At 63.0% G+C, this 41,360-nt stretch carries 26 protein-coding genes, 1 pseudogene and 1 riboswitch (1 of these 28 cut by a window edge); of the genes and pseudogenes, 8 read left to right on the forward strand and 19 right to left on the reverse strand.

Annotated features, from left to right (window positions below; translation table 11 throughout):
* Positions 1-39: the 3' portion of a hypothetical protein gene (locus SPHV1_RS24995; RefSeq protein WP_152567572.1), read on the forward strand. 405 nt of this gene lie to the left of the window's left edge; the window shows 39 of its 444 coding nt (coding positions 406-444); its start codon lies off the left edge, out of view; it ends in the stop codon at positions 37-39.
* The gene (locus tag SPHV1_RS12105) at positions 36-1,289 is read left to right on the forward strand and encodes a site-specific integrase (protein WP_037554234.1); all 1,254 of its coding nucleotides are present in this window, start codon (positions 36-38) and stop codon (positions 1,287-1,289) included. Before SPHV1_RS24995 ends, SPHV1_RS12105 begins: the two co-directional genes overlap by 4 nt.
* Here the strand turns inward: SPHV1_RS12105 and SPHV1_RS12110 are convergent.
* From SPHV1_RS12110 to SPHV1_RS12125, 4 genes are all read right to left on the reverse strand, one after another.
* The gene (locus SPHV1_RS12110) at positions 1,247-4,456 is read right to left on the reverse strand and encodes a strawberry notch-like NTP hydrolase domain-containing protein (protein ID WP_082430982.1); all 3,210 of its coding nucleotides are present in this window, start codon (positions 4,454-4,456) and stop codon (positions 1,247-1,249) included. The two genes, SPHV1_RS12105 and SPHV1_RS12110, sit on opposite strands and share 43 nt — an antisense overlap.
* Before the next feature lie 140 nt (positions 4,457-4,596).
* Positions 4,597-6,669, reverse strand: a complete 2,073-nt coding sequence (locus SPHV1_RS12115) for a ParB/RepB/Spo0J family partition protein (RefSeq protein ID WP_054946295.1) — start codon at positions 6,667-6,669, stop codon at positions 4,597-4,599.
* A 32-nt stretch (positions 6,670-6,701) separates the two neighbouring features.
* Entirely contained in the window at positions 6,702-7,628 is a 927-nt protein-coding gene (locus SPHV1_RS12120; protein WP_054946296.1) for a toprim domain-containing protein, read from the reverse strand.
* Between the two features lie 254 nt (positions 7,629-7,882).
* On the reverse strand, positions 7,883-8,998 hold the full coding sequence (locus SPHV1_RS12125; RefSeq protein WP_054946297.1) for a MucR family transcriptional regulator: 1,116 nt from the start codon (positions 8,996-8,998) through the stop codon (positions 7,883-7,885).
* 129 nt (positions 8,999-9,127) lie between these two features.
* Between SPHV1_RS12125 and SPHV1_RS25780 the strand changes: the two genes are divergently transcribed.
* The gene (locus tag SPHV1_RS25780) at positions 9,128-9,493 is read left to right on the forward strand and encodes an NAD(P)-binding domain-containing protein (protein ID WP_231634650.1); all 366 of its coding nucleotides are present in this window, start codon (positions 9,128-9,130) and stop codon (positions 9,491-9,493) included.
* Positions 9,494-9,578: 85 nt separating this feature from the next.
* A pseudogene (locus SPHV1_RS25785) lies at positions 9,579-10,420 on the forward strand (DUF2520 domain-containing protein).
* Between the two features lie 9 nt (positions 10,421-10,429).
* On the opposite strand, the gene SPHV1_RS12135 reads toward SPHV1_RS25785, so the two are convergent.
* The 7 genes from SPHV1_RS12135 to SPHV1_RS25460 form a co-directional block, all read right to left on the reverse strand.
* Positions 10,430-11,365 (reverse strand): phosphodiesterase, encoded by a 936-nt coding sequence (locus SPHV1_RS12135; protein ID WP_369817901.1) that lies wholly within the window; start codon positions 11,363-11,365, stop codon positions 10,430-10,432.
* 31 nt (positions 11,366-11,396) lie between these two features.
* A complete protein-coding gene (locus SPHV1_RS12140; RefSeq protein WP_054946300.1) occupies positions 11,397-12,146 on the reverse strand; it encodes a hypothetical protein in 750 nt (249 codons plus the stop codon).
* Positions 12,133-14,172 (reverse strand): adenylate/guanylate cyclase domain-containing protein, encoded by a 2,040-nt coding sequence (locus SPHV1_RS12145; protein WP_054946301.1) that lies wholly within the window; start codon positions 14,170-14,172, stop codon positions 12,133-12,135. Before SPHV1_RS12145 ends, SPHV1_RS12140 begins: the two co-directional genes overlap by 14 nt.
* A complete protein-coding gene (locus SPHV1_RS12150) occupies positions 14,169-17,267 on the reverse strand; it encodes a CHAT domain-containing tetratricopeptide repeat protein (protein ID WP_082430984.1) in 3,099 nt (1,032 codons plus the stop codon). The genes SPHV1_RS12145 and SPHV1_RS12150 overlap by 4 nt, the downstream gene beginning before the upstream one ends.
* On the reverse strand, positions 17,267-23,488 hold the full coding sequence (locus tag SPHV1_RS12155; protein ID WP_054946302.1) for an MBG domain-containing protein: 6,222 nt from the start codon (positions 23,486-23,488) through the stop codon (positions 17,267-17,269). Before SPHV1_RS12155 ends, SPHV1_RS12150 begins: the two co-directional genes overlap by 1 nt.
* On the reverse strand, positions 23,488-25,098 hold the full coding sequence (locus SPHV1_RS12160) for a ShlB/FhaC/HecB family hemolysin secretion/activation protein (protein ID WP_054946303.1): 1,611 nt from the start codon (positions 25,096-25,098) through the stop codon (positions 23,488-23,490). Before SPHV1_RS12160 ends, SPHV1_RS12155 begins: the two co-directional genes overlap by 1 nt.
* Before the next feature lie 276 nt (positions 25,099-25,374).
* Positions 25,375-25,542: a hypothetical protein gene (locus tag SPHV1_RS25460; protein ID WP_197277716.1), complete on the reverse strand. Its 168-nt coding sequence runs from the start codon at positions 25,540-25,542 to the stop codon at positions 25,375-25,377.
* Positions 25,543-25,769: 227 nt separating this feature from the next.
* Here SPHV1_RS25460 and SPHV1_RS12165 point away from each other — a divergent pair, with 227 nt between their 5' ends.
* On the forward strand, positions 25,770-26,789 hold the full coding sequence (locus SPHV1_RS12165; RefSeq protein WP_054946321.1) for an aromatic ring-hydroxylating dioxygenase subunit alpha: 1,020 nt from the start codon (positions 25,770-25,772) through the stop codon (positions 26,787-26,789).
* A gap of 65 nt (positions 26,790-26,854) precedes the next feature.
* Here the strand turns inward: SPHV1_RS12165 and tenA are convergent, their stop codons facing one another.
* On the reverse strand, positions 26,855-27,517 hold the full coding sequence (gene tenA, locus SPHV1_RS12170) for a thiaminase II (RefSeq protein ID WP_054946304.1): 663 nt from the start codon (positions 27,515-27,517) through the stop codon (positions 26,855-26,857).
* Between the two features lie 15 nt (positions 27,518-27,532).
* The gene (locus tag SPHV1_RS12175; RefSeq protein ID WP_054946305.1) at positions 27,533-29,707 is read right to left on the reverse strand and encodes a TonB-dependent receptor; all 2,175 of its coding nucleotides are present in this window, start codon (positions 29,705-29,707) and stop codon (positions 27,533-27,535) included.
* Positions 29,699-29,828, reverse strand: a riboswitch (TPP riboswitch). Its footprint overlaps the gene before it by 9 nt.
* A gap of 228 nt (positions 29,829-30,056) precedes the next feature.
* Between SPHV1_RS12175 and SPHV1_RS12180 the strand changes: the two genes are divergently transcribed.
* A complete protein-coding gene (locus SPHV1_RS12180; protein ID WP_054946306.1) occupies positions 30,057-31,691 on the forward strand; it encodes a family 43 glycosylhydrolase in 1,635 nt (544 codons plus the stop codon).
* A gap of 121 nt (positions 31,692-31,812) precedes the next feature.
* Positions 31,813-32,193 carry a ribonuclease HI gene (locus SPHV1_RS12185; protein ID WP_176168027.1) on the forward strand — a complete coding sequence of 127 codons (381 nt, stop codon included), beginning with the start codon at positions 31,813-31,815 and terminating at the stop codon, positions 32,191-32,193.
* 100 nt (positions 32,194-32,293) lie between these two features.
* On the opposite strand, the gene SPHV1_RS12190 is transcribed toward SPHV1_RS12185, so the two are convergent.
* The 6 genes from SPHV1_RS12190 to SPHV1_RS12215 all read right to left on the reverse strand — a co-directional run bounded on the left by SPHV1_RS12190 (position 32,294) and on the right by SPHV1_RS12215 (position 39,894).
* Positions 32,294-33,583, reverse strand: a complete 1,290-nt coding sequence (locus tag SPHV1_RS12190; protein ID WP_054946308.1) for an O-acetylhomoserine aminocarboxypropyltransferase — start codon at positions 33,581-33,583, stop codon at positions 32,294-32,296.
* A 337-nt stretch (positions 33,584-33,920) separates the two neighbouring features.
* The gene (locus SPHV1_RS12195; RefSeq protein WP_231634651.1) at positions 33,921-35,375 is read right to left on the reverse strand and encodes an MFS transporter; all 1,455 of its coding nucleotides are present in this window, start codon (positions 35,373-35,375) and stop codon (positions 33,921-33,923) included.
* Entirely contained in the window at positions 35,372-37,063 is a 1,692-nt protein-coding gene (locus SPHV1_RS12200) for a GMC oxidoreductase (RefSeq protein WP_054946309.1), read from the reverse strand. The genes SPHV1_RS12195 and SPHV1_RS12200 overlap by 4 nt, the downstream gene beginning before the upstream one ends.
* A gap of 5 nt (positions 37,064-37,068) precedes the next feature.
* Complete coding sequence (locus SPHV1_RS12205; RefSeq protein ID WP_054946310.1) at positions 37,069-37,701, reverse strand: gluconate 2-dehydrogenase subunit 3 family protein; 633 nt, start codon at positions 37,699-37,701, stop codon at positions 37,069-37,071.
* Positions 37,698-38,756 carry a sugar phosphate isomerase/epimerase gene (locus SPHV1_RS12210; protein WP_054946311.1) on the reverse strand — a complete coding sequence of 353 codons (1,059 nt, stop codon included), beginning with the start codon at positions 38,754-38,756 and terminating at the stop codon, positions 37,698-37,700. The genes SPHV1_RS12205 and SPHV1_RS12210 overlap by 4 nt, the downstream gene beginning before the upstream one ends.
* Before the next feature lie 22 nt (positions 38,757-38,778).
* A complete protein-coding gene (locus SPHV1_RS12215; RefSeq protein WP_054946312.1) occupies positions 38,779-39,894 on the reverse strand; it encodes a Gfo/Idh/MocA family protein in 1,116 nt (371 codons plus the stop codon).
* 180 nt (positions 39,895-40,074) lie between these two features.
* On the opposite strand from SPHV1_RS12215, the gene SPHV1_RS12220 reads away from it, so the two are divergent.
* Complete coding sequence (locus SPHV1_RS12220) at positions 40,075-41,301, forward strand: MFS transporter (RefSeq protein ID WP_369817903.1); 1,227 nt, start codon at positions 40,075-40,077, stop codon at positions 41,299-41,301.
* The last annotated feature ends 59 nt before the right edge of the window (positions 41,302-41,360 follow it).

Consider the following 41,360-nt stretch of genomic DNA (forward strand, 5'->3'; position numbering starts at 1 on the left):
GCGCGATCCGAGCTCGCCCGCATTGTGCCGATCCGATGAAGGCCAGCTTAGGCCGTACCAGGATCGTGCGGGCATCCGAAGACTTTGTGCTGCAAAAGCATCGTCTACCGCGATTCCCGCTCGTTCTCGATCCTGGCGGGGCGTTGGTCGAACCGATCTTCGACTATTTGCGCGCCCAGGCCGTTCAGCGCCATCTGGCGCCGGGAAGTATTGAAGATGAGGCTTATATTCTCTGCGCCTGGTGGGACTTCGTACTCGGGCAACCCGCGACGAGCAGCATAAGCCTCGACTCGATTGTCAGCTGGACAGGAACGGAACTCGAACGTCTGAGGCTCGGAAACCCGGGAGCCAGAACGCGTCGCCGCCTGTCGCGCTGCCTCGACGTAATCTCACGCTTCCATCGTTACCTGCTTCAGGAACACAGCTACTCGCAGGGCCATGAGGAATGGCGCGCGGCAAACTATGTTGCGCGTCTGGATGCCCGTTTATCTGACCCCAGCACAGGCAAGGTGACGTTCGGTTATAGCGCAAAAGCCAAAAACGGTGGCCGCCCGACGCCGTCGGATGATGCGGTCGAACAGGTGCTGGATGTGCTTTCCAGTCCGGATAATCCCTATCTCGCCGCGAGGAACTGGCTGATCGCACGCTGGATGCGAGACGTGGGCTTACGTCGTGCGGGCGTTGCCTCGTTGACGATCGAACGCTTGCGGGCGTCGCTGGTCGCCGAGGGCATTCTCGCGCCCAACGAACATTTTACGCGCGCAGGCACATCATCGAAATCTCGTACGGAGATGCGCGGCGCGGTGGAACGCTTCCGTCAGAGCGGCCGCACATTCGTCACCGCAGAGATCATAGAGAAGGGCGGAAAGACCCGCGAAATCAAGGTGCCGTTTCAACTACTCCACCAGACCCTCGACTTTATATGGTCGGAACGCGCCAAGGTGCAGTCTTCCGGGCCGGTGTTTCACGGATATTTGTGGCTGTCGCTGAAAACCAAAGATGGATTAACCGCCAAGGCAGTCGGAGATATCGTCAAGGATGCCTTCGTCGTGGCTGACGTTCGGGGTAGCGGCCATCGATTGCGTGCCTGCTTTGCGGAGGAAGTCGTCTTCCGGCTGTATGCATTGGCAAAGGGGAGTTCCGACATCCTGTTCGATGACCACCAGATCTTGATCGACGCCGCAGAAGAACTTGGGCATTCCGACTGGCGTAGCTTGCGATACTATCTCAACAGGGCGGCTCGAAACTATGCTGCTCTCAACCGCGCCGTCCGGCCCGCGACAAGTTGAGGATCTCCATAAGGCTCGCTCCCGCAACCCCCTGCACCCCAGAATTTGAAAGGCCATCGGCTGCTGCTGTGTTGGCTCCGGGCTACGCCCTCCGCCAACACAGCAGCAGCCGATCCCGGCCGTAAGTGTCGCGGCCAAGTCTCCCGTAACCGTCGACTCTGCGGCCGTACCGCGCTAAGGATATCCAACGAGGAATACGTCAAAAGCAGGAAGTGAATGCGGCGGCGCCCGGCACTGCCGCTCGCCCGCTCGGCATGATAGCTGCGCCCGGTTCCACCGGCATCGGAAAACACCAGTATGCGCTTGCGGCCGGCCTGGAAGTGGTCCGCATCCGTAATGCCGGCTCTCGCGGAACGCCGCTCGAGCTTCTGGCGTCCCGTACCGTCCACTACGATGCGGCGCGAGCGGCCGGTGACTTCGGCAACCATATCGGTCCCGAAATGAGCGATCAGTGCATCGAGTGCGGTTTGAACCGGCGGCATGGCGCACATCTGTTCGATGAGTTCTTCACGCGCGGCGATCGCTTCCTGACAATGGACGGGATTTCCCTCGTCATCGGCCATGGGTTCTGAACGCAGATCGCCATTGTCGGTTCGGAAGGTGCGCATCTGGCGCGTTGGAAAGCCATGGCGGATGTATTCGACGAGCGTGTCGAGCGGCGACAGGTTGAAATCCATGGCAGCGCGTTCGGCATCGGTGAGGCCCGCCAGGCGCCGCTCCAGAACGGCTTGCCCGGTTGTCACGAGTTGGACGACAGCGGCATGCCCGTTGCCGAGTTCGGCTTCGATGGCCTTGATGAGCGTCGGCATCTTGAGCGCAACAAGAAGCGAGGAATATAGCCTCTGCTTCGAGGCCTCGAAAGTACTGAGCGCCGAGCCGCGGGCCTGCGCATTAAGGATCGCACCGCTCATCCGGTCGACAACAGCGCAGGCCTTGAGGGCCTCCTGCAGATGGAGATGCACGACCTGGAAGGCATCGGCGAAGGTATCGTAGATGGCGATCTGGTCCGCTGTCAGCGGGTGTTCGAGCGCCTCGTATTCGACGCCGGCGAAGCTCAGTGCCCTCGCGGTATAGAGCCCCATCGCCTTCAAATCGCGCGCCACGATTTCGAGAGCGGCCATGCCGCCTTCTTCCATCCCCGTCATGAACGCATTGCGATCGGCAAAGGCGCTTCCAGGTCCCCACAGACCGAGCCGGGCAGCATAGCAAAGATTGGCAGGATCGGTGGCGCCTGTCGCCGAGAGATAGAGAATACGAGCGCGCGGCAGCGCGTTTTGCAGCCGCACACCGGCGAGGCCCTGCCCGGAGCCCTTGGCGCTCCCATACTGGCTATCCGTTCCGGCGGCATTGGCCAGGGCATGAGCTTCGTCGAGAACGATGATGCCGTCAAAGTCCTCTCCCAGCCAGTCCAGGATCTGCTGGAGACGCGAGGCGGCATCGTGGCGTTCGGACCGCAGAGTGGAATAGGTGGCAAAGAGGATCCCCGCCGGCAAGGTAATCGGCGAGCCCAGGGGAAAGACGGAGAGGTTCTGGACATCGGCAGGCAGGCCGCCAAGCGCGCTCCAGTCACGCCTGGCCTCCAGTTCGAGGGCCGAACTCTTGCTGAAGATGACCGCCTTGCGCCGCCCCCTGCACCATTGGTCCATGATGCACCCGGCGGCTTCACGGCCCTTGCCGACGCCGGTGCCATCTCCGATGAAGAAACCGCTGCGATAGACCGCGCCGCTTTCATCCTCGATCAACCGGTCGCCGGCATCATTCGTGACAAACCGGCCCGGCAAATTGCGTTCGAAGGCCTCTCCTGCCTGAATGACCGCTTCGAGTTGGGCATCGGAGAGCGCGGCGACGGCCCGCGCCTGCAGCATGGGATGGTAGCTGGGCACCGGCGGCAGGACCGAAGCCATGGCGATAGACTCCACGAGTTGATCAGGGTGCGCGGCAGCGCCGGGAATTTCGATGCGGGAAAGACGCCAGGGCACATAGATGCCGACGGGATCGCCCGCTGGCAGCGGCGTCTGGCGCACGGTGTATTCAAGCGGTTTCGCCGCATCATCGACGCGTGGGTCCCGTCTGGGTATGGTGCGGCACGGCGATGCGAGCCCCGAGAACAAGGGCGAGGCGGCAGGCCGCGCAGCGGCACGCACTGGCGGTTGCGGCAGTGCCGCCGCAGGTGGCGGTGTCGGCGAGGGATCAAGCCGGGGCGGCAGCGCCAGAATGATTGGCAAGGCCTCTTCCAGCGAATGGACGGTGTGGCGCTCCACCGGCCCCGCCCAGCCCTTGTCGTAGACCAGCAGGCGCACCGCGATGCTGGTGCCGTGTTTGGCGAAAGGGCTTCCCAGGATCGTTAGTTCCACGCGCGGCGGCGCGACCTCGGCCACTGCAGTGTAGCCCGTCGAAGCGCTGCCATCGCCGGCAAAACCGGGCGGCATGATCGCGACACAGCGCCCGCCATGGCAAAGCCGCAGCAAAGCCGAGCGCAGATGGCGCGCGCCGGCGTGACGATCGGCGCCGCGCCCCTCGCTGCGGCTGAAAGGCGGGTTGATCAGAACAACGTCGGGTGAAGCGCCAGCAGGCAGTTTGTCGTGGATGAACTCGGCATCATGCGTGGTGACCTCGCGGGCCATCGCCGATTGCAGCAATGCGGCGCGGCCGGGATCGCGTTCGTTGAGCAGCAGCCGCGCACCGGCCTGTGCCGCATGGACCGCGAGCATGCCTGTCCCCGCCGATGGTTCGAGCACGAGGTCCGACGGGACAATCCGCGCGGCTTGGGCGGCAAGCCAGGCCAGGGCTAGCGGTGTGCTGAACTGCTGCAGATCGACCTGTGTTTCGGACCGGTAGGTCTGTGTCGGCAGGCTCTTCTGCAACGCGAGAAGCGCGGCGAGCACGGCATGGGGATCGTCACCATGCAGCGGCTCCCAGTCGTTGCATTTCAGGAAAAGAACCTGCGCGGTCTCGAGTGTGTCATAGGCATCGCGCATCGACCAGGCGCCATCGGCGTCCGATGCGCCAAAGGTCTCGGCCATCAGCTGCACGAGGCCTCGGCGGGAGACGGGATGAGACCGTGTCAGCCTGTCGGCCAAGGCCCTGGCAACGCTGAGCAATTTTTCGGCTTTGGTGGTAGCGGTAGCGCCATTGGCCCCGGCAAGATTGAAAAGCGGCAGGTTCATCGAGGTGATCCTTGAATTAATCGGGCGGTACTCCGCCGCCTCGCCCATCCCCCCTGCCCCCTTGGGCCGTGTGGGCGGTGCGCAGGGAAACGGGGCCACGGCATGATTGCCGCAGCCCCGTGAGGAGGGTTCAGTAGAGCTCAGGCAGCCGCGGCGATCGGGTCGCCGTCATCCTCGTCTGCCGGGTTCGGTTCTGTTTCCATGTCGGGACCGGTTTCGATTTCCGGCTCGGTGCTCGTCACAACGGTGCCGTTGTCATCATATGCGAGTGCGGTGCCGTCCGCAGTGTCGAGCGGCGCGAACCGCATGACATCGGGCAGCCAGGCCAATGCCCGCTCCTTGATGTCGGACTCGACCAGAATGTCACCGGCAAACAGCTTCTCGGCCGACGCTGCAAGGTCGTGCTTCTTCGAGGCTCCGTAACGCTGGCGAAGGTCCACGCCGCCAACTTCGCCCAACAGATCGAGGATCGCTGGCTTGGTGATGCGATCGAAGTAGTTGCGCGCCGTGGGCCGCCACCAGGCCGCGACATCGATATCCAGCTTTGTGCCCAAGTGATCGATGAAGGCACTGCCCGTTGCGCCTGCCGGCACAGCGTCGATCGTGCGTGCTACCGCCCACCCCAGCCAGGCCGCGATGGCTTCCTCGGGAAGCGCGCAGAAGGCATCGTACCGCATCCGGACATCGTCGTGATCGCACCAGCTGCGATCGAGGGAACCCTCGATGCGTGCCCATTCCTCAGCCGCCTGCGTGCCGCTCTCGAAGTTGGAAACGCGAGGTGACGGCACCCGGGCGCGCAGGTCGCTGGCGAGTTCCATGCTGCCGTAGAGCCGGGTTGCCGCATCGGCCATGATGAAGGTGCCAAGATCGAGCGCGAAACGCGGATCGCTCGCGATATGAACCGCCAGCATTTCCGTCTTCATCATGGCCAGTTCGTCGATGAGACGCTGGCTGTGCGCGGGCCTGGATGCGGCTTCCGCCTGAGCGTCCTCACCATCCTCGTCATCGCCGCCATGGGCCTCGATGCCCTGGTCGTCGCCCGCCGGCTCTTCGACCGGCGCGACGTAGAGCTGCTCGTGAACCCTTGGCTGGCCATCGCGGCCGATCACCACGTAGGCGAGCGAAGACGCCTTCTGCTCATCGGTGAGGATGGGGACCCGATTCTGGATCGCTTCGTATTCCGCCTCGAGTGCCTGGACGCGGGCTTCATCGTCGGCGGTGTAACCCTCGCCGTCCTCGTCGGCGGCCGTCTCTTCGATTGCGGCAATCTCGGACTGGATCGCATCGCAACGCGCTTCCTGCTCCTCGGTAAGCGGCGGCAGTTCGCCATCGACATGGCGCAGGGCATAAGTCTCGGTGTAAGGTATGTGCGAAGCGGGAACGGCGCGGATCTGGGCGTAGCCTTCGCGTGTCCGGATGGCTTCAGCGGCGGCGGTAAGCTTTTCCTCGGCGAGGTGATCGAGGATATCGCCGTCGATCCACATCTCGCTTTCCTCGTCGGAAAAGAGATCGGAATCGATCCGGCCGCCCGAGGCAACGTAGGCTTCGCGGCCCACCAGCAGCGCCTTGGGGTCGCTGCCGCGATAGCCGCCCGAAGCGAGCTGGCGGCGGATTTCGCTGAGGTTGCTGCGGTAGTAGCCCTGCCCCAGTTGCTCGAATACCGAGGCCTGGCGCGCGGTATCCGACGTGCTGGCGTAGGCCATGGCAACATCGAGCATGATTTCGCCTTCGCGCAGGGCCTCGAAGACCGGTTCGGCGAGGTTCGCCAGCCGCAGGCGGCCAAGCACGAAGCGCTCGGTGAGCCCGAAGCGCTTGGCGATGTCGGCAGGCGTCTTCTTCTCGGTCTCGATGATATCCTGAAAGGCGCGGCAGGCATCGGCAGGCGACATCGTCAGCTTGAAGAAGTTCTCCGAAAGGCTGATCTCGATGGCGTCATTCGCTTTGGCCACCACCATGACCGGCAGTTCGGTATCGGCGGGAAGGTCGCCCTTCTCGATGGCCCGGTGGACGGCATCGAGGCGGCGGCCGCCGGCAGTGATCCGATAATGGCCTTTCTTGCGCGTGACCGGCAGGCCGATGAGGTTCTGGATTACGCCGCGCGCGACAATGCTGGCTTCGAGCTGGGCGTCGGCCTCGGGATCGCTCGTCTTGCGCACGTTGCTCGGCGACTTGGTCAGCTTGGCAGCCGGCACGAAGATGATGGGCTGGGACATGGATATTCTCCTGGCGGACGAGGCCCGAACATTCAGGCCACTTGCCGCGTCCCCCACCCCACCCCCTTTCTTCCTGCCCGAAGGACGTCATTCCAATCGTTGAAGAGCGCAGGCGGCCAGATCGTCTCAATGCTGCGGCCCGGCACGACATGGGCCTCGCTGGCCTTGGCGGCACCGATACGCCCTGCCCGGTCATTGTCAGGCAGCAGGATCAGACGGGTGACGGCTTCCGGCACAGCAACGTGAGGGAAGCGTTCACTGCCCAGCGTTGCCCAGACCGGGATACCCAGCAGGATCATGGCTGAAAGAGCGGATTCCACCCCTTCGGCAAGGCCCAGCACCTCAGTCGCCGGTACGAGCAAGACCGCGCCTCGGCCCGGTTGGGCAAGAGAGCGGCGCGGATGGGCAAGGTCACGGGCGCGGCGCGGTTCAGGGGCGTCGAGAAACGTCCGCTGGAGCGCGGCGAGGCGGTCATGTTCGTGGATTGCGGCGAGCATTGCGGGCCGAAACACAGCAAGCTTACCTCGCCCCAGCGGCGTGCGGGGGTGATATCGCAGGACGGACGGCGTCAGCGGGATCGCGCGGCGACGGAGGTAGGCCTGAGCCGGTGTTCCCGCGATCGGCAAGGCTTCATCCCACAAGTCCTGTGCGCGCCGTCGAAGCCAAACCGGGCTGAGGGGCGAGCTGTGTGATCCGGCGAGCCTCTCGCCACCGGCAGGGATGCTCATGTCGAGACGCCGGATTGCCCGCATGACGTCGATGGTCTCGCAGCCCGCGAAGCATTTGAACAACAGGGCTGTCCTGCCCACCCTCACCGACAGGCTGGGCGTACGATCGTTGTGCGCCGGGCACCGGCACATTCCGCCGCCCGGCGTCCAGATCCCGCCAAGCCGTTTGACGAGATCGGCCGCCTCGCTTTCCAGATCTCGATAGGGGTGAAAGAGGGACGATGTGGACATGGCTGCTCCCCGAACGGAACATGCCCTTCCCCCTCACCTCCTCCAGCGCTCAGCAGCCATGTTCGACTATCTATAAGTTCCGGCGGCAGGTTTCCGGGACTTGACAGTTGGCCGATCTCGCAACCACCACAACTCACATATTCAGCCAATTTGCCCCTCTAGAATACAAGCGCCCTGCAGGCCGATCGTGACCGACCTGCAGGGCTTCGGGGATTATTCGGACTTGCCGCGCCGATCTGTGGTTTGCCGGCAATTCAGCGATAGGCCGGTGTCAGCCTCGTTCGCTCCTTTCGGGCGGGCTTGGCCTTGGCACCGTCCTCGGACATCGCGGCGCCACCACTGGATTTGCTGGCTCTGCCCTTTGTCGGCTTGGTCGCAGCAGGTGCAGCGGCTGGACCGGCTTCGGTGGCCTCGGATGCTTCGACCGGAGCCGGTGTTGCTGTGGCATCGGCCAAAGTGGTCTCCGCCTCTGGTTGCCTTGCCATTCGCCGCTTGGGGGCCTGCTTTTTGGCCGCGGCCTTCATTGGCGTGTTTGCAGCTTTTGCCGGCTCCGGCTGAGGTATAGCCACGGACGCCGGTGCCCGGCTGTCGTTCGGGGTTTCCGGAGGTGCTGGGACGGCATCGGCGGCATTTCCCAGTGCGGCACTGGCCGCGGCGCCCTTGACGCGAGGTCGCCGGGCGGGCGCCTTCGGGGTAGCAGCGGTTTCAGCGCCGGCAGTTTTCTTAGGCGAGGCTGCCTCCTTCTTCGAGGCGCTCTTTTTGGAAGCAGCCTTCGATTTGACCGGCTTGGCAACTTCTTCCGTGACTGCAGGTGCCGGTGCTTCGGCGGGCTTGCTCCCTGCACCGGCATCCTTGGCACTGGCATGCATCTTGGTCGCCACTTCGCGACGAAGCTTGGCATAGGCCGGTGCGACCATCGGATAATCATCGGGTAGATTGAAGCGAACTCTGTACTCGGCCTCGGTCAGACCATGTTTGGTCAGGTGCCGCCTCAGCATCTTGAACTTCTCGCCCGTGATCAGTGAAACGATGACGTTGGGGTCGGCCAGTGATTCCTCAACGGACACCACGGGTGTATTGGCAGCTGAAGCCTTTGGCGCGGGCTTGAGCGCCGAGGCTTTCGCTTTTGTGGCCGTTGCCGGTGCTGCCACGGGCGGGGTCTCCGGTGCGGAAGTAGCCTCCGGTTCCGTTACCGCCTCGTTGCGCTTGCCTTCCGGCTCGGTGGTTTCCTTGGTCTGTATTTCAAACCCGGAAATCGCCTTGAATACATTGCCGAGCAACGTCGGCAGCTCGGCAGCGCTGAGCTTGTTGTTGTTCACAAAGGCCGTAACCAGATCAAGCGAAGCCCGGCGCGCGTCAAAGTCGTCCATAACTGTCCATCGGGAAAATTGGTGCAAGGAGCGGTGAACACGTGCTGCCCCGCGTCAGGTTGAATGTCAAATTGCGGCGTCCCTGGGCGCCATCAATGCCAGAATTCCGCGTTCGACAATGCGGTACCTATGGAACGGCGGAACGGAGCCCGGTACCAGAAAGCCGTGAACACACTACCTTTCAGTCAGATCGGGATCGTCGGAACCGGCAAGGTTGCGCGAGCATTTGCGCTCGGTCTGCAAAACCATTCATCGGCGCCTCTCATGGTATGGGGACGCACACCTGCGAAGTGCCGCGAGGCGGTTGGACATGTTGCCTACGCCCGGGCTGTCAGTTCACTCTCCGATATCGTAAATGCTTGCGACGTCGTTGCCATCGCGGTTGCCGATGATGTAATTCCGGAAATCGTTCGCGCGATCACCGAGGCCGGGGCGCTGAGCCAAGCCCCCGCTCGTCTTCCACGTCAGCGGCGGATGCGGGACAGCGGTGCTTGAAGCTCTGCGCCAAATGGGCGCTAAGACGGCGGCAATCCATCCTGCCATGACATTCACGGGCGAGCCGGAGTTGGCGTTGGAGCGCATGGCCGGCTCGCGCTTCGCTGTCACCGGATCAGACCCCGAAGACGCCAGCCTTGCGCAGTCCATCGTGGAAGCGCTGGGCGGAATTTCCGTCGAGATCCCGGAAGATTGCCGCGCTCTTTATCATGCCGCGCTGTGCCATGCCGCGAACCATCTCGTTACCTTGTTCGCCGATGCGTCCCATGCTCTGCGCGCCGCAGGTGTAGAAGATCCTGCAGATCTGATTGCGCCACTGCTCGCGCAGCCTTGGAAAACAGCATTGCCAACGGATTTGACGCGCTGTCAGGACCGGTACTGCAAGGAGATACAGAAACTATCCGCCGCCACCTCGCGGAACTGGCAAGCGATTGTCCCGAATCGCTCCCCACCTATCGCACCATGGCGTTCGCCACTAATGCCCGCCAGAAGAGCGGTCGGAATGATGAATCGCGCACGGCCGTTGCTGCGGCCCTGGCCGCGACTACGCTGCGCCTGCTAATCCCTGTAGCTGGTCTCGGCGCCAGCCGTGGGCTTGGCTGCGTCGCCGGCCCCATCAGGACCACTCGCCACCCACGACCGATCGAACTTGAGGGGCCGGCCGATCTGCATTTCGAGCCAAGGGATTATAGCCCGGCGACCGCAGCGATGGCAGCCGAAAGGGGAAAGCAACCGGGAACGCCCTTCGCCCATGCGCAGCCTTCGCCCATGCGCAGCCTTCGCCCCTGCTGGTGCGCCTCCCCCGGCCTCGACAGCGCCTGGGCCCGTTGCCCGGCAACGGACCCGCTCACCGGGGCTCGCGCATCGCTTGAGGAACCGGCGGCGCTTCAAACCCGACGATCCCGTTCCGCTTGGCTAACGGAATGAAATGGAGAACTAGGCGGTGCGCGATTGTGCGGGACGCTTCCAATCGAGAGAGGAGGCAGGATCGCCCGCTTCGGCCGGACGCTCTTCAAGCAAATGCCGGACTAACGCCTGCATCTTCGCATCATATGTCGCCAGGATCTGGCGCTGGCCACCAACGTCGAAATGCGTAATCAACCGTTCGCCATCCCAACGGTGAAACGCCAGTCCCGGCGCTTCAGCGACGATCATCGCGCGTCCATCGGTCGCATCGGGATCGATCGGACGGAAATCCAGCGCGACTTCGGGAGAAGATGACGCACACACGGTCAGTTGCCGCCCTTGCCAAAGCGTCATGATCGGACGATGGACATGTCCGCAGACTATGGCTTTCACCTGATCGGCACACCAGACCGTTCGCCCGAAACGGGCGACCCAGGGTTCCTGGGACACCGTGTCCATCCAGTCGATTCCCATCTCCGTCGGCGGGTGGTGCATGGCGATGACGGTGGGCACGTCAGGCCTTTCCGCCAGTGTGGCGCGAAGCCAGGCCGCCCGGGTTTCGCAGAACGCTCCGCCGTGACGCCCTTCCTCAAGCGTATCCAGCACGAGAATGCGCAGCGCATCGAACTCAATCGCATATTGGATGAAGCCGGAGGCGACCGGGACGTTAGGAAACTGCGCCCGGAATGCATCGCGCAGGTCATGATTGCCGACACACAGGTACACCGGAAACGGGCAACTCGCCAGCGCCTCTTCCAACCGTGCATAGCTCTCGCTATCCCCCTTGTCGGTGAGATCGCCCGTGACGAGCAACAGGTCAGGCCGGTTCGGCCCGCTCATTAAACGAGCGAGCACCATGTCGAGCCGCTGCCTGTTCAGTTCACTTGGATTGCCCGGCTCGAAGTCCAGATGAATGTCGGTGATTTGCGCTATCAGCACCTGTTGCCCCTCAGAAGTGCGTGGCACCAGCCGGGTCCCCCAACCCGGCCAGAAACCATCAGTTCGACGCGAGCCCCGGTCCGGCTTCCTGCTTGGAACCTTCGACCAGAACGTCCATCTGGTTATTGCAGCCCTTGGCCAGCAACGCCGAGGCGACACCATCGAGATCGGCGTTGGCCGGATTCACCATGGCGACCTTGACTGTGACGGACTGCGCCGCGCCCGTCAGCGCGATCTTGAAACGCGCCCCTTCGGCAACGGGCAGTTCCTCGACCGGCCAGGCGCGAACCGACTGGCCTGCGCGGAAATCCACGACTGCGCTCTTGCCGTCGCTCTCCCGGGTCAGGGTCGCCGAACCCTCCGTAGCGTTGTCCGGACGCCAGATCGCCGTCAGGTTGGCGTCGGCCAGGCATTGCGTGCCACCGCGCGAGGCATCGACATACCAGACGTTCGGGCTACGCGCAGGACCGCCGCCAATGGCACTGCGGGTCGCCCCGGTGCGCGACTGGCGCGCGCCGGTGTTGGCGAGCAGAGCGGTCAGGCCCGAACCCGTCGCCGCGCCAGAACCGGTAACCGCGACCTGCCCGGGTCCCTTAAGCACACGCGTGCCGCTGGCATCGAGCACGGTGATCACGTCACCGGGCTTCAGCGTCAGCTTCGCATCCGCCGCGAGAGACTTGCCCACCGGATAGGAGGCAGCCGAGGGCCCGGACGAACGGACGACGATGGTTCCGGCAAGCGCCGCATCGGCGGCGGTCAAGGCGAGAACGGCGCCTGCAAGTGCCGACAACTTCTTAGTCGAGAACAAAATACCCTCCAGCTTCTTGGTTTTTCAGTCGGTAAATCAACTGCGTTAAGGCCTTGTCGGCCACTATGGTTTCCGATTTCTTTTCAAGCTCGCTCAAGGCATCCGAGCAGCCGCCGATGGCCTTGTCGGCTATTTCGCAGAACTGCCTGCGCTCGGCCACGGGCATGTCGGGAACCGGTTCGAAAATGCCAATCGACGAAGCCCGGCCGCGCAGCACGACATTGCCCAGCGGCCGAAAGATATCCATGCCGCAACGCTCCTTCGCGCTCTCGCTGACAAGCACGGCCGACTTGGTCTGCTTGTTGGCCGATTCAAGGCGCGCAGCGGTGTTCATGCTGTCACCCAGCGCGGTATACTGAATGCGCCCTTCGCCGCCGAAATTGCCGACGATGGCCTCGCCATAATGCAGGCCCACGCGGGTCATGCCGATCGGCGGCACGCCTTCGGGCACGGTCCGGCGAAACTCCTCGCCGGCAGCATGCATGGCAAGCGCCGCCTTAACCGCGCGTTCGCCGTCGTCCGGGCGGCTGATCGGCGCCCCCCAGAAGGCAACGACGGCGTCACCGACGAACTTGTCGATGGTCCCGCCATGGGCCAGCACCACGTCGCTCAACATGTCGAGATATCGGTTGAGCAGTTTCGCCACCATTTCCGGTTCGATGGCGTGGCTCAGTTTGGTGAAGCCCTCAAGGTCGGAGAAGATCACGAAAATTTCGCGCTTCTGTCCGCCAAGCTGAAGGGAATCGGGGTCCTTCATGATTTCCGCGGCAATGTCGGCAGGCAGATATTTGCCCAGCGCGCCCTGCGCAAAGCGGCGCTGTTCGGCGCTCAGCGCTCGCGCCGCCGATCCGGCAATGATGAAGGCGGCCAGCCAGCCCACGATCCAGCCGAAGGCGGGAAGGCCATAGGTTTCGATGTCATTGGCGGCGAGCAGGAACGGAATGCCGCCCAACGCCGCAATCTGGACCGCGAGCAGTGAACCGGACACAAGCGGCTTACGATTGAAAGAGGCGGTAAAGGCGCCGGCAATGACGGCGGCGATCGCCGCCAACCAAAGCACGAAGTTCGGAACCGGCTTCAGAAGCCGACCATCCATCATCTGGGCCAGCATGTGCGCGAACAGCTCCACCCCCCAGATATTCTTCGCTTCGTCCTCGGCCGCACCGCGGGTCAGCGGGGTCTGGAAAATATCGATATCCTGGATATTGCCGCCGATAAGGACATATTTGCCCTTGATCTGCTGCGCGAACATGGCCGACGCCTCGGGCGACTGGAACAGATCGTCATTGGCAAAGGTGTCGATGGGGATGGCCGCGAAAATCGGCTGATCCTTCAGCGCAGGGCGACGATAGGCCAGGCTGCCGGTATAATCGGCGAAGGCCTTGTCGCCGGGATTGAGCGCATTGGGCATGCGCGGCGGCGCACCTGGGATGATGTCCGCCCATTTGCGCATGACATTGTCGGAATCGGTCTGAATGACGATGCTAGTCGGATGGACATTGCCGCCCTTGGCGATTTCCTTCTGGAAATTCTCCAGAAACTGCTGCTGTTCGTAGAGAATCTTGTCGCTCGCCGTGTCGATGGAGGCATGGGCGAGGAAAGTCGGCGTCTTCATCGACTGGAAGGTCTTGATGAGCAGGTCGTCGTCACTCTGCGGTTGGTCGATCAGGATATCGATGCCGATCCCCTTCGCCCCCATGCCGTCGATCCGCGCCAGCGCCTTGGCCAGGGTGGTGCGGTCCAGCGGCGACCGCTTGCCCGTGCGGATCAGCGTCTCGTCCGTATAGGGGACCATGACGACACGAGTGTCCTGCTCCACCGTTGGAGCGGTGGCGATGATCCGCGCATCGAACAGGGCATGTTCGGCATCGATGGCGAAAGGCAGGTTCCAGCTGAATTTGGCAACCAGCACAGCCAGAACCAGCCCGACCAGCGATAGCGCGATGCGGGTCCGGCCGATCTGCGTCGCCAGCTTGCCCAGCCTTTTGGAAAAGCCTCTGGCTGCTTTCTCCTGGCGATCGCTCATTGGTGGGTTTCCTTCTGGTTCACAGCACCCTGCGTGTCGGCCAATTGGCCGGTTCCGCCGCCGGACAGCGGCTTGGCAGCGTCGCCGACAATGGCGAAGGCTGCCCAATAATAAGGATGGGATGTCAAGGGATCGTCCATCAGCAGGTTCTCCGACAAGCGCATGGACTCGCCGATCGGGCGGGTACTGCTATCCTCGTAGATCAGCGACATCAGCCTTTTGGTGGCGTCATAATCATCGGGCACCGGCCAGTGGCTTGCGATGACCGATCGCGCTCCGGCGCCGACAAAGGCGCGCACCAGACCGTCGAGCGCGAAATTGCCGCCAGTGCCAATGCCCGCTTCGCGCGTCGCCGCCGCCGTCGCCGCGCCAGCGGTGTCGCAGGCTGAGAGGATCACCGTGTCAGCGTCCAGCCGAAGGTCGAAGATCTCCTTGAAGCTCAGAAGTCCGTCGGAATCCCGCTGACCAAAGGAGGTCACCAGCGCCGGACGCGCCGGGCAGCCAGGACGCGGCGCGGTGACGAGGCCATGGGTCGCGAACTGGATGATGCGGAAATCCTTGAGATCCTCGCGCTCGCGCAGAGCTGTGTCGGAAAATCCCTCCTCCGTCACAACCTCATTATCCATTCCGCCCAGGCGCAGCGAAGCAAGCCTGAGTTCGGCCGAGGAGATTGGCTTGTTCCAGACGGAAAGGGCCCAGTCGCAAGGGTCGCGGCCTTGCTCGCTATGCGGTGCCCATTCCAGCCTGGCTGCCGGTGCGTTTTGCCCCATGCCGAGATAATTCCGCGCGGCACGGGAAGCGGGCAGGCGACGCACGTCGATGAACGATTGTGCGGAAACGGCTGTGGAGATCATGCGGTCGCGGCCCAGCCAAGCGGTACCGGTGAAGTCGAATTCGTCCGGATTCTTGGCCTTCTGGCGCGCGACATAGGCGTCGACGCTGGCCTGATCCATGACCAATACGTTGGCCGGCAACTTGAGCAGCGGCCCATCGGGTTCGAACACCAGATGCCTGATCGACGGAACTTCCCCGACCACCGCTCCAAAGAGCAGGTCATACATTTTGTGCGCGGCGACAAGATTGAAGGGATTGGTCACGAGCTGGTTCGATTCCTCGATGACGATGGAATCGCGGATGGCATCGGTCAGCTTTTCCAGCTCGTCGCGGGTAGCCTTGATCTTGAAAATCCGGCCGTTATCGGGTCGCACGAGCATGCCATAGGCCGTCTCATCCACAATCAGCAGCTTGTAATAGGCTTCGCCGGGCTTGAGCGCGGCCTGCATTCCTTCCAGTTCCAGGGTCGAGCTCGCCATGACGCGAAACTTGGGGAATGCAGCCAGTTGGGCCAGCAACGCGGTCTGATCGGCGCCCACCTGCTGGCGATGCGCCTGCGCAGCAACAAGCAGCTGATTTTCCTCCGGTGTACGCGTGTCAATCGCGCCAAGGCGGGCGATCTCAGCATCGGTGACGACAATATCGCGGGTCAGGCTGATCGACTGGCGAAACAGGCTCGATGCCTCATCGCTACCGCCCGACAATTCGCGCGCGAACACGGCCTGTGTCTGGGCGACGCCCGGACGCACCATAGCCTGGCTGGCCAGGAAGAAGTCGTTGGCGGACTGCATATCGCCCTTGGCGACAAGCGCCTCGAAATAGGGCTTGATAAGGGCGCGCAGAGCTTCACTGCCGCCCGGAACGTGCGCGGCATCGCTCACCAGTTGGCGATAGGCAGGGATGGCATCGCTCATGGCTCCATGCCTGGCCTGCAATGCAGCCAACCGCGCCTTGGCGGACAGAACCGTCGCCGATTCCGGATAATCATCCTCATAGATGCGCAGAGCCTCGCGCAAATGGCTTTCCGCCAGGCTGCCTTTGCCTTGAGCCTCTGCCAACTGGGCCTGTTCGGTGAAAATGCTGGCGATCATCCAGTGCATCGATCGCACCGCCCCGCCACGTACCGACGCATAATCGGACATTGCCGTTGCAAATTCCGATCTGGCCGCATCAGGTTCGCCCTTCATCCGCCGGGCGACGCCGCGCAGATAATGGGATTGGGCATCCAGCAATGTGCCGCGTTCGGTTTCGGACAGATGGGTCGCACCTCCGCCCAGCTTGATCATGGCGTCGTCATCGACCTGAAGCCGCTGCGAAAGCTGCTTGTCGATGAAACCGCCGGTCAGCCGTTCGCTCGATCCCGCCGCCTCAGCGATGGCCGGAACCGCGGTGTCGAGAGCGACAAGGGCGCCTTCGGCATCGAGCTGATTGAGCCTGTGCATCGCCTGCAGGTTGCGAAACAAGCGTCCGAACAGGGCGTCCGACCCGTCGGCAACCTTGGCCGCGTCAGCGAAAAGGCGGTCCGCCTCGGCCATATGGCCCAGGTTCGACTGCTGCATGGCGGCATTGGCGTAATATTCCGCCGCCTTGTTGGCCTCGCTGTCGTTGATCCGAACCCGGCCAACCAGCGCCTCGAAAAACTCCGACGCTTCGGCGTAGCTGCCTTCAATATTGCGGTCATAACCGGCAGCAAGCGCCTGAGCGGGATCGAGGCTGGCCGCTTGGACCCGCGCAAACGCGGCGGGGTCGCCGGCATTGGTGGTAGCAACGGAAATCTCACCGCTCACCGGGCGATCCGCGGCAAGCGCGCGCAGTCCGACCTGCAGCGCGCTGTCATAGGCCGACAGGCCTTCCGCGCTCAGCGTTTCGCCGCCGCGCCGCAGGCGGTAGATGGTGTAATTGAGGCCGGCGCTATTGCGGCACTCGACTTTTGCAACGCCGCCCAGATCGGCTATCGTCGCTTCCGCCGGGTTGGCGCAGGACAGGTCCTTGTCCGTTCCCTTCGCCGGGTCGCCTGCAGGAGCCTTGAGCGCATAGAGCCGTGCAACCGGCGTTGCGGCGTCGCGGCAGACCACATCATAGCCCCGATCGAACATGGATGTGAACCGGCTGTCTTCGCTGCGCCTCTGCGCGGTGCACAGCACGCCGTGATCGCCGACGCGGAAACTGTCGGATGCCGATATGGCAACTGGCGATGCGAGGGCAGGACCCTGGGCAAGGGCAAATGCCGTGGCAGCCAGCCATGGAACAATACGCTTCATCATAGGTCTCCCGGAATCCAGAGGGATGAATTGCCGGTTCCCGAGACCGGCTCGTCTACCGGTGGCGGCTGGCTGACTTTCCTGGTGTCTATCACGCTGTTGACCACAACCTTGGGATTGCCCGTGCTTTCGGCCGCAGCCTGTTCCTTCTGCTCCTCTTCGGTCTGCGATGCCGCGCTCTGTTCCTGCTGCTGCACCGAACTGCTCACCTGATTTGCGATCGTGGGCACGGTCGATCCGGTGCAACCATTGGCCGCGCTGCAGCGAAGAACCGTGAGGTCATTGCCGGTGTAGGTCACAGTATAGTTGGACGAAGCAGCCAGCGTGCCCTGCGTGATGGGATACGACCCTGCAGGCGAAGCGATCGTCGCGGTAGTCGTCAGCGCGCCGGCCAGGCTGTCGCCATTTACCAGACCATCGCCGCCTACCGTGTAGGTCAACGCCGGATTGGGGTCGAATTGCACGCGACTTGCGGGGTCGGCGCTAATGATGAGCGACCGGGGCGTGACGCTCAGCGATCCATCGACATAAGTCAGCGCGTAGTTGGACGAAGCAGCCAGCGTGCCTTGCGTCACTGCGTAGGAACCGACGCCCGACAATGTGTCCGCCGCGGTGCTGAGCGATCCGGTCAGCGTGTCGCCATTGACCAGTCCCGCACCGCCGACCGTATAGGTCAGGATCGGGTTGGCATCGCCATAGAGCCGGTCGCGCAAATCGCCGTTTACTGTAATCGCCCGCGCGATAACCGAATGGGCGATGGCGTTCGTAGGGTCCTGGACAAAGGAGAAGCTGTAGTTCGCCGAATTTCCGCTCAGTCCCGATCCCGTAACGGCATAATTGCCAACGTTGCTCAGTGCGCTGGCAGAGGTGGAATAGACCGCGGTGCCGGTCGTTACCGTGGCCAGCGTGTCTGATCCGAACAACCCACTCGCGCTCTCCGTGCCGGTCAGCCCAGCCAGCGCATCGCCGTAAGCGCTGCTGACCGGATTCGCGGTATAGGTGATTGTCGCGGCGGCGGGAGTAATGCTGCCCGAGGCCGTATTGAACGAGACGGTATAGTTGCCCCCGCCATTACCGTCGTTGATCGTATACCCCGTGTCGACGGACAGCGTACGCGTGCCGGCATTGGCGCTGTCAAACGACTGCGTCAGGCCGCCAATGCTATCGGCGCCCTGCAGGCCGCTGATGCCAATGCTTCCAGTCGAACCGACCGTGGCATCGTAAGTGCGCGTATCACTTACAGCACTCAGAACCAGCGCCGCCGGGGTGATGCTGCCCGAAGCCGTGTTGAACGAGACGGTATAGTTGCCCCCGCCGTTACCGTCGTTGATCGTGTACCCCGTATCGACGGACAGCGTACGCGTGCCGGCATTGGCACTGTCGAACGACTGCGTCAGGCCGCTAATGCTATCGGCGCCCTGGAGACCGACGATGCCGACCGATCCGCTCGACAGGATTGTAGCATCATAGATGCGTCCATCCGTGACGGCGTTCAGAGTCAGTGCCGCTGGCGTGATCGTCAAAGTCGCCGCGGGGGCCGTAATGATATTATAGCCCAGCTGGTCGGACGACAGCCCGCCCGAATAGCTGACGGAATAACTGCCTGCATTGCGCCCGGCGCCGCTGATCCCCGCCGTGCCGAACAGATGGTTCAGGTCCGCGCCCAGGGGGATGGCATTGAGCAGCGGCACGGTCCCGTCATAGACCAATGTCGTGTCGGTTGGTCCGACCACCAGAGGGCGAAGGAACGCCTTGAGCAGCGGGGTCGATAGCCCGTCGTATATACGCCAGATCGCAGTGTCGGTGCCGGTCGTATCGAGCGACCAGCCTGCAAAGCTGGAAGCCAGCCTCGACTGGGCGGTGGTCAACATGCCGGCGTTAGCGCAGCTTGTTCCGCCGTCGATAGAGCAGGCCACAGACACGCCCGATGCTTCGCTGTCCCAATAGCTGTTGAGGATCGAACCGGATGGCGAGTTGGAGCCGACGAGACCGCCGGCGCCAGCCCCCGTCACGACGCCATTGGCGAAGGTGAAGGATATGCTGCCATCATTGGAACCGGCGATACCGCCAATATAATTGCCTCCGCTGACGTTCACTCCGGACCAGCTATTGTCAATGATCCCGGTGCTCTGATTCATGCCGACCAGACCACCCGTGTCCGAGCCGCCGGAGTTGATGACGCCAGTCACGAAGGACCCCGTGATCGTTCCCGAATTGCCTCCCGCAATCGCCCCAACCCAGCCCAGACCGCCAAGGATATTGACATCGACAAGGCCAAGGTCGCGGATCGTGCCGGCATTATAACGGAACAGGCCAACCTCGCTTTCCGAAGGCCGGTTGATCGCCAGACCGGAAATGACATGGCCCGCACCATCGAATACGCCCAGAAATGGTGGCTCGCCATCACCAAGCGGGATGAAGCCGTCCTGCCCCCACACGCCACTCAGACGTGCAGTCTCCGTCGCATCGATGTTATGGGACAGTCGATAATTGCGTTCGAGCGCGAGGCTTACCAGTTGCATTTGATGGATGCTGCCGATCGATGCCACGCCGGACTGGAACTGGGGCTGTTCCCAAATGCCGATCGGCCGCGTAGCGTTCTTGATCCAGATCCAGTCGTTGGGGTTCAGGTTGGCATAGGCCGTCGAACCAAAGGCATAGTTGCCTGCCCCCGACTGGCTGGGGTCGCCGGTCACCGACAGCAGGTTGGTAATCGTACCGGTGTTGGCGCCAATGCCTGCCGACAGACCGCTGGTAAAGCCGTCCCAATAGCTGCTGGAGATGACGCCGCCCGCATTGTCGCCGACGAAACCACCGACATTGGTTCCGCCCTGCGCGATAACCGCGCCAGTCGAGTAGCTGGCGCTGATGGTGCCATAACCCGGACCGATATTTCGCCCGACCAAACCGCCAATGCTGTCGCTGCCCGATCCTGCAATCACATCGCCCAGCGCGTATGAGCGAGACACCGAAACCCAGTTGGTACCGGTCAACCCGCCGACAAATTGCGCGCCCGCGCCCACTACGACGTCGCCGCTGGAATAGGACTGATCGATGCTGCCATAGTCATGCCAGCCGATCAGGCCACCGACTTCGGTGCTGTTGTCCGCGCCGGAGACGATGCCCGTCGAGAATGACCGGGTGACCACGGCATGATAGGCCCCGCCGATCAGGCCACCGATCCTACTGCCGCTTCCGATCACGGCCGCGGTCGAATGGGACCCGTCGACGAACGTATTCATGCCGGTGCCGCCGATCAGGCCGCCGACATTGCTTTGGCCGGTCACGGTCCCCGTCACGAAACTGTTCGAAACCTTGACCGCGCCGCAGAAGCCGCAATTGGCGGTTGCGCCGATCAGGCCGCCGACACTGTCGCCGCCGATGATGCTGGCGTTGATCAAGCCGACATTGCGGATCGAAATGGCCGGCTGGGAAGCCGGTCCACCGGCCAAGGCGAACAGACCGACCTGCGTCACGCCCGGCCTGTTGATGGTCAGGTTGGTGATGACATGGCCCAGGCCATCGAAATTGCCGGTATATTGCGATCCCGTGCCCAGCGGCACAAAACCCGCGCCACCGTTCCAGCCGATGGTCGCAGAAGCGTCAATGTCGGTGCCCAGCGCGAAATTCTGGCCGAGGAAGTTGTTGATCCCCTGAAGGTCGGCCAGGGTATAGACCAACTGATAGGCAGTCAGGTTACCGGCCACTACGCTGCCGGAGAAATCCGTGGGGGTGCCGAAACTGGCCGGATTATAATAGATGTCGATCTGGTTGCCCGTGCCGGTCAGGTTGAACAGGCCGGACTGTGCCGTAACCGTTCCGGCGGCATTGCCGTCCGAATCCGCCTGCAGGGTAAGGTGCGCGTTCGCGCCGCTGCCAGTCACCGTGCCCGCCACGTCGATCGACCCTGCGGCGAGGATCTTGAGATGGCTGTTGCCGCCGACCGTAATCGGCGCGTTGATGACGATGTCGCCCGGCGAGCCGCCCCCCGTGCCAAGGGATGCCGTGGCGTTCGATGCTGCGCTGAACAGCGTAAAGCCATTCTGGGCAACGCCGCTGATGGTGCCTGTTCCGGCCTGAACGCTGGTGTCAAAGACCAGCGACCCGCCTGTGCTCGCCAGTTTGAACGTGCCGGCATCGGCGGCCAGAAGCACCGTTCCGCCGGTCGCAGCACCACCGGCGGCGCTCGCGCTGTTGCCGCCAATGGCCGATGCATTGAACCCGACATTGGATTGCAGATCGATCGTCGCCGCGCTGTCCCCGACTGCGAGTTTGACGTTGCCCGCTACGGCGTAGCCGCCGGTTCCGACGGCTCCGTCGCCGCCATGGGCCGAGGTATCGAATAGCGCGTCGCCCGATACAGTCAGCATACTTCCCGGGCTAAGGGTGAAAATGGGCGATGAAGCATAGGCGTTGCCGCCGCTGCTGCCACTGCCGCCCTTTACCCGGGCGTCCAGCGAAAGACCACCGGTCGTGATCGCGCCTTGGATCAGCAGTTCCGGTGCTTGATAGGCCAAGGCTTCACCGCCGGTTCCGTTCGTCAGCCCCGCGTCGCCCGCAATAGCGCTGCTGCCGATGGCAAGGGTGCCTGCCACGCCAATGGTGCCGCCCGTGGTTTCGACCTTCACAAACCCGCCATAGGCATCGCCACCGAGATCGCCGGAGCCATCACCGGCGGCCCCGCCCTTTGCAGACGCGTCGACCGTCAACGAACCACCCGAGACGAGCAGCCCACCGCCCGCACCGATCGTGACAATTGCAGAGCCGCCATTGGCCGATCCGCCGCTGCCGATGCCGGTATCGAAGCCAATGGCATTGGCTGCCACGACTGCCGATCCGCCGACGGTGATGAGACCGCCATCGCTCAGCAACTGGGCTGCGCCACCCGTTGCATAGAAGTTGCTTGTGTTGATCTCGCTGGCGGAAACTAGAAGATTGCCACCGATATTGACCGCGGTTCCGGCCAGACCTGCCTCCAGCGACGCGCTGCCCGCACCGGTACTGCCTGCGTCCGCCTCGAGCACTAGGTCGCCGCCTATCGAAATGGTGCCCTGTTCGGCACGCAGTATTGCGGCATTGTTGGCGTGGATCGAAAGATTGGACGCAAAGCTTATGTCGGGCGTCCCGCCTGCGGTCATGTCGGTAACAGTGACGTTGCCGACCGCGCTGACATAGCCGTTCGAAGTATAGCTGCCCCGGGCGATGCTGATGTCCGCCGTGCCCGAACTTGCCGGACCCACGGCAATCGGATTGCCCGAGCCGCTGTCGGCGATATTGTGCCCGGCCGACAAAACGATGGTGTTGCCGTCAAGGCTGGCCGCGCCTGCGACGTCGAAGCCGATCGAACCGCTCGATTCGATCGCCATCGTGATCGCGTTGTTCTTGGGAACCGCCACCATATAGACCCGGCGCGTCTCACCGACCCCGGCGATATCAGGACCGCCGGTAGAACCTGTATGGGTAAAGGTGTTGGTCGAAACCCCGGATCCGCTCGTAACACTGATGTTGAAAAGCCCAGTGTTATCAATCGCGAAGTCGGCGCTTTCCGCCGCGACCAGCGCCACGGAACCGCGCGCGCTCAGCAGGCCGTCCTGCTGGATGCGCGGTGCGACAGCGACGATATAATTGTTCTGCCCTACGTTTTCAGAGCGCACCTCGACCCCGGCCTCGACCACAATGGCCGATGTGCTGCCTGACTGCGGACCGATGCTGAACTGACCGGCAGTAGGCATGAAATCGCCCGTGCCGTCGACCACCGGATCGCCCGTCGTGAGCAACAGGCTGCCGACATCGATCCGCGCCGTGCTGCCCACCAGCAGGCCTCCGGGACTGTAGAACCACACGCTGCCGGCCGCGTCGCTGGTGATGTTGCCGTCAAGCCGCACCGCACGCGTTTGGTCGACGGGCACGATGCGATTCAGCACGACATAGTTGCTGCCCAGCGCACCGTTCGCCGCGAAATTGACCGTGTCACCACTGGCCAGGAAGTTGATCGCGCCGCCGCCCGTTCCGGTGTCGGTGGGCGTCCAGGTGATCGTTGTGTGCGCGGAGTCGACGGTAATATTGTCGACGCCTGCGACCGAAGAATCGATGGTCGCGCTGCCGAAATCGACCGTACCGGTGCCCTGAAAGGCCTGCGCCCAGACCACCTGCGGCATCGCCGCGAGCAGCGCGACGAGCGAGGCGTTACGCAGTAGGGAGAGAGACGAACGGGGGCGCATCAGCGGGTGCTCCAGGGCAAAAGATTCATCGAATAGGTGACAAGGAAGCGCGGATCGCGGCGTCCCGTCTCGCCGGGTAGGGTCGTCAGGGGGAAGGCGACGGCAAGGTCGAGACGCGCACGGCCGCCGACACGGCTTCGCAGGCCACCGCCCAGAGAATGCAGCGGCTGCGCGCCGCCCGTCGGCGATGAACGGTCCCAGGTCCAGCCATTGTCGAGAAACAGATAGGGCTGAAATTCCACATTGCTGCGCGGATTGAGCCGGAAACCTTCATGCCGCAGCTCAGTCTGGATACCAATGCCATCGTCGCCGGTCACAGTGCCCGGATCGAAGCCCCGCCCGACCGTGTAATTGCCCATGGAAAAGCGATCGAAGGAGAACAGCCCTGCGGTGCTGACCTGCGCGCGCGGCGAGAATGTCACGGCGAAACGGCGCAGCGGATGCAGTTCGAGATTGGCGTTGAAGCGGAAAACGGAGGCATTGGGATCGCCGCCGATCAGGCTGGGCGGAACGAAGCCGGTCGCAAGGCAGGTCGCCTGCTGGGTCATGCAATCAGGGCTGGCACCGAAGATGGAGAGACCCTTGCGCGCCTCCAGCGATCCGTTGAATTTCCAGAGGATCGAGCCGCCCGGCCCCATGCCCTTGAGATCGATCGCGTCCAGGTCGAGCCGCACATAGCCCACCCGCAGACGATCTTCGCTGAGGGGGATGCCACCGAAATCGACTTTCTGGTTGACGAAATCCAGACCGGCGGCAGCGCGGATGGTAACCGCCTGCTTGCGAAGGAAGGGGTAGATCGCCTCGACGTTCGCAAACAGCGTACGCGCCGAAACGTCGGGGACGGCAGGCCCCAAATCGGGTCGGGTCCAGGCATAGGTTACGCGCCCACCGATCCGCAGGCCATTTCCGCCCAGCGCCATTTCATGACCCGCCTGCAGGATATTCTGCTCATGGACCTGCGCCGTCGAATAAAAGGACAGCGTCGTGCGATCGCCCATGCCGGTAAGGCCGTTGAACACCGCCCGCAGCTGCCCGCCATAGCGGCCGGTGCCGGGACCGGCATAATTTTGCGCGCTGAAGTCGACCGTGACCGGGGTGTAGTCGATCCGCACTTCGCCGATCATCTCGCCCGCGCCGGTGCCTGCTGGCTTGAGCGAAAGGCGCACCTGATAGCCCGGAATGTCGCGGGCCAGCAGCAGGTAGCGTTCGGCCTGGAAGCGGTTGAACAGCTGACCGTCGGCGAGCTTGGATAGATAGTTCTCAATCAACCGCTCATTACGGCCGACCTTGCCCACCACGCGGATCGACGTGACCTTGGCGTAGAGCACTTCGAAATTGACTGCACCATCTTCGATGCGCTGGGCGGGCACCTGAACTGCGGCGATATAGCCCAGTTTCCGAAGCTTGGTCGCAGCCGCATCGCGAATCCGGCACACCACGCTGATCGGCTGTTCGGTGCCGACGAAATCGCCATAGGTATCAGCCAGTTCGCTGGCATCTACCGGACCCAGATTGCGAAACGTGGCTGTGGCAATCCTGATCTTGATCGAGGAGTAGGCCGGATCTTCCAGCGCGCAGGGCGCGCGCTCGATGCGCTCGTCAACCGTCAATCGCGGTCGAGGGGCAGCCTGTTCCTGCGGCACCGGCTCCAGATCGCTTCGAGCTGGGGGCGTCAGGGGGACAGACTGGGCCTGGGCGACGGAGGGGATGGCCAGGCCAAACGCTACGACAAGTTCTGCAATCCATAAAAATCCACCGCCCCGGACTAGCCGAAGGTCCTGCCCCGTAGCAGTTGCCATTATTCGCCCCTATTGCCCCATCACAATCTGGGATCGGCAGTAGGAATTGATGGTAAACAATGGGTTACTGAACGCGCAGATCGCTCATCAAAAATCATCCACACAAAGCACTTGTGCAATCTTCTGAGAAATAAGCGGACAGTCCGCTTCTGGGATGCGTAATTCGGCGGCTGAACCGCACCAATGGTGAAGGCTTTGATAGGCTGGCAAGCCGCCCGTCCACTCTCCTATGCCACGCGCCAGCTCGTTGACCATCCGACGAGATTCATCAGCGAATCTTGACTGGAAAGGGCATTCTAGTTAGCAGATTGCCAAGCCTGGTAGCGAAGCATGTTACATGCTTTGCTTGGGAAGGTAGCGTGAGGGCCAGGCCCGGCGCTGCCATGCTGCAGGCCGCTTTGTCCTTCGGGACGATCCTTCGGGAGGCGGCGCGGTATGCAAAAACATCGTCCCCTCCCATGTCGAAGAACTGGGAGAACCCGATGGCCGATTACGTTCGCAACTTATGGTATATGGCGGCGTGGGATCATGAAATTCCCGATGGCGGCATGCTTTCGCGCACGCTGCTTGGCGAGAAATGGCTGATCGCCAGCCTCTCCGACGGCACGTACGCCATGCTTGCCGATAGCTGCCCGCACCGTTTCGTCCCGCTCAGCAAGGGGAAACTCGAGGCCGATGTCATCCATTGCCCGTATCACGGGCTCGGCTTTGACCGCACTGGAACCTGCGTACATAGTCCTTTCCCGGGACCGCCGCCAGCTCATGTGAGAGCGCGAACGATGCCGGTAATTCTGCGCCATCGCGCCTTGTGGTTCTGGCCCGGCGACCCGAATAAGGCCGACGCTCGCCTCATCCCCGATTTCGGTTTCGTTGACCGCGACGGCATGCAGCGCAGCCATCTTGTGATACAGGGCCATTATGAACTTGTGACCGACAACCTGATGGATCTTACGCACATAGAGTTTCTCCATGTCGAGAGTTTCGGCGTCAACGGTTCGATCTTCGCTGGCCGTCAATCGGTGGTGACCGACGAGAGCGGCGCAATCTGGAACAACTGGGACATGGAAGCTGTCCCGGCCCCGGCATGGGCCGCGCCGATGGTCGCTGACGGTGCGCGAGTTGACCAGTGGTTATACATGCGCTGGCACGCCCCTGCAGCGATGGCGCTCACCGTCGGCCTGTCGCGAACGGGTACAGAACGGCGGGACATGGTAGTGCCGGAAATGGTCAATCCGCACATCATCACGCCCGAGACCTCAACGAGCAGCCACTACTTCTACGATCATGAAGCCACTCGCGAGGCAGAAGTCCTCGCGCGGAAAGTCTTTATCGAAGAGGACGAGCCGATGATCGAAGCGGCGCAACAATCGCTTGGCACACGCGATTTCTGGGATGCACGTCCAGCCATTCTGGAGACAGATGCAGGCGCGATCCGCGCACGCCGGCGCATTATGCAGCTACGCCGGGCCGAGGCTGCCGATGAAGCTCAGGTGGGCAATTGATGCTTGCTTAGGGGCAAGCAGATGAACGTCGGCGCCAATTCGAAGCCGACGTTCATCAGAGCCGCTCAGATCGGCCAGGTCTCGCGCCGGTAGGCGGAATCCCAGAACATCCATTCATAGCGCGTGGCGATACGAAAGGCCGTTTCCATTGCAGCGCGGGTCGCCGGGGTGGCGTTGGCGGCGGCCTCGTCCACCAGCGCGCGCACGCGGGCTGTGGCCTCGCCGAAGGAGGGGGCCGCGTAAGTGTCGATCCAGGCGGCGTAGGGATTGGGCGAGGCGGCACGCGGCTTGATGTCGCAGCCGACTTCCCAGTAGACCCAGAAGCAGGGCAGGACGCCCGCGATCAGTTCCTCGTAGCTGCGCGTCGCGGCAAGGCTGGCGAGGTAGCCGGTGTAGCCAAGGCAGGCGGGCGTCGCCTCGGCCTCGCGCGCCATTTCTGGAGTGACGCCGAACTGCGCGAAGAAGGCCTGATGCAGCGCCTCTTCCACCTGCACCGCGACCTTGGCGCCATCCGAAAATTCGAGCCGTCCGGCAGCCGTCGGCGCGCGGGCGGAGGCGATCGCCAGCACGCGGGCATATTCGGCGAGGTAGAGGCTGTCCTGCAGCATGTAGTGCCGGAAGCTTTCGGGCGGAAGCGAACCGTCGGCCAGTTCCGCAAGGAAAGGCTGGGCAAGGATCGCGCGGCGCAGCGGGGTCACGTCCTGCCAGATCGTGTCGCAGAAGCTCATGGGCTCGTCCTTCCCTCAGAAACGGTGGGTGGCGCCGACGCCGAACTGGCGGCCGGAGTTGATCGTGAAGCTGTCGAACGGGCCGTCGGGACCAAGGCCAAGGAGCAGCGGCAACTGCTGCTGGCCGAACGCGGAGATCGCCCATCGCTTGTCAAAGAGGTTCTTCGCCCAGACCTCAAGGCTCCACGGACCGAAGTCGACGCCGACCCTGCCGTCGACCGAAGCATATCCGGGCGTATGCAGGATATTGTCGATCTCGAAGTCCACGCGCGAGACGTACGCGACGCTGAGGCGCGCGTCGACCTTGGTGGGTCCGGCATCGCCCTGCCAGCCGATCCCCCCGTTCAGCGTCCAGTCGGGGGCATTGGGCGTGCGATTGCCGGTAAGGTCGATCGTCGCCGGTTCGCCGGGTTCGGGCGTGGGATTGGGCGTGGTGTAGCGACCGACGCGGCTGTGCGTCCATGCCGCGGCACCATCGAGGCGGAAGCCGAGGCCGAGTTCGGCCTGCGCCGAAGCTTCCAACCCGTGGACGTCCACCTTGGGCACCGAGAGCACCACCGAATTGCCGAGGAAGACGGTGTTCTGGAAATTGCTGTAGTCGGTGACGAAGCCCGCCAGCGCCAAGCGCACGCGCCCGCCGGCGAGGCGCCCCTTGACGCCCGCTTCCAGCGACTTGACGGTTTCCGCCGCAAAGTTGGCGGTCCAGATGTCCGAGGCGCCGGGAAGCGGGTTGAAGCCGCCCGCCTTGAAGCCGACGCTGCCGGTGACATAGGCGGTGAAGTCCTGCGTCGGGTGCCAGGCCAGCGAGACCTTGGGCTGCCACTTGTCGAATGTCTTCGCGCGGCGGGCGTAGATTGTCGCGGTATCGGTGCCGACGGTGTCTTCCTTGCGGCGGTCGCGGTCGTAACGAAGGCCCAGCGTTGCCTCGAGCGAGGGCAGCACGTCGTAGCTGGCCTGAGCGAAGAGGCCGATCTGGTTGGAGCGGGTCTCGGCGCGCTGCGGCTCGGCACCGAAAAGGAGCGGGCCGAAATCATCGGTCCGGTCGCGTTCGAGACGCTGGAAGAAGAAGCCCGCGTGCCAGCGCAGGGGCCCGGCCCCTTGCGATGTCAGGCGCAGTTCGCTGGTCCATGCCTCGATGTCGACCGGCTGCGAGATGGGCTGGATACCGTTCGGGAACAGCGGCACGCCGCCCAGCGTAACGGGAGTATCGTGGCGAAAATCCAGTTCCTCGACGAAGTCCTTGTGGTAGCTGTCGTAACCACCCGACCATGTGAGCATCAGGGCATCGCCCAGTTCCTGCTCGAAGGTCGCCTGGGCACCCCACCACTCACGCGATGCACGGCCCTCGAAATCGCCCTGCGGATCGGTAAGGATCGCACCGGAAAGCCGCCCGCCGTTGCGGCCCGTGACGTTCTCGGACGAGATGTAGGCCGCGCCGCCTTCCTCGTTCGCCCACCCGATCCGCAGCTTGAGCGTGCTCGTTTCGGAGGTTGCAATGTTGGCTTTCAGGCGCAGGTTGCGGCTGATGAAGCCGTCGACCTTCCTGTCGAGGTAGCTGTTGCGAATGAAGCCGTCGCTGTTGCGATAGGAGCCCGCGAGGCGCAGTTGCACCCTGTCCGAAACCGGCGCGTTGACCACGCCGTCCGCCGTCCAGGTAAAGCCATTGCCCATCCCGAGCGAGGCCATGCCGCCCGCAACGTCGGAGGGGTCGTTGGTGGCGATGTTCACAGCGCCGCCCGATGCCGAGCGTCCGAAGAGCGCGCCCTGCGGGCCTTTCAGGATTTCGACGCGCGCGACATCGTACGTGCGCAGGGTAAAAAGCTCGGAATCGGCAAGCGCCAGGCCGTCCACCACGTAGGCGATCGACGGCGACTGGTTGCGGTTGGTCGAAACGCCGCGCACCGTTATCATGTTGGTGCCGGGGTCCTGATCGTTGATCATGAACACGCCGGGCGTCGCGGCGACGAACTCGTCGATGGTGGTCAGCTTGCGGCGGACGATGTCGTCCTGCGTGAACACGGTCACGGTATCGGGCACTGCGATCTGCGCCTCGGGCCGACCGCGTGCAGTGACGACGATAGGGTCTTCGCTGGCCGCTTCCTCAGCGTGCGCAGGGGCGAGCATGCCCATGGAGAGGCCGGCGCCGAGCACCGTGAAAATGGCAGACGAACGTGTGGCTTGGCGTCGCATTGTCCCTATTCCTCCGCCGGCATGAACCGGATCAGGTTCGCGGGTTTGCGGACTGGACGCCGGAATGCGCCGCGATCCACCTCTCAGCCCTGACAGCGCCAGGACACCCCGTGGGTTGTTCAAGTGAGCGCGCTTAGAAAAACGGTGCGCGAGCGTCAATCGCGGCCGACCATTCATTTCGGCAATGATCTGGCAGAATAAAGGCGACCATCCAGACGCTGCATTCGCTGGACAAGCCAACCGATTCGCCCTGAACATTGCGACGCGCATCGGTGAATATCCATGAAGCGGCTTGCAACCCTCACCCCTCCCGTTACTGGAAGACAAATTCTAATAATTGGAGGGATGAATGGAGTCTCGCCGCGATGCAATCAAACTTGCGCTTGCCGGCACTGTCCTGGTGTCAGGTGCCAGTCGCGTAGAGGCCGCCGGACCCGATCCCGCAGGCGATACATGCAAGGCTTCAGGCCCCAAGTGGCCTCGAGGCATCGAAGGCCAGCGCAAGGCCGACCTCGGCGACGGCCGGTTCCTCAACCCGGTGCTTGCCGGAGACTATCCCGACCCGTCGGTGCTCAAGGACGGCGAAGACTACTACATGACGCATTCGTCGTTCGACGCAGCGCCGGGTCTGCTGATCTGGCATTCGCGCGATCTGGTGAACTGGCGCCCGCTCGGCCCCGCGCTGGCAAGGCCGCTGGGCACGGTCTTCGCCGTAGACATCGCGAAGCACGGCGACCGCTATTTCATCTACATTCCCTTCATGAAGGCGCCCTGGTCGCCGCCGCTTGCCAGCTTCGCGAACATCTACGTCATCCACGCGCCTTCCATGGAAGGGCCGTGGAGTGACCCCATCGATCTGGGCATCGGCGGGTTGATCGATCCGGGTCACGTTGTCGGCGAGGACGGCCACCGCTACCTGTTCTTCAACGACGGCAAGCGCGTCCGCCTCACGCCTGACGGTCTTGCAACGGCGGGACCGGTCGAGACGGCCTACGAGGCCTGGCGCTATCCCGACGACTGGATCACCGAAGCCTGGTCGCCCGAGGGACCCAAGCTGTTCCGTCGCGGCGCCTGGTTCTATCTCGTCAACGCCGTCGGCGGGACCAGCGGACCGGCCACCGGACACATGATCGTCGTCGCGCGCTCGAGATCGGTCAACGGCCCCTGGGAGCATTGCCCGCACAACCCGATCGTTCGGACGCGCTCGGCGGACGAACTGTGGTGGTCGCGCGGCCACGCGACATGCGTCGAAGGCCCCGACGGACGCTGGTTCATGGTCTACCACGGCTACGAGAACGGGTATCAGACGCTTGGGCGGCAGACATTGCTCGAGCCGATCGAATGGACGCCGGACGGCTGGTTCCGCGCAGCCGGAGGAGACCTATCGCAGCCGCTGCGCAAGCCCGCCGGTCTGGCGCAGACGCACGGCATGGCGCACTCGGACTCCTTCCGGGTTACTGCGCTGGGCCGGCTCTGGAGCCTCTACGCCAGCGCACCCGACGAGGTGGCGCGGGTCGTCGTGGCGGACGGCCAGCTGACCCTTGCGGGCAAGGGCACGGGGCCTGCCGACAGTTCGCCGCTTACGCAGCAGGTGGGCGACCGCGCCTACGAGATCGAGGTCGAACTGGAGCTTACCGGCGAGGTGCAGGGCGGCCTTCTGCTCTTCTTCGACGATCGCCTGTTTCTTGGCATGGGCATCGACGGCCAGCGGATGACGACCTATCGCGGCGGCAAGGCGTCCTACTGGCCCGAGCCTGCGCCCGCCGTGCGGCACATGCACATGCGCATCTCCAACCGGGACCAGGTCGTCACCTTCTACTACAGTCTCGACGGCAAGGCCTGGACCCGCCACGCCGTGCGGACCTACGTATCCGGTTACAATGCGAATACGGTCGACAATCTGCTCAGCCTGAGACCGGCGCTGTTCGCTTCCGGTCAGGGAAAGGTTGCCTTCAGGTCATTCAGATATCGAGCTTTGGGCTAACCGCTGGCGCTGACCAAACGGCCGCGAAAGGAGGCTTCGGCAAAGGGGGTGGTCCCGGAAACGCGGTGCCATGCATCCTTGGCAGGTGTCGCGCGCGCCGATGGGATGATACGCTGCAATCATGAAACGCAGGCTCAAGGTATTCTTCGACGGTGGTTGTCGCCCCAACCCGGGCTTTATGGAAGCCGCAGTGGTAGTGCGCGGTCAGGCGCAGTTCTTCGACGATTTGGGAACGGGGTCCAACACGGACGCTGAATGGCTGGCCTTGCTCTTCGCGATCAAATTGGCTCAAGAACTCGGAGAGCGGAATGTCGAATTTGTCGGCGATTCCCTGGACGTGACCCGGCAGGCCAACTTCGCGGCGTCGACCGGGCAAGCTCGGTCGGACCATGCAGCCGCGTTCCTTTCACTTATTGAGCAATATCGGCCCGGAAGAATCCGTTGGATCAAGCGCGAGCAGAACCTTGCCGGAATCGCGCTCGATGCCCGGCGCGGATGGTAGCACCGACTGCGCCGACGCCGCGGTCGTTGACGGCCACGGCTCCGCGCTGACAGGCCGGTTTGCACCGTCCTGTCAGCCAGAAGAATTGCCGGCGTGAAAATCAGATACTGCTCAGCCCCGTTTCGAGGTCTGCAATGATGTCGTCGATATGCTCGATGCCAACCGATATACGCACGACGTCCGGGCCCGCCCCGGCAGCAATGAGTTCGTCACCTTCAAGCTGGCTGTGCGTGGTCGAGGCGGGGTGGATGATGAGCGAGCGCGTATCGCCGATATTGGCAAGGTGGCTGAACAGCTTGACACTGGAAACCAGCTTCACGCCCGCCTCAAATCCGCCTTTCACCCCGAAGGTGAAGACCGCCCCTCCCCTGCCGCCGAGGTATTTGTCGGCAAGGGGCTTGTAACGATTGCCCTCAAGCCCGGCATAGGAAACCCATTCGATCTTTTCGTGCTGTTCGAGCCATTTTGCGACCGCCAGTGCGTTGTCACAATGTCGCTCCATACGCAGTGCCAGCGTCTCCATGCCGGTGAGCGCAAGCCATGCGTTCTGCGGTGCCATGGCCGGCCCCAAGTCACGCAAGCCAAGAACGCGGCAGGCGATGATGAAAGCAATGGGACCGACCGGCTCCAGCGCATCGACAAGGACCGCTCCGTGATATGAACCGTTCGGCTGCGTCAGGCTGGGAAACTTGTGCGCTTGCGCCTTCCAGTCGAAACGCCCGGAATCGACGATCACGCCGCCGACGGAATTGCCATGCCCGTTGAGGAACTTGGTCGTCGAGTGGGTTACTATGTCGGCCCCATGCTCGAATGGGCGACACAGCATCGGGCTGGCCATCGTATTGTCGACGATCAGGGGAACGCCGCCTTCATGGGCGATGTCTGCAATGGCCGCGATGTCGGTCACTACGCCGCCGGGGTTGGCAAGGCTCTCGATGAAGACGCAGCGAGTCTTTTCGTCGATCGCGGCGCGGACATTCTCAGGATCGTCTACATCGACGAAGCGGGTTTCCCAGCCGAACTTACGGAACGCTTCGCCCATCTGGTTGAGCGAACCGCCATACAGCCTGCGCGCGGCGACGATATTGCAACCCGGTTCCATCAAGGTGTGAAACGCCACCAACTGCGCCGCGTGGCCGCTTGCCACGCCGAGCGCGCCGACACCTCCCTCAAGTGCTGCGATCTTCTTCTCCAGCACGTCGTTTGTGGGATTCATGATCCGCGAATAGATGTTACCGAACTGCTTCAGCGCGAACAGATCCGCGGCATGTTCGGCACTGTCGAACACATAGCTAGCCGTCTGGTAGATGGGAGTGATCCGGGCATTGGTTGTCGGATCGGGTTCGCACCCGGCATGCACGGTCATCGTTTCAAGTTTCAGGTCGGCCATCTTTTATCCCATCCGGTATGTTATCGAGGATGGGAATAGCGGGTATCACGCCGCACGGACCATATCCATCTCGGGTTCACTCACACGAGGACATGACAGATTCGATTGATCGGTCCAGGTCAAGAACACCCTCTGTGCGGCTGTGAATGGCCGTTGCGTTATACGCTCGCTTCGTTGGCGGAGCCGGAAAAGCGTCTTCCAGATCAAAAGCCTGAAAACTTGCCATTCGCCCGCAGTTCAGTTGGGCCGACGGCAGCCGCCCACTACCGCGCCGGCGATCCAAGCAGGTATCTCAAAGTCAGGCGCCAAGGGCGCCGACTTGGAACCTAATTTCCGGTCAAGCGTCGTGCTCGGGGAACAATGGGGCAGGAAGGCGAATGGCCAGGACGAGACACCCGAGCAACAGAGCCACGATCACAAATATGGCCGGCAGGACCTGTCCCACCTCTCCTGCCTGCGCGCTCGCGAAAAAGGCGGTGCCGACTATCGCCACGCCAAGAGCCATCCCCAGTTCCTGCACCGTCTTTATCAGCCCGCTGGCCGCGCCTGCATGCTGCCGGTCGACACGAGCAAGGATCACCGGGGTCAACGGGCCATTGGTCATACCCATCCCTGCGCCTGCCAGCGCAAGGCAGCCAAGCACCCACCAGCCCTGTCCGCCCGTTGCGATCCAACCAAGCGTACCGGCCGAGAACAAGGCCATGCAGGTAACCCCGCCAACAAGGACCCACTTGCCATGGCTGGCAATCAGCTTGCGCCCCAGGAAGGCAATGCCAATCATGACCCCGACACTGAATGGAATGTGCAGGAGGCCAGTCTGAAGCGGCGAGTATCCCAAAATCTTCTGCACGCCGAAGGCGAATACGAAAAGGAAGCCACTCGTCGAAGTACCGAAAAGCAATGCCAGCATCAGGCCCATAGGGAACTGCTTCTGGGAAAAGAGTTCGGGGTGGAACATGCTGGCAGCGCCGCGTTCGGTCCTCTGCTGCGTCCGCCGCCACACCAGCAACAGCAGGACCGGCGCAGCCAGAAGAAGCGCGAAGTGCCAGGGTTGCCAGCCGAGGTCGCTCCCGCGTACGAGCGGGAACAGCAGACTTGCCATACCCGCCGCGAACATGAGGGTTCCCCAACCGTCGATGCCGCGGGCATGTTCGGAGCGAGCCTTGGGCAAAAGCTTCCAGGCAACGATCAAGGCGATCATGCCTACCGGCGCATTGATGAGGAAGACACTGCGCCAGCCGAGCCCGAAGAGGTTGGCGTGAATGAGCAGGCCACCGATGATCGGCCCGGCGATGGCGGAAAGACCGCCTATCACGCCAACCCAGGCCAATTTTGCAACGCGTTCCAGAGGCTCGAACAGGACCTGGATCAAGGCCATGACCTGCGGTGCCATCATCGCCCCGGCACAGCCCTGCGCCACGCGCGCGGCAATCAGTTGTTCGGGACTTGTCGAAAGACCGCACAGGACCGAAGCCAGCGTAAAGCCGGCCACGCCCCCGATGAACAGACGGCGATAGCCCAGCGCATCACCCAAACGGCCGCCCAGCATCAGGAGCAGCGCAAAGGCAAGCGAGTACCCGGCCGACACCCATTGCGCTTCGGCGGCAGCTGAACCGAAATCCTTTTCGATCACGGGCAGGGCCGTGTTGACGATGGTAACGTCGACGATTTCCAGGACCAGCGCCACCATCAGGGTCAGGTAGGCAAGGGTCTTCTGGCGATCGGTCAGGTTTCCGGCGGTATCTTCTACGCTCTGGTGCACCGCAAGCGGCGGCGACGCAACTTCGGTCAAATGACGCCTTCCTTGAGCATCTTCACTGCCGCGTCGCAGGCTCTTGCAGTGAGGGCCATGTACGTAAGCGAGGGATTCTGGCAGGCAGACGAACTCATCTGTGCGCCATCGGTCACGAACAGGTTCGCCACGTCGTGGGACTGGCTCCAGCGGTTGAGGACCGAAGTCTTCGGATCCCAACCCATGCGTGCACCGCCCATTTCATGGATGGCAGTGCCACCATGGCCGGGCTGGTCGAAGCCCATGACCACGTGCGCTCCAGCAGAATTGAGCATGGCCGCAGCCTCTTTCTTGGCGTCGGCGAGTGCTGCGAGCTCTTCCTTGCCGTGGGCGAATGCAATCTCAAGCTGCGGCACGCCGCGCGGATCGAGACGCTTGCTGAGGGTCAGACGGTTGCTGGCCCGCGGCATGGAATCGGCGAAGACGACAAGCACCATCGACCAGGGACCGATCTTGTGGAGCTCTTCCTTGAAGTCCTCTCCAATGCCCGGCATGCGCTTGCCGCGCGTCCAGGTACCCTGCAGGGCGCCGCCCTGGAATGAGTATCCGCGGGTGAAGCCGTCACCATCCAGCTTGTCCAGGTTGCGGAATCGGGGAATCACGATACCGGTCGGCCGGTTCCCGAAGCTGGTCCTGTCTTCGAAACCGGGCACGACGGCCATCGCCGCCATGGTATTGGCATGATCCATGATGTGCGTGCCCAATACACCGCTCGAATTGGCAAGACCGTTGGGCATGGTCTCGCTTGCAGAATTGAGCAGGACGTGCACCGAGTTGAAGGCACCGGCGTTGAGGAAGACAATGCGCGAGCTGGCCCGCTTACGCTCGCTGGTCTTGGTGTCGATCCAGTGAACGGCGCTGACGCGTCTGGTCTGGGCATCATATTCCAGCTTCGTGACCTGCGCGTCGGTTACAACAGTCAACAGGCCGGTCTTCTTCGCAGCCGGAAGCGTTGCCGACTGGGTCGAGAAATAGGCGCCGTAGGAGCAACCGCGCGCGCAGATCGAACGATACTGGCAATGCGCCCGGCCCTGTTCGGGACGGGCCTCTGTCAGGTTTGCGGTGCGGCCGATGGTGATCAAGCGATCGGGATACTTCGCAAGGATACGCTCACGCAGGGCAGCCTCGACGCAGTTGAGCTCCATCGGCGGGAGGAACTTGCCGTCGGGTAGCTGGGGCAGCCCTTCATGCGAGCCGGAAACACCGACGAAGTCCTCGACCATGTCGTACCACGGAGCGAGATCGGCGTAACGGATCGGCCAATCGGTGCCGAAGCCGTCGCGCTTGTTCGCGCCGAAATCGTAGTCAGACCAGCGATAGCACTGGCGTCCCCAGGTCAGCGAACGCCCGCCGAGCTGGTAGGAACGGAACCAGTCAAAATCGCTCCCCTTCGCCTTCTGGTAAGGCTGGTCGGCATCGTTGACGAAGTGATCCTGCGTGAATTCGGTGAAGTGCCGGTTGAGCATCTGCACCGAGTATTCACGATTGTAGAGCTCGGTATCGCCAACGCCGCGGAACGGCATTTCCCAAGGCGCCTTGGTCTCGTTCTCGTAGTCGACCTGATGCTCGATCTTGCGCCCGCGTTCGAGCATGAGCACCTTGAGGCCCGCTTCGGTCAGCTGCTTGGCAGCCCAGCCTCCGGTGATGCCCGAGCCGACGACGATCGCATCAAATTGCAGATTTTCCATTGTTATCAGCCGAAATCCACCGCAGTCCAGTCACTTGAGAAGGCCCTGTCGCCGGGCTGTATCGGAATATCGGGCTCCCACTTGCCCGGCACGAGTTCGTACCGCAGCTCCTGCGATCCGCCGACTTCGCTGGTGTAGTAACCAGTCAGGATCAGTCCCTTGATCGCGACCCAGGGCGAATATTCCGCGCCTCGGGCCATGGCTTCGCCGTCGATCGCGGTCAGCAGGCGCAATTGCTCATCCTGGCCGCGACGCAAAAAATCGCCTCCCGCGGCATGATCGAGCCGGCTCTCCAGCCAGTCAAGGTGACTCAGGGACCCGTCTCGGCGGCGGAATGGCGCGAGGGCAGGCGTTATCACGCCCGTTGCCACTGGATCGCGCGTGCCCGAAAGCCCGTGTGCCAGGGCGAGAATGACGAAATCGCCGACGCCAACTTCGGCAGCGCCAGGAGTATCGGTCTTCGGAATCACCAGCTCGGACACTTCGGCGATAAGCTTGCGCTGGCGATCGCTCGGCGCGTCGGCCGCATCAAGGTCGGTAAGCTTGACCGCTGCGGCCGGGATGCCCAAGGCAAGCGCCAAAAGTGCCGCCCCCCCGGCGAAGTCGCGCCGGGTCCAGCCGGAAGACGTGCCGCTCATGCGCCGATTCCCATGATCCGTGCATTGACCTCGCGGTCGCTGCCGCTGTCCGCGAAATCGTCGAAGGCTTTCTCGGTCACGCGAATGATGTGATCGGCGATGAAGGGTGCCCCTTCGGCCGCACCGGCTTCGGGATGCTTGAGCGCGCATTCCCACTCAAGCACGGCCCACCCGCCAAAATCGTACTGCGCCATCTTCGAAAAGATCTGTGCGAAATCGACCTGCCCGTCGCCCAGCGACCGGAAGCGCCCCGGTCGATCGACCCACGACTGGTAACCGCCATAGACGCCCATGCGCCCCGAGGGACGGAATTCGGCATCCTTGACGTGAAAGCACTTCACGCGCTCGCGATAGATGTCGAGGAACGCCAGGTAATCGAGCTGTTGCAGCACGAAGTGCGAAGGATCGTAGAGAATGTTCGCACGCGGGTGATTGCCAACCCGCTCAAGGAACATCTCGAAGGTTGCGCCGTCATGCAGATCTTCGCCCGGATGGATTTCGTAGGCGAGATCGACGCCGTTCTCGTCGAAGGTATCGAGGATCGGCTTCCAGCGGCGAGCCAGTTCGTCAAAGGCGTCCTCGACCAGGCCTGCCGGACGCTGCGGCCAGGGATAGACGTAGGGCCATGCCAGCGCGCCCGAGAAACTGGCGTGGGCATTCAGGCCGAGCCGCCTGCTTGCCTTTGCGGCAAGCGTGAGCTGTTCGACCGCCCATTCCTGCCGGGCCTTGGGGTTGCCGCGGACATGCTCTGCCGCGAATCCGTCGAACTGCACGTCATAGGCAGGATGAACCGCCACAAGCTGGCCCTGCAGATGCGTCGAAAGCTCGGTGATCGCCAGTCCCTTCGCGGCAAGCGAGCCCTTCACCTCGTCGCAATAGTCCTGGCTTTCGGCAGCCTTGGCCAAGTCGAACAGGCGCGCGTCCCAGCTCGGGATCTGCACGCCCTTGTACCCCAGCGAGGCGACCCAGTCGCCAATCGCATCGAGCGAATTGAACGGTGCTTCGTCCCCGGCGAACTGGGCAAGGAAAATGGCCGGACCCTTGATCGTCTTCATGGCAGTTCTCTCTGTTGTATCGTCAGGCCGGAAAATCGATCCAGCCAAGCTCTTCCCGGCTGGCACGCACGGCAAGGTCAATCAGTTGCATGCCGCGCAGGCCATCGGCCATGCCCGGCACCAGCGATCCCGGATCACCGCGCAACTGCTTGGCGAAATCGCGGTAGAGGTTGGCGAAAGCCTCCAGATAGCCCTCCGGATGGCCGCCCGGCGTGCGGCTGGCGGCAACAGCTGCAGCGCCCAGCCCCGGATCGCCGGCCTGAACCAGCTCGGTACGGCCATCGAGGTGATAGAGAGCAAAGGCATTGGGGCTTTCCTGTCGCCAGTCGATACCCCCCTTCTCGCCATAGACGCGAATGCGCAGGCCATTGCGTTCACCGACCGAGATCTGGCTGGCGAGCAGCGCGCCGCGCGCACCGTTCTCGAAGCGCAGAAGGATCTGACAATCGTCGTCGAGGACGCGCCCCGGCACCACGGCGCCGAGATCGGCCATGATGCGCGTGACCTTGAGACCGGTCACGAATTCGGCGAGCTGGAAAGCGTGGACGCCAATGTCGGCGATGCACCCGCCGATCCCGGCCCGGCCGGGATCGACCCGCCATTCGGCCTGCTTGCCTTCGGCTTGCTGCGCCAGCCAGCCTTGCGGATATTCGACAATGACCTTGCGGATCTGGCCCAGATCGCCGGCAGCGATGCGCGCCCGCATCTCACGCACGAGCGGGTAGCCCGAATACGTGTAGGTCAGCGCGAAAGGCAGACCGGCGGAAGCGACCAGTTCGGCCATCTCGATCGCCTCGTCCAGCGTTGCGGTCGCCGGCTTGTCGCAGATGACAGGCAATCCGGCCTGCAGCGCAGCGCGCACAGCCGGAAGGTGATGATGATTGGGCGTGGTAACCGCAACGAAGTCGATGCCGTCTTCGCGCGCGGCTTCTTCTCGCAGCATGGTCGCGACATCGGGATAGGCGCGGGCCGGCTCGATCCGATAGGATTCGCCAGCCTTGCGCGAGCGTTCGGGATCGCTGCTGAAAGCACCGGCGACGAGCTCGATCTCGCGATCAAGCTCTGCTGCGATTCGATGCACGGGACCGATAAATGCGCCGGGACCGCCGCCAATCATGCCCATCCGCAATCGGGACATTGCGAGAATTCCTCCCCATCTGCCATTAGGTTTGAAATGTCTGTTCTAATTGCTGTCGGGGTGATCGGTCAAGCCCATGAGTCGCGCGTGAACTGGATTGACCGATCGGCGAAAGGCCAGTAGCCGATAGAAATTCGAATTCTAATACACGCTGCCGCAATGGCACGGAGTGGGAGTGGAATGACACCGATTCGCCGCTTTTTCAGCAATCTCACGATGAAGCCCCAGGGAATCACCCTGGTCGCTGCCGGCTTTCTGCCGATCTTCGCGATCGTCTCGATGTTCCCGATTGTGGCAGCGATGATCCAGCATTTCCGCACCGATCCCGATGCCGCCACCAAGGTGCCGATGATGGTCACCGCCCCGGGCCTGACCATCGCCATCCTCGCGCCTTTCGCCGGCTTCTTCGTCGACCGCTTCGGCCGGCGCCGGCTGCTTCTGTTCTGCACCTTCTTCTACGGCGTCTTCGGCACGGCACCTTTCTTCCTCGACGATCTCGACCATATCTTCGCCTCGCGCCTGGCGCTGGGGGTGTGCGAGGCTGGCATCCTGACCATCGTCAACACGCTCATCGCCGATTACTGGGACGAGAAGGGACGCCATAACTGGCTTTTCCTGCAAGGTCTCGTCGGCCCCTTCCTCGCCTCGGGTGTGATTCTCCTGTCAGGTCTTGTCGCATCGGTGCGCTGGAACGGCGGCTTTCTGGTCTACCTCGTTGCCTTCCCGATCTACTTCGCCATGCTCGCCTGCCTCTACGAACCCAAGCGCTCGGGTCAGGATCAGGAAGCAGAAAAGACGGCCAAGCCTCTCGCCGGCGAGCAGCGTCGCCCCTTCCCGCTCGGCCATGCGCTGGCGGTTGCGGCCATGACCTTCTTCTCGGCCGCGCTCTACTACGTCTTCATCGTCAATGGCAGCATCGCCTTCGGCGAAGTCGGCGTGAGCGACCCGGCAGCGGTCAGCAAGATCACCTTCCTGCCCAGCCTCTTCGTCATGCTCGGCGCAGTGATCTTCCGCGTCATGGCGTCGCGCCCGAATGCGGTGCAGCTTGGTACCTTCCTGTTCATTCTCGGCTCGGGTCTGGCCATCATCGGCCTTGCGCGTACCCCGGCCGAAATGGTCGTGGGCCTTGCCATCCAGCAGACCGGCGCGGGCATGACCGTCCCCACACTCATCGCCTGGGCCCAGACCCGCTTTCCCTTCGAGCACCGCGGCACCGGTATGGGCATCTGGACCGGTGCCTTCTTCTTCGGCCAGTTCGCCTCGCCCTGGTTCGTGCACAAGTTCAACCTTGCCAGCGGAACGATGCAGGGTGCCTTCCTCCTTGCCGGCAGTTTGGCGCTGGCGGTGATGATCGGCATTTTTGCGCTGTTCGCCAGCGGCCGTGCCCGCCGCCCCGAACTGGCCTGAGCCCTGCCCCATTGCGCATGGCCTATCAGCTGGCAGAAACCGGATTGCCGCGATGAAAT

Source organism: Novosphingobium sp. KN65.2 (assembly GCF_001368935.1).
Classification (GTDB): domain Bacteria; phylum Pseudomonadota; class Alphaproteobacteria; order Sphingomonadales; family Sphingomonadaceae; genus Novosphingobium; species Novosphingobium mathurense.

Coding starts and splice junctions, on each gene's coding strand:
- SPHV1_RS12205 (WP_054946310.1), bottom strand. CDS start 37,701: ATGAGCGGCACGTCTTCCGGCTGGACCCGGCGCGACTTCGCCGGGGGG.
- tenA (WP_054946304.1), bottom strand. CDS start 27,517: ATGAGCTTCTGCGACACGATCTGGCAGGACGTGACCCCGCTGCGCCGC.
- SPHV1_RS12125 (WP_054946297.1), bottom strand. CDS start 8,998: ATGGACGACTTTGACGCGCGCCGGGCTTCGCTTGATCTGGTTACGGCC.
- SPHV1_RS12105 (WP_037554234.1), top strand. CDS start 36: ATGAAGGCCAGCTTAGGCCGTACCAGGATCGTGCGGGCATCCGAAGAC.
- SPHV1_RS12210 (WP_054946311.1), bottom strand. CDS start 38,756: ATGAAGACGATCAAGGGTCCGGCCATTTTCCTTGCCCAGTTCGCCGGG.
- SPHV1_RS12150 (WP_082430984.1), bottom strand. CDS start 17,267: ATGAAGCGTATTGTTCCATGGCTGGCTGCCACGGCATTTGCCCTTGCC.
- SPHV1_RS12155 (WP_054946302.1), bottom strand. CDS start 23,488: ATGCGCCCCCGTTCGTCTCTCTCCCTACTGCGTAACGCCTCGCTCGTC.
- SPHV1_RS12190 (WP_054946308.1), bottom strand. CDS start 33,583: ATGGCCGACCTGAAACTTGAAACGATGACCGTGCATGCCGGGTGCGAA.
- SPHV1_RS12180 (WP_054946306.1), top strand. CDS start 30,057: ATGGAGTCTCGCCGCGATGCAATCAAACTTGCGCTTGCCGGCACTGTC.
- SPHV1_RS12110 (WP_082430982.1), bottom strand. CDS start 4,456: ATGAACCTGCCGCTTTTCAATCTTGCCGGGGCCAATGGCGCTACCGCT.
- SPHV1_RS12175 (WP_054946305.1), bottom strand. CDS start 29,707: ATGCGACGCCAAGCCACACGTTCGTCTGCCATTTTCACGGTGCTCGGC.
- SPHV1_RS12200 (WP_054946309.1), bottom strand. CDS start 37,063: ATGGAAAATCTGCAATTTGATGCGATCGTCGTCGGCTCGGGCATCACC.
- SPHV1_RS12185 (WP_176168027.1), top strand. CDS start 31,813: ATGAAACGCAGGCTCAAGGTATTCTTCGACGGTGGTTGTCGCCCCAAC.
- SPHV1_RS12145 (WP_054946301.1), bottom strand. CDS start 14,172: ATGAGCGATCGCCAGGAGAAAGCAGCCAGAGGCTTTTCCAAAAGGCTG.
- SPHV1_RS12120 (WP_054946296.1), bottom strand. CDS start 7,628: ATGTCCACATCGTCCCTCTTTCACCCCTATCGAGATCTGGAAAGCGAG.
- SPHV1_RS25780 (WP_231634650.1), top strand. CDS start 9,128: ATGGAACGGCGGAACGGAGCCCGGTACCAGAAAGCCGTGAACACACTA.
- SPHV1_RS12115 (WP_054946295.1), bottom strand. CDS start 6,669: ATGTCCCAGCCCATCATCTTCGTGCCGGCTGCCAAGCTGACCAAGTCG.
- SPHV1_RS12215 (WP_054946312.1), bottom strand. CDS start 39,894: ATGTCCCGATTGCGGATGGGCATGATTGGCGGCGGTCCCGGCGCATTT.
- SPHV1_RS12165 (WP_054946321.1), top strand. CDS start 25,770: ATGGCCGATTACGTTCGCAACTTATGGTATATGGCGGCGTGGGATCAT.
- SPHV1_RS25460 (WP_197277716.1), bottom strand. CDS start 25,542: ATGGTCAACGAGCTGGCGCGTGGCATAGGAGAGTGGACGGGCGGCTTG.
- SPHV1_RS12220 (WP_369817903.1), top strand. CDS start 40,075: ATGACACCGATTCGCCGCTTTTTCAGCAATCTCACGATGAAGCCCCAG.